Source organism: Cryomorpha ignava (assembly GCF_010686655.1).
Lineage (GTDB): Bacteria > Bacteroidota > Bacteroidia > Flavobacteriales_D > Cryomorphaceae > Cryomorpha > Cryomorpha ignava.
Genome location: NZ_JAAGVY010000033.1, coordinates 1 through 55,230, shown reverse-complemented (window position 1 = coordinate 55,230; position 55,230 = coordinate 1). Strand labels below are relative to the sequence as shown.

43 protein-coding genes and 3 tRNA genes are annotated in these 55,230 nt (G+C 40.6%); 23 read left to right on the top strand and 23 right to left on the bottom strand.

Going from position 1 to position 55,230, the window contains the following annotated elements; all coding sequences use genetic code 11:
* Positions 1-556 precede the first annotated feature (556 nt).
* From G3O08_RS15045 to G3O08_RS15030, 4 genes are all read right to left on the bottom strand, one after another.
* Positions 557-1,099, bottom strand: coding sequence for an ORF6N domain-containing protein (locus G3O08_RS15045; RefSeq protein ID WP_163286209.1), 543 nt, complete (start codon positions 1,097-1,099; stop codon positions 557-559).
* Between the two features lie 203 nt (positions 1,100-1,302).
* Positions 1,303-2,094, bottom strand: a complete 792-nt coding sequence (locus G3O08_RS21755) for a LytR/AlgR family response regulator transcription factor (protein WP_163286208.1) — start codon at positions 2,092-2,094, stop codon at positions 1,303-1,305.
* A 384-nt stretch (positions 2,095-2,478) separates the two neighbouring features.
* Positions 2,479-3,348: a T9SS type A sorting domain-containing protein gene (locus G3O08_RS15035; RefSeq protein WP_163286207.1), complete on the bottom strand. Its 870-nt coding sequence runs from the start codon at positions 3,346-3,348 to the stop codon at positions 2,479-2,481.
* Positions 3,349-3,372: 24 nt separating this feature from the next.
* Positions 3,373-7,806: a T9SS type A sorting domain-containing protein gene (locus tag G3O08_RS15030; protein ID WP_163286213.1), complete on the bottom strand. Its 4,434-nt coding sequence runs from the start codon at positions 7,804-7,806 to the stop codon at positions 3,373-3,375.
* Between the two features lie 416 nt (positions 7,807-8,222).
* Between G3O08_RS15030 and G3O08_RS15025 the strand changes: the two genes are divergently transcribed.
* Positions 8,223-8,474: a hypothetical protein gene (locus tag G3O08_RS15025; protein ID WP_163286206.1), complete on the top strand. Its 252-nt coding sequence runs from the start codon at positions 8,223-8,225 to the stop codon at positions 8,472-8,474.
* Here G3O08_RS15025 and G3O08_RS15020 read toward each other — a convergent pair.
* Complete coding sequence (locus tag G3O08_RS15020; protein WP_163286205.1) at positions 8,471-9,766, bottom strand: aminopeptidase P N-terminal domain-containing protein; 1,296 nt, start codon at positions 9,764-9,766, stop codon at positions 8,471-8,473. The two genes, G3O08_RS15025 and G3O08_RS15020, sit on opposite strands and share 4 nt — an antisense overlap.
* A 163-nt stretch (positions 9,767-9,929) precedes the next feature.
* On the opposite strand from G3O08_RS15020, the gene G3O08_RS15015 reads away from it, so the two are divergent.
* Genes G3O08_RS15015 through G3O08_RS15005 form a run of 3 tightly spaced genes read left to right on the top strand, consistent with a single transcriptional unit; the run spans position 9,930 to position 13,410 of the window.
* Positions 9,930-10,616: a succinate dehydrogenase cytochrome b subunit gene (locus G3O08_RS15015; protein ID WP_163286204.1), complete on the top strand. Its 687-nt coding sequence runs from the start codon at positions 9,930-9,932 to the stop codon at positions 10,614-10,616.
* 13 nt (positions 10,617-10,629) lie between these two features.
* A complete protein-coding gene (locus tag G3O08_RS15010; RefSeq protein ID WP_163286203.1) occupies positions 10,630-12,633 on the top strand; it encodes a fumarate reductase/succinate dehydrogenase flavoprotein subunit in 2,004 nt (667 codons plus the stop codon).
* A gap of 24 nt (positions 12,634-12,657) precedes the next feature.
* Positions 12,658-13,410 carry a succinate dehydrogenase/fumarate reductase iron-sulfur subunit gene (locus G3O08_RS15005; protein ID WP_163286202.1) on the top strand — a complete coding sequence of 251 codons (753 nt, stop codon included), beginning with the start codon at positions 12,658-12,660 and terminating at the stop codon, positions 13,408-13,410.
* A 382-nt stretch (positions 13,411-13,792) separates the two neighbouring features.
* Here the strand turns inward: G3O08_RS15005 and G3O08_RS21900 are convergent, their stop codons facing one another.
* Together G3O08_RS21900 and G3O08_RS14995 are read right to left on the bottom strand one after the other, a co-directional pair.
* Positions 13,793-14,032 carry a type II toxin-antitoxin system RelE/ParE family toxin gene (locus G3O08_RS21900; protein ID WP_163286201.1) on the bottom strand — a complete coding sequence of 80 codons (240 nt, stop codon included), beginning with the start codon at positions 14,030-14,032 and terminating at the stop codon, positions 13,793-13,795.
* Complete coding sequence (locus tag G3O08_RS14995; protein ID WP_239541269.1) at positions 14,014-14,256, bottom strand: hypothetical protein; 243 nt, start codon at positions 14,254-14,256, stop codon at positions 14,014-14,016. Before G3O08_RS14995 ends, G3O08_RS21900 begins: the two co-directional genes overlap by 19 nt.
* 152 nt (positions 14,257-14,408) lie before the next feature.
* Between G3O08_RS14995 and G3O08_RS21545 the strand changes: the two genes are divergently transcribed.
* Together G3O08_RS21545 and G3O08_RS14990 are read left to right on the top strand one after the other, a co-directional pair.
* The gene (locus G3O08_RS21545; protein ID WP_262888972.1) at positions 14,409-14,540 is read left to right on the top strand and encodes a hypothetical protein; all 132 of its coding nucleotides are present in this window, start codon (positions 14,409-14,411) and stop codon (positions 14,538-14,540) included.
* A gap of 27 nt (positions 14,541-14,567) precedes the next feature.
* Positions 14,568-14,951, top strand: coding sequence for a hypothetical protein (locus G3O08_RS14990; RefSeq protein WP_163286200.1), 384 nt, complete (start codon positions 14,568-14,570; stop codon positions 14,949-14,951).
* On the opposite strand, the gene G3O08_RS14985 is transcribed toward G3O08_RS14990, so the two are convergent.
* Both G3O08_RS14985 and G3O08_RS14980 read right to left on the bottom strand, forming a co-directional pair.
* Positions 14,948-16,543 (bottom strand): ATP-dependent DNA ligase, encoded by a 1,596-nt coding sequence (locus G3O08_RS14985; RefSeq protein WP_163286199.1) that lies wholly within the window; start codon positions 16,541-16,543, stop codon positions 14,948-14,950. The two genes, G3O08_RS14990 and G3O08_RS14985, sit on opposite strands and share 4 nt — an antisense overlap.
* Entirely contained in the window at positions 16,540-17,637 is a 1,098-nt protein-coding gene (locus G3O08_RS14980; RefSeq protein WP_317164088.1) for a ligase-associated DNA damage response exonuclease, read from the bottom strand. The genes G3O08_RS14985 and G3O08_RS14980 overlap by 4 nt, the downstream gene beginning before the upstream one ends.
* Before the next feature lie 26 nt (positions 17,638-17,663).
* Between G3O08_RS14980 and G3O08_RS14975 the strand changes: the two genes are divergently transcribed.
* Positions 17,664-18,083: a RidA family protein gene (locus G3O08_RS14975; RefSeq protein ID WP_163286198.1), complete on the top strand. Its 420-nt coding sequence runs from the start codon at positions 17,664-17,666 to the stop codon at positions 18,081-18,083.
* Positions 18,084-18,086: 3 nt separating this feature from the next.
* Positions 18,087-19,082 carry a YhdH/YhfP family quinone oxidoreductase gene (locus G3O08_RS14970; RefSeq protein WP_163286197.1) on the top strand — a complete coding sequence of 332 codons (996 nt, stop codon included), beginning with the start codon at positions 18,087-18,089 and terminating at the stop codon, positions 19,080-19,082.
* A 369-nt stretch (positions 19,083-19,451) separates the two neighbouring features.
* On the opposite strand, the gene G3O08_RS14965 is transcribed toward G3O08_RS14970, so the two are convergent.
* The 5 genes from G3O08_RS14965 to G3O08_RS14945 all read right to left on the bottom strand — a co-directional run bounded on the left by G3O08_RS14965 (position 19,452) and on the right by G3O08_RS14945 (position 25,188).
* On the bottom strand, positions 19,452-20,300 hold the full coding sequence (locus tag G3O08_RS14965; protein WP_163286196.1) for a FecR family protein: 849 nt from the start codon (positions 20,298-20,300) through the stop codon (positions 19,452-19,454).
* An 82-nt stretch (positions 20,301-20,382) separates the two neighbouring features.
* Entirely contained in the window at positions 20,383-21,162 is a 780-nt protein-coding gene (locus G3O08_RS14960; RefSeq protein ID WP_163286195.1) for a DUF4249 domain-containing protein, read from the bottom strand.
* Positions 21,162-23,798, bottom strand: a complete 2,637-nt coding sequence (locus G3O08_RS14955) for a TonB-dependent receptor (RefSeq protein WP_163286194.1) — start codon at positions 23,796-23,798, stop codon at positions 21,162-21,164. Before G3O08_RS14955 ends, G3O08_RS14960 begins: the two co-directional genes overlap by 1 nt.
* Complete coding sequence (locus G3O08_RS14950; RefSeq protein ID WP_163286193.1) at positions 23,795-24,658, bottom strand: FecR family protein; 864 nt, start codon at positions 24,656-24,658, stop codon at positions 23,795-23,797. The genes G3O08_RS14955 and G3O08_RS14950 overlap by 4 nt, the downstream gene beginning before the upstream one ends.
* Positions 24,658-25,188 (bottom strand): RNA polymerase sigma factor, encoded by a 531-nt coding sequence (locus tag G3O08_RS14945; RefSeq protein ID WP_239541267.1) that lies wholly within the window; start codon positions 25,186-25,188, stop codon positions 24,658-24,660. The genes G3O08_RS14950 and G3O08_RS14945 overlap by 1 nt, the downstream gene beginning before the upstream one ends.
* 150 nt (positions 25,189-25,338) lie before the next feature.
* Between G3O08_RS14945 and G3O08_RS14940 the strand changes: the two genes are divergently transcribed.
* The 3 genes from G3O08_RS14940 to pdeM are packed head-to-tail and all read left to right on the top strand — an operon-like array spanning position 25,339 to position 29,399.
* Positions 25,339-26,322, top strand: a complete 984-nt coding sequence (locus G3O08_RS14940; RefSeq protein ID WP_163286191.1) for a potassium channel beta subunit family protein — start codon at positions 25,339-25,341, stop codon at positions 26,320-26,322.
* Complete coding sequence (locus tag G3O08_RS14935; protein ID WP_317164087.1) at positions 26,323-28,767, top strand: ligase-associated DNA damage response DEXH box helicase; 2,445 nt, start codon at positions 26,323-26,325, stop codon at positions 28,765-28,767.
* Between the two features lie 2 nt (positions 28,768-28,769).
* Entirely contained in the window at positions 28,770-29,399 is a 630-nt protein-coding gene (pdeM, locus tag G3O08_RS14930; protein ID WP_163286190.1) for a ligase-associated DNA damage response endonuclease PdeM, read from the top strand.
* A gap of 58 nt (positions 29,400-29,457) precedes the next feature.
* Here pdeM and G3O08_RS14925 read toward each other — a convergent pair whose 3' ends face one another.
* Positions 29,458-30,345, bottom strand: a complete 888-nt coding sequence (locus G3O08_RS14925) for a fructosamine kinase family protein (RefSeq protein WP_163286189.1) — start codon at positions 30,343-30,345, stop codon at positions 29,458-29,460.
* Between the two features lie 172 nt (positions 30,346-30,517).
* Here G3O08_RS14925 and G3O08_RS14920 point away from each other — a divergent pair.
* Positions 30,518-30,591: transfer RNA gene (locus G3O08_RS14920), tRNA-Ile, on the top strand.
* Between the two features lie 65 nt (positions 30,592-30,656).
* On the opposite strand, the gene G3O08_RS14915 is transcribed toward G3O08_RS14920, so the two are convergent.
* The gene (locus G3O08_RS14915) at positions 30,657-30,926 is read right to left on the bottom strand and encodes a hypothetical protein (protein WP_163286188.1); all 270 of its coding nucleotides are present in this window, start codon (positions 30,924-30,926) and stop codon (positions 30,657-30,659) included.
* Between the two features lie 508 nt (positions 30,927-31,434).
* Here G3O08_RS14915 and G3O08_RS14910 point away from each other — a divergent pair.
* The 3 genes from G3O08_RS14910 (at position 31,435) to G3O08_RS14900 (ending at position 38,411) form a co-directional block, all read left to right on the top strand.
* A complete protein-coding gene (locus G3O08_RS14910; protein ID WP_163286187.1) occupies positions 31,435-35,430 on the top strand; it encodes a reprolysin-like metallopeptidase in 3,996 nt (1,331 codons plus the stop codon).
* Positions 35,431-35,923: 493 nt separating this feature from the next.
* A complete protein-coding gene (locus tag G3O08_RS14905; protein WP_163286186.1) occupies positions 35,924-37,720 on the top strand; it encodes a hypothetical protein in 1,797 nt (598 codons plus the stop codon).
* A 22-nt stretch (positions 37,721-37,742) separates the two neighbouring features.
* Positions 37,743-38,411, top strand: coding sequence for a dockerin type I domain-containing protein (locus G3O08_RS14900; RefSeq protein ID WP_163286185.1), 669 nt, complete (start codon positions 37,743-37,745; stop codon positions 38,409-38,411).
* Positions 38,412-38,466: 55 nt separating this feature from the next.
* Here G3O08_RS14900 and G3O08_RS14895 read toward each other — a convergent pair.
* Positions 38,467-38,538 (bottom strand) — tRNA-Lys (locus G3O08_RS14895).
* Between the two features lie 232 nt (positions 38,539-38,770).
* On the opposite strand from G3O08_RS14895, the gene G3O08_RS14890 reads away from it, so the two are divergent.
* Positions 38,771-41,410 carry a dockerin type I domain-containing protein gene (locus tag G3O08_RS14890; protein ID WP_163286184.1) on the top strand — a complete coding sequence of 880 codons (2,640 nt, stop codon included), beginning with the start codon at positions 38,771-38,773 and terminating at the stop codon, positions 41,408-41,410.
* A gap of 55 nt (positions 41,411-41,465) precedes the next feature.
* Here the strand turns inward: G3O08_RS14890 and G3O08_RS14885 are convergent.
* Positions 41,466-41,539 (bottom strand) — tRNA-Ala (locus G3O08_RS14885).
* A 58-nt stretch (positions 41,540-41,597) separates the two neighbouring features.
* On the opposite strand from G3O08_RS14885, the gene G3O08_RS14880 reads away from it, so the two are divergent.
* Positions 41,598-42,227, top strand: coding sequence for an HAD family hydrolase (locus tag G3O08_RS14880; protein WP_163286183.1), 630 nt, complete (start codon positions 41,598-41,600; stop codon positions 42,225-42,227).
* Positions 42,228-42,239: 12 nt separating this feature from the next.
* Here the strand turns inward: G3O08_RS14880 and G3O08_RS14875 are convergent, their stop codons facing one another.
* The 4 genes from G3O08_RS14875 to G3O08_RS14860 all read right to left on the bottom strand — a co-directional run bounded on the left by G3O08_RS14875 (position 42,240) and on the right by G3O08_RS14860 (position 46,449).
* On the bottom strand, positions 42,240-43,034 hold the full coding sequence (locus G3O08_RS14875) for a hypothetical protein (protein WP_163286182.1): 795 nt from the start codon (positions 43,032-43,034) through the stop codon (positions 42,240-42,242).
* 64 nt (positions 43,035-43,098) lie between these two features.
* Complete coding sequence (locus tag G3O08_RS14870; RefSeq protein WP_163286181.1) at positions 43,099-43,626, bottom strand: hypothetical protein; 528 nt, start codon at positions 43,624-43,626, stop codon at positions 43,099-43,101.
* 193 nt (positions 43,627-43,819) lie between these two features.
* Positions 43,820-45,298 carry a DUF4301 family protein gene (locus G3O08_RS14865; protein ID WP_163286180.1) on the bottom strand — a complete coding sequence of 493 codons (1,479 nt, stop codon included), beginning with the start codon at positions 45,296-45,298 and terminating at the stop codon, positions 43,820-43,822.
* 152 nt (positions 45,299-45,450) lie between these two features.
* Positions 45,451-46,449, bottom strand: coding sequence for an NAD(P)H-dependent glycerol-3-phosphate dehydrogenase (locus G3O08_RS14860; RefSeq protein ID WP_163286179.1), 999 nt, complete (start codon positions 46,447-46,449; stop codon positions 45,451-45,453).
* A gap of 69 nt (positions 46,450-46,518) precedes the next feature.
* Here G3O08_RS14860 and G3O08_RS14855 point away from each other — a divergent pair, with 69 nt between their 5' ends.
* Positions 46,519-48,429, top strand: a complete 1,911-nt coding sequence (locus G3O08_RS14855) for a peptidylprolyl isomerase (RefSeq protein WP_163286178.1) — start codon at positions 46,519-46,521, stop codon at positions 48,427-48,429.
* A 676-nt stretch (positions 48,430-49,105) separates the two neighbouring features.
* On the opposite strand, the gene lysS is transcribed toward G3O08_RS14855, so the two are convergent.
* A complete protein-coding gene (gene lysS, locus G3O08_RS14850) occupies positions 49,106-50,830 on the bottom strand; it encodes a lysine--tRNA ligase (RefSeq protein WP_163286177.1) in 1,725 nt (574 codons plus the stop codon).
* A gap of 739 nt (positions 50,831-51,569) precedes the next feature.
* Between lysS and G3O08_RS14845 the strand changes: the two genes are divergently transcribed.
* The 5 genes from G3O08_RS14845 to G3O08_RS14825 all read left to right on the top strand — a co-directional run bounded on the left by G3O08_RS14845 (position 51,570) and on the right by G3O08_RS14825 (position 55,124).
* Positions 51,570-52,577: a bifunctional phosphoglucose/phosphomannose isomerase gene (locus G3O08_RS14845; protein ID WP_163286176.1), complete on the top strand. Its 1,008-nt coding sequence runs from the start codon at positions 51,570-51,572 to the stop codon at positions 52,575-52,577.
* A complete protein-coding gene (lipB, locus tag G3O08_RS14840; protein ID WP_163286175.1) occupies positions 52,578-53,291 on the top strand; it encodes a lipoyl(octanoyl) transferase LipB in 714 nt (237 codons plus the stop codon). It begins immediately after the preceding gene.
* Between the two features lie 20 nt (positions 53,292-53,311).
* Entirely contained in the window at positions 53,312-53,719 is a 408-nt protein-coding gene (locus G3O08_RS14835; protein ID WP_163286174.1) for a hypothetical protein, read from the top strand.
* Positions 53,719-54,258: a CvpA family protein gene (locus G3O08_RS14830; RefSeq protein ID WP_163286173.1), complete on the top strand. Its 540-nt coding sequence runs from the start codon at positions 53,719-53,721 to the stop codon at positions 54,256-54,258. The genes G3O08_RS14835 and G3O08_RS14830 overlap by 1 nt, the downstream gene beginning before the upstream one ends.
* Before the next feature lie 239 nt (positions 54,259-54,497).
* Positions 54,498-55,124: a hypothetical protein gene (locus tag G3O08_RS14825; RefSeq protein WP_163286172.1), complete on the top strand. Its 627-nt coding sequence runs from the start codon at positions 54,498-54,500 to the stop codon at positions 55,122-55,124.
* Positions 55,125-55,230: the final 106 nt, after the last annotated feature.

Below are 55,230 nucleotides of genomic sequence, written 5' to 3'. Positions count from 1 at the left end.
AAGTAGTCAGCTCTGACAAATTTTTAATATCTTTGGATTGCAGCATTTTTACGTATTTGGAATTACGCCTTTAAGATACTGTTTTTCAGAATCTTAAAGTAATAAAAATGCTGCACTTTTTAACTTTACAATGTTAATTATCAACACAATAGCTCCTGCGAAACTTTAGTAATAATAAGCCACAAGGCGTTTTAATTCCGGGTTTTCAGGTTCAAAAGTTTGAAATATGGCGCTTTCTTTCAAGAATTGATAGGGTTATCTGCTTCGGTAAGAATTGAACATGCAAGCTATTCAAACTATACGATATTCAATTTGTATTCCTTAAAACAGCCTTTTTAGAAATGAATCACCTCTACAAAAGCTCCGAAATTCGATCAATCAATTCCTTCTTACGCTCTCGCGAAACAGGGATTCTTGCACCATTTTTCAGAACCACCACTTGCCTGTCTTAATGTGGTATTTTGGATACGCATTTTCCTTTTCATCTAAGGCAAGAGGTTTTGAGGCTTAACCTATCAATTTACTGATTCTCTCAAGGGGAATCAATATTCTAATTTCATCGATCATCTTTTCTTTTATATCCTATTGATACTCTATTTTGCTGCAGTATTTCTTGAGTTTTACCTTCTTCCAATTGTCGTAAATAGGTGAAAACTATCTCAATATCCTCGTGGTTTTTCGTTACCGCTACTTCCATTTCCTTGATTTTAAACAGCAAGTCCTTATGGGTTAAAAGCATTTCCCTCATTTTGGTGTAGGTGCGCATAATTTGGATATTTACCATGATTGCTCTGTCGCTATTTAAAACTCCGGACAGCATAGCAAGTCCTTGTTCAGTAAAGGCCTTAGGACTTTTTCTGGTTCCTCCCCATTCTGATGTTTCATTTCGAGTCTTTAAACCGTTCCATTCTTCAGCACTAAGTTGAAACATAAAATCTTCCGGAAATCGCTTTATTTTTCTAGATACGGCCTTATTTAAATTGCTGGTGCTAACCTCATATAAGTCTGCTAAATCTCTATCTAACATTACCTTTTGATCTCTGATTAGGTAAATTTTGCTGATAATTCTCTCAGGTGTTAGAGTCGATTCAGTTTTCATTTCAATTTAATTGTACGCCAAGGAATTTTAACCTAAAATCTTGATGTTCCAAATTGGAATATCAAGTTTGACAACCCAAATATAACGAATTGCATTTCAAAGATAATTATCATATGCACGATTAAAGTCCTGACAAAGCTCTTTAATTCGAACGCTCACCTCAAGTAATCGGCTTGGCCGTATCTTTTTGGAGTAAGGTCTCATTACAAAAGCTCCGATATCCGATCTATCAATTCCTTCTTCCGCTCTCGTGAAACCGGAATTTTTACACCGTTATTTAAGACTACCACCTGCTCATCTCCATGCAGAATTTCGGCCACCTCTTTGAGATTAACGATAAAGGATTTATGGATTCTGAAAAACGAATCGTCCAATAGAACTTCATAAATTTTCAATGTACGCGTATCCAGATATTGAGATCGATTGCTAAAATGCAAAATGGAGCAATTTCCACTTCCCTCAAGATGGGTAATATCATCGGGATCAATGATCTTTATGCCTTTGCTGTGGTGAATAGTTAACCTTCTTGGTCTTCCCTGCTTTTGAACTTCCGATTCAATCCGCATCAAGCTCTCACGGTATTCCATCGCACCCTCTTCAGATACAAGATCAGAGCTTATTCTGTCTTTCAAGCGGTTCACGGTTTCTATTAAATCAGTTTCATCAATCGGCTTTAAAATATAATGCAGGGCTCTGTTTTCAAAAGCGCGGATGGCGTATTCCTTAAAAGCAGTTACAAATACAACGTAAAATTTTTTGTCGGCAAGTTTAGCCAGCAAATCAAATCCCTCAGCACCGGAAGGCATTCTGATATCCAGAAAAATAAGATCTGGTTTTTCCTTTTCGAAAAGCTCCAGCGCATTTTTTACGCCATCGGCAGTACCTACAACTTCCACATCAGGACAATAATCGTTAAGCATAAAACGCAAATTCTCACGAGCCGGCATTTCATCGTCAACTATTATTGCTCTTATTTTATTTTCGTCGCTTTCCACTATCTTATTGTCTCGTTCATTGATTCCGTTTGTTTATTCCCAACCGAAATTAAACTTCATCCAGCGTATATTTATTTCGGTGTTAATTTAAAGAAATGTCTATGATTTCACAACTACAAACAAAAGAGTTGACTATTCAAATTGTGATTTTCGAAATAGAGATTGGTATGCTTTCAGATTCACGATGGATATTTATTGATAGGTAAGCAGGTTTCATATTGGTTTTAAAAGCAAAAAAGTAAGAGAAGAATTGCTTTTTGCACTACGCTTACTAACAACAAAAGGCCGTTACGCATCTCGCATAACGGCTTCACTCGTTTGTTTTATAATCCATAAATAATTGATATATAGAGAAATAAAATATAATTAACAACTTTATCCTCCTTACCTATCCACAACAAACTTTTGAACCAATGTCCCATTCTCATCTTGTATTTCTACAAAATAGAGACCACTGGCAAAACCGTTTAGGTTTATCTTCATTTCGTCACCAACCACATCCCCACTTTTAACAAGCATACCATTTGCATTGTAAATCCGAAAATCTGCATTTACTGATTTTGTAAACGACATTAAAATATGGCTAGTTGCCGGGTTCGGAAAAATGGAGAATTCAGATTCTTTCATTTTTTCTAAACCCACATCATTTCCCAGGGGACCTCTTTCAAAATTAATATCTAATGGAAATTGATTACTCGAGCCCCACCAGAAATAAGGCATTTCAACGTGATCGTCCAATGTGAGGTAATATTGATTATACCAAATACTATTGTTTTGCATAAAAAAATACTCATTATCCAGAGTTGCTTTGTGAATCGGGTCGCCATATTCATATAAAATATCTGCTGTAAAAAGAGATGAATCCCAAGTAGCAATGTAAGGCATTATACCGTTTTCAGCGAATAGTTCAGTACTATACGCTTCGAAATTAGGCTTACCTAACCATGTATTGTATTTATTGCCACTTTGCATATCAAGAGGATGTAGAAACCACACTTGAAAGCTAACGCTATCCGGCTCTAGCGGTTCTTCTCCATATAGCCCTGAAATACTCCAAGGATAGGTTGCTGCTGTATCCATCAAAAACCAGACTGAATCTTTTGCCCCAGTTGCGTCCTCGAAAGCGAGATAAAATGACCATTGTGCATCTTGTTGCTCTTGTCCTTGGGCTGGCTTAGGATGTAAAATGAACACCGATGTAACTAAAATAAAAGTCAACATCATACACGAAATATTATTTCTATAATTAGACATATCAATAAATTTTAAAGAATTAAACTACTCTGTCTTTAGAATTTTGGTGGTAGCAATAGCTCCATCAAGAAACCTTACATGAATTAAATAGACTCCATTAGGTAAGCCAGACATTTCGATCGTTCGGCCATTGGTAGAGTTAGATGAGCTCACTTTCCTGCCATAGGTATCAAAAACATCAATACCCCGAATCTCTGATTCTGTGTCAATCGCAGTAATAAGCACTAAATTAGAGGTTGGATTTGGCTGAGCAGTAATACTCACCATCTTTTCTAACTCACTTAATGGGTTAAGCATGTTTTCATTTACCGAGTATTCATCAGCTAAAAGTAAATAATCACAAGAAGAATATTCATCAGGCCACTCATCTTTTCCGGGATTCGCAACCATAATGCTCTCTGCGTTAAACATGCAATTCACTCTTTCAGCATAATCAATCTGGCTCTCGTCAGATGCGTAAGATTGTGCAATCACGATCTCCGAAATGGCTGAAACGTAATCCCCATAAATTCGATAAGCTTGAGCCTTTGAAAGGTGAAGTCCGAATAAATAATCAGAACTTTCCGGAAAACTAATGATACTATTATCAAGTACGGATTGGATGCTTGCAAATAAATCTTCCAAATCTTGAGATGTAAGCCCCGCCAAAGAATCAGATACTGAATTCATTTCTACAAAGGTTGAAAACAGTTCTGTAATACCGTTTCCATAGATAGTATTTCCAAGTTCTTCATTTGAATTTGACGAATTAATAATATCTACCAGGGAATAGTAATTACTAATTTTTTCATTTACAAATTCATTTAATGGAATTAATTCGGATATATCATCGGTTTCGGAAATGTTTATATAATCAAAAATATTCCCATCTTGAAGTTTTTGAATTAACGTGTCGCATTCAACTGCCAAGACTTCATTTCCTATAACGTCACCCTCATTATTGTAGTCATTGACGTCGTAAGAATTTAATGGCTCCAATGTATTAGAATCATTTAAATTATTATCCACAGCCCAAGCTGGTCGGCCTCCATTTGGCTGTATTTCAGGATATTCACAAACAAACATCACATTTATCGGATTTGGATCTACGATGGTAATCTGGAAAGAAGGAGAGCAGTCACGAACTACGTAATAATCATTTGTATTAGGCGATGTTCCATTCGATTTCCACTTATTGTTAATAGCTGAAATAGTTGTGGGACCAGAACAGATGAAAGACCCATTTATGATGTCTTGAGTTCCTGTGGTTACAGGGCGTAGATCATTCCATCCGCGATATAAATCCAGGCTATTCGCTTTATATAAATTTATGGTCCGCTTATTATCGTTGAAACTATTATTACCAAAAGATTGATTAAATAATAATGAGGCGTTCAGATTACCATAAATACCATATTGCGAATGATTTTGAACTTTGTTACAAGTTGCTTTTAACGTAGCTTTAGTTGCGGTAATTCCTCGCTCAGCATCCTGAAATATTGAATTAGATACAACAAGCGTTGTTCCACCTTCATAAATGATGTTATCATGTGCTGTGTGTTTACCCGTAGTTCTTCTAATATCAGATGATGCGGATGTATTCCAAGCTTCCCAACCAACTCCACAATTATAAAAATTAACATCACGTAATAAACCACCCTTTCCATTTGTAAAGATACCCATTTTACAATCGTTGAAATCTGATTTTGAAACCGCTAAATTATTACCCAGTTCAAAACTTAAAGAATTCACACCAAAGGCACAACCTTGAAAGGTAGAATTGGAAATTGAGACATATTTTTGACCATATAATTTAATACCGTAATTATCATAGCCACCTGTAATGTTTGTTACAAGCACATTGTTAAATTTAATAGTACAGGTATTGCTATAAGGTGGACTAATACGATCAGCATAACCCTGTGAAATTCTCAAATCTCTAATGTCAAAATCGATCAAATTGTCGGGAAATTCCAAAACTGATTTGAGATTAATTATGACCTCTTGTGTTTTTGAATACCCCTTAATATTTACTGCAGCTTTGTCTCCAGCTATTATTTCAACGCTATTATCAAAACCACCCTGAAATTTTATTTTTCCGCTTGTTTTTGTTGCATTTGTAAGATCAGACAGTCGGAAAGTTGCATCTTCACCAATCGCAATTAATCCATTTACATCAATAAGTGAATTTGTTCCATTCAAATTAATGCGAGCATCTTTAGCAAAATATAATCCTCCTGCTCCATAACTACCACCTGCTTTTTCAATAATTATTTTGCCCCCATTCATTACATTTACTACAGCATCATTTTGGATATCAAGAACGGCATCACGTTTAATTTTTAAGACCGCACCATTTTGAATATCTATCTGGCTGTTTGGTTCCATAGATAACTTACTCATTCTGTCTATCACAAGCGTACTTCCGTTTTCGAGATTTACTGTGGCATTTGCTTTCACTCGCATTACTGTTGGACTAGTAAAAACATCGTCACCTTCAAAAGTCTCCGTACCGACCATTCTGGTTGCCACAGTTCCATGGTCTAAAGTGAGTGTGTTTCCGCTTTTTACAACAAGGCTGTAACCGGAAGAACTCGTTATTTCATTCAGAACAATATCCGGTGCCATCCATGTTACATCATTTTCAATTTCAACATGATCAAAATCTACTTTGATTTTGATGTCGCCATTGGGAAGCATATCAAGAATTTCAACTCTTACACCATTTAAATAAATACTTCGAACATTCTTAGATCCTTGTACACCATTTAGCCCTGCTTGATTCATTCGCGCTGCACTTGTTGGATTCGTGCCTATAGCGATCAAATTAGTTCCGGTTGCGGTAAATAATTGGCGAGGATTTCCATTACCGAAAAGCTTGTACTCAAAAACCCCGTTAACTTTGTCGGCGGAAACCGTTGTCTGATCTATATAAACCAATGCACCATCATTACCAAAGTCGATCGATGCTCTATCTAAATCACTACGTCCGGATAATGGATTTTCTCTTAACTTAGTTGCCGGCCTAGGATAATTGTTCCAGGAAGGAGGGAGGCATTGATCTAAAATGGGTGGATCAAATGATCGTTCCCACATCCCATCAGCAGAGATTTGTCTCACGTATTCTGAATATCCACCGAAAGCTGTTGACCCAGTCTTAATTTCCTTGTCAATTTGGAGAGCGGCAGTTAAACCCCACTCCATGGGATCAACACAGGATGAATTTTGATAAATAAACTTATCGAATTCATTGCTATTGTTTACTAATCCCCTGTGATTTTCCAACCATAGATATTGTTGATATTCAGTTGCTGGGTTTAAAAACGGTAATTTAATCCTGACTGCATCTCCAGTAACAACAAAATCTCTCAAAACATAAATTCCTGCATGTGCAGAATTCGTTGCGTCTAAGTCGCCACTTACTTCTGTACCACTCGCATTTCTGGCTGAAATAAGATTTGTGTTCGCTGTATTCTTCCATCCCAAACGATAACGATCCCATCCATTCCAAGTGAGCAAAGACGACCCGGCACCACTAAGAAGTCCATATCCGCCTGCAGCAGCTATCCAATAATTCGTTTGGGCACCACCACCGGAACTATGAAATTCGTTTCCACCCAGAATACAATGCGCAAATTCATGTCGGGCAATATTCGCTGGTATCTTACCTCCGCTTGAACCAAATTGTGTATAGGTATCAGAAGGATATCCTACTAAAACCCCATAACTACCATTTGACATACGTCCATTTCCGCCATTGTATAAATTATGATTCCGCCAAATTATCATAACATGGTCATAAGAAGAAGGAGAGTCAGTGCTTGGAGTAATTTTTGGCTCACCGAAAAAAGGTGCGTTCGTCCAATTGTCAAATGTTCCGGGCGTTATTACACCTCCGCTAGTTAGAAAATTTCCATTCATCATTGAATTAACTTCAGCAACTAATTCACTGTTTGCAACATTTACATTGGTAGATGATACCGTAAAAACACCATTGTTAGTTGGTGCTTGAAGATAATCCCCAATAATGTTAAGCTGGCCTGAGGAAGCTTCCTTAAAATAACGGGTTAGAACACCCTGCGGACTCGGAAGAACGGTTTTATCTACTAATTTGCTTGCCCAAGTTGGGATATTATTTACGGGCCAATTCGGACTTCCTGTATAATCCGGATCTAAAGAGCTTGGGGAGTATTGTGCTTCAGCAAAGACAATTAAAATCTTGATGGTTCCTGAAGCAGGAAGATACCATCCATTTTCGCTATCTTTAAGTCCTCTTGAAGAACTTTTAGAGCCCGTAGAATCAATTAGTACTTCACAATTCAATTCAGTAACAGATTGGCTGTATAGTGAATTAAACCCAACCATTAGGAATAGAATAAGAATCGCTATTAGCGGGTAGCGGGTAGCGGGTAGCGGGTAGCGGGAAGCGGGAAGCGGGAAGCGGGAAGCGGGAAGCGGGAAATTAGTAAAATTTTTCATCTTATATAGTTTTGAGGGTTAACAAAGGATAAAAATGAAGGAAACATAAAACCTGTAATTCATTTCAATTTTAGCGAATTATTTTCGTTAAAAAAAGTTTTTAACAAGTTATTTTTAACTGAATTTATTCGATAGTTCGTAGGAGACTGGCATTCTGAACCTTAAAAGATAAATTTGTCGGAATTAAAAAAAGTTTATCGAAATTCAGTCTTATAGATGACATTCATTCTTATAAAGAATTATCAGGAAGTTCAGCCATAAAAGCAAAAAAGTGAGCTTCAAAATTGAAGCCTACTTTGTTATTTTGTTAAATCCTTAATAAATCAATGTTCGTAAGTGATATTTTGTTATCCGTCGGTAATAAGAAACCAAGCCCAACCCCGAAGCGTAAGATAGGTCTGTTAAAACCTAAAACTATGATTCGGATCGAAGAACATGTCAAAGTACATGTGAGTTATTGTAAATCAAACCTCTACGTCGAATATCTTCCGCAAACATCACGTACAATTTTTGACATTTGCAACGAAAACGGACGTATTATTAAAACCGGATCTATCAACGACTTTGAAACCAAAATCGATATTTCAGAGCTTGAAAATAGTAAGTACGTGCTTCTTATTCTGGATGGCGACCGCGTAAACAGTCAAAATTTCACAGTGTCGCGCTAAGCGTTTTCAGCCATTAGTGCTTCAATCTCTTCCACTTCAAGTGGAATATTACCCATCAGATCATCAAATCCTTTTTCAGTAATTACGATATCATTCTCTAAGCGGATACCAATTCTTTCGTCGCGAATGTAAATTCCCGGCTCCACCGTAAATACCATTCCCGCCTCAATTGGTTCAGACCACAATCCCACATCGTGTACATCTAAGCCAATAAAATGAGAGGTTCCGTGCATAAAGTATTCTTTGTATGCCGGAGTTGCAGGATCCTGGTTATCAATATCATCTTGCGTAAGCAGACCCAGTTTAATTAATTCTACCTCCATGAGATCCCCGACTTTCTTATGGTATTCATTGAGAAAAACACCCGGACGCAGCATTTTTTTGCATTCCTTCATTACGTGAAGTACAGAATTATATACTGCCTTTTGCCTTTCGGTAAATTTTCCATTTACTGGAATGGTACGAGTCATATCGCTGGCATAATTACCATACTCACAGCCAACATCCATCAAAATCAAATCGCCGTCTTTACACGCTTCATTGTTTTCAATATAATGCAATACACAGGCATTAAAACCCGATGCGATAATAGGAGTGTAAGCAAATCCGCGCGAACCTCTTCGCAAAAACTCGTGCATAAACTCAGCTTCGATTTCAAATTCTTTAACACCTGGCTTTACAAATTTCAAAACTCTTCGCAGACCGGCCTCGGTAATATTGCAAGCTCTTTGCATTTGCTCTATTTCTTCAGTGCTCTTTATTGATCGAAGGCGATGCATAATAGGTGCTACGCGATCGTATTTGTGAAGCAGATAATTTTCCTTTATCTGTTTATTGAAGCGCATATCCCGTGTTTCTACCTCATTAGATCGTCGAGTGTGTTCATTGCTATTCAAAAAAACCGTTTTCGCTTCGGACATAAGCCCTTTTAAAACCGCTTCGAATTGGTCTAACCAAAAAATATTTTTTATGCCCGATAATTCAGTGGCCTGTTTCTTATCGAGTTTATCACCTTCCCAGATGGCGATTGAAGGACTGGTTTCTTTCAAAAACAAGATTTCGCGGTGAGCCGTAGAAAATGATTCCGGAAAAATAACCAATATCGATTCTTCCTGATCTACACCCGATAAATAAAGCAAATCATTGTTTTGTCTGAAATTCATGTTGCCATCTGCATTGGTTGGCATAACATCATTTGAATTAAAAATAGCCATTGCACCTTCCGGTAATTTGGAGGCAAAGTTTTTACGGTGATTTATGTAAGTGTCTTTCGATAAGGGTGTATAACGCATAGTTTTAGTTTTAAAATACAAAGGTACAGTTTCAGATAGAAGCTAAAACCCATATTTTCAAAACATCTTTGCTTAGAATGGGTTTAAATAAATAGAAAAACTGGTTATTAATCATTCCTCACTTACCTTTGTCAAACATTTAACATCTTGAATCTATAAATTAATGAGCAATTCTGCATTAATTCAATCAAGCCTCGCCAAGAAATATTGGATGGCGGCTACCGGACTTTTCCTGTGTTTATTTTTAGTAGGCCACCTTGCGGGAAATCTTCAATTATTAATAAGTGGCGAAGAGGGGCTGCTCCAGTTTAATGAGTACGCCAAGTTTATGACTTCTAATCCTGTGGTTATGATTTTGAGCTACCTTACTTATATCAGTATCTTATTTCATGCCATAGATGGATTCGTGCTTACTGTTCAAAATAGAAAAGCCAGACCTAAGAACTATGCCTATTCTAAACCATCAGAAAATTCGCTTTGGACATCGCGAAATATGGCTTTGCTCGGAACGATTATTCTCGTTTTTATTATTCTTCATATGCGCCAGTTTTGGTATGTAATGCATTGGGGGCCAATTGGTGTTGACAGCGCAGGCAACAAAGATTTATACACGGTAACCATCACGGCTTTTACCGATGGTACTTTTGGATTACTTTATACAATAGGTTATGTGGTTGCAATGGTTGCCATAGCACTTCACCTAAGCCATGGTTTCCAATCAGCATTTCAATCGCTTGGTTTGAGAACCGATAAGCTTAAAAAAGCAATTATAATTGTAGGATATATTTTCGCAATGCTAATCCCATTGCTTTTTGCCATTATCCCTGTCTATATCCACCTTACTCATTAAAGAATTTAGAAAGATGACAAAGTTAGATGCACAAGTTCCTGAAGGTTCCATTGATCAAAAATGGACGAATCACAAGAATAACATCCGTTTGGTAAATCCTGCCAATAAAAGGTCTATTGATGTAATTGTGGTGGGGACCGGCCTTGCTGGGGCCTCGGCAGCCGCCTCTCTTGCAGAAATGGGTTATAACGTAAAGTCATACTGCTTTCAGGATTCACCACGTCGTGCGCACAGTATTGCTGCGCAAGGTGGTATCAATGCAGCAAAAAATTATCAAAACGACGGCGATAGCAATTACCGCCTTTTTCACGATACGGTGAAAGGGGGCGATTACCGCTCGCGCGAATCAAACGTTTATCGTCTTGCTGAAGTTTCTTCAAGCATTATAGATCAGTGCGTAGCGCAGGGTGTTCCTTTTGCCCGCGAATATGGTGGATTGCTTGACAACCGCTCTTTTGGAGGTGTGCAAGTATCGCGTACCTTTTATGCGAAAGGTCAAACCGGACAGCAACTTTTGCTTGGGGCATATTCGGCTATGTCACGCCAAATATCCAAAGGTAAAATCACCATGTACAATCGCCACGAAATGCTCGATTTGGTAATTGTTGACGGAAAAGCCCGCGGTATAATTGCACGAAATTTGATTACCGGTAAAATTGAAAAACACAGTGCCCATGCGGTTGTAATTTGCAGCGGCGGGTATGGAAACGTGTTTTATCTTTCTACAAATGCTATGGGGTCGAATGCCACAGCAGCATGGAAAACACATAAAAAAGGGGCGTATTTCGCGAATCCTTGTTATACCCAAATTCACCCTACATGTATTCCTGTATCAGGCGATCATCAGTCTAAGCTTACGCTGATGTCAGAGTCTTTGAGAAATGACGGACGCATCTGGGTTCCCAAGAAAAAAGAAGACGCTGAAGCCGTTCGAAATAAAACCCTTAAACCGGTAGATATTAAAGCCGAAGATCGCGATTATTATCTCGAGCGACGTTATCCTTCATTTGGAAATCTCGTACCACGTGATGTTGCCTCACGAGCAGCCAAAGAGCGCTGCGATGCAGGATACGGAGTAAATAAAACCGGCGAAGCTGTATTTCTCGATTTCGCATCTGCCATAGAGCGCTATGGTAAAACGGAAGCGCATATACACGGATTGGAAAATCCGTCGAAAGAAGAAATTATCAAATACGGTAAGCAAGTGGTGGAATCAAAATACGGAAACCTCTTTGAGATGTACCAGAAGATTACGGACGACAATCCATATGAAACGCCAATGATGATTTACCCGGCTGTGCATTACACCATGGGGGGAGTTTGGGTAGATTATAACCTTATGACCACCGTTCCCGGTTGTTTTGCCATGGGAGAAGCCAATTTTAGCGATCACGGAGCCAACAGACTTGGAGCTTCTGCTCTAATGCAGGGTCTTGCTGATGGATACTTTGTACTCCCTTACACTATAGGCGATTATCTTTCCGAAGATATTAGAACAGGGCCCATCTCAACAGAAAGCCCTGAATTTGATGCCGCTGAAAAAGAAGTGAAAGCAACTCTCGAAAAACTGTTGAGCATTCAGGGAACTAAAACGGTTGACCATTTTCACAGAAAGCTGGGTCTGATTATGTGGAACAAATGTGGGATGAGCCGGAATGCGGTGGATTTGAGATCAGCCATGGCAGAAATTCGCGCTATTCGCGAAGACTTCTGGAAGGATGTACGTGTACCCGGCCAGCTGAATGAGTACAATTCTGAACTCGAAAAAGCAGGCCGTGTAGCCGACTTTCTCGAGCTAGGTGAGCTCATGTGTAAAGATGCGCTTGATAGAGAGGAATCATGCGGTGGCCACTTTAGAGAAGAATACCAAACTGAAGAAGGTGAGGCCTTGCGTGATGACGAAAACTTTATGTACGTAAGTGCTTACGAATATACCGGAGATCCCGGAACAGAAATACTCCACAAAGAAAACCTGGAGTATGAAGCAATTGAAGTTAAAACAAGAAGTTATAAATAAACCAACGGCCAATACGATAAGATTATGAAATTGAAATTGAAAATCTGGCGTCAAAAAAATGCCGCCGCCGAAGGAAAGATGGTTGATTACGATATTTCGGATGTAAGCAGCGACATGTCCTTTTTGGAAATGCTCGATGTGCTCAATGAAACCCTCATAAAAAAGGGCGAAGAGCCTGTTGAATTTGACCACGACTGTCGTGAAGGAATTTGCGGAAGCTGTAGCTTGTATATAAATGGAGAACCTCACGGGCCGCAAAAACTCACTACTGCCTGCCAGCTTCATATGCGCTCATTTAAAGATGGCGAAACAATATATATAGAACCGTGGAGAGCTAAAGCTTTTCCGGTAATCAAAGATTTGGTGGTTGACAGAACTGCCTTTGATAGAATTATTCAAGCGGGAGGTTACATTTCTGTAAATACAAGCGGAAATACCATCGATGCAAATGCTACACCCGTGCCAAAAGACGATGCAGACAGCGCTTTTGACGCAGCGACCTGTATTGGATGTGGAGCCTGTGTTGCAGCTTGCAGAAATGCCTCGGCCATGCTTTTTGTTTCGGCAAAAGTATCGCAACTGGCACTATTGCCACAAGGTGAAGTAGAGGCCAATGTGCGCGCCCTCAACATGGTAGAGCAAATGGATAAGGAAGGTTTTGGAAACTGCACTGTAACGGGAGCCTGTGAAGCCGAATGTCCCAAAGGAATTTCTCTTGGAAACATTACCCGCTTAAATAGAGAGTATATGAAGGCAAAATTGAATCCGGTGGATTAATTGAGGATTATTTTTCGGAATATATCAAGTTTTTAATATTTAAAGCTCTGCCGAGGCAGAGCTTTTTTTATGCTCACCGCAGTCGCCAAGCTTAAGTTTGGGGACGCCTACTCCGGCGTCTCGCCGGGAAATAAATATTCATTATTTGCGAAAAGTGAGTATCAAATCAAGGTGAAGTCATTTGTGCATGCAAAAAAGTAAAAAGCCACACTTGCATAACTAAGTGGATTAACATTTTAATAAGATTTCAAATAATCGAGGGATGCCTCGCTTAGGCTGGGCTTTCAATTGAACTTGGTTTTAAACAATTCGTGCAACGGCTTATTTATAAACCAATTGTTTCTTGATCTTGTCTATTATCCCAAAAAGCCAAAATTTCAATTTATTTGGACTGGACTTGATAAAAAACCAAAAACACCTTAAACGGTATTACTCGAGTTACTCTATCACTTGCCAGTCTTCCGATAAAATGACTTCTTGAAAGAGTTTTTGTTAAGTCTTCAAGTCCATCAAGAATTTGAAGACTATATTCCGAGTTACCATTTCGGCCGGTATAAAACGCAAGGGCTCTATTTAACTCACGCTTGGCTCGCGTACTCCAGTTTACTTTCCTTTTAGCCATTCACGCATTTCAGAGATTACCGTATCATTTTCTTCAAATTCACCGTTCTCTATTTGCTTTCGGCTCTCTGCTATTGCCTCCTCTTGTTCCGGCGACAACTCATACAAACCTTGCTCTGATGTCTCGAAAATTGTTTGCAAGGCCTTTAAAAAATCTATGTCATTAGAATTCTTAATACGAGCTATTAAGCTGTTTTTTATTTGACTTGACAAATCCATTCTCATTGCTTGATGTTAATCAAATTTAAGAAATATAAATTCAAAACACTCTGGAATGTATTTAGAACTTTGTAGCGTAGCGAAAGTCTTTAATAAATCCCGCTCCGCAGAGTATCAACCCTGCCGCTAAAATAATGCCGTAAGCTAAAGTTCAAGCAATGATTAAATTTCGGGTAATAAAGAAGTATGCTGCGGGGGCGATACCCCGCGCAGCCTATAGCGAAGATCCAATTGCAGAGATAGAGTTAAAATTCAACTTCTCTTATGAGTTTGTAAATATCTACAACTAATTTCACCGAAATTCGTTAATCACAACAATGAGCGAAGAAACCGACGAAATACTCGATTACAAAACAAAAACCGACAGGTATTCCAGATTGGTCAGCGTGCTCTACGGATTCTCGTTCGTCTTCTTTGCCTATTGGTACTTTGCCGATTTTGCTCATTGGCCGTTTACAGGATTATCATTGCTAATCGGACTTGCCATCCTTCTCGGAATTACGCTGATACGCTTCATTTCAAAAGACCGCCGTGCTTTATTTGAATACGCCTATTTTTTTGGGAAAGTGGTTTTGATTGCTGCGGTATTTGTCAATTTCCAAAATCTGCCTTATGCCTGGTATTTCATTTTTACCTCTTTCGGACTTTTCCTTTTGGGTTTGATTCTTCTAAATTTCCAACCCAAAACCACCTCTGATTAAACGCTTGTAAATTGCTCCAGAATAGCCTGTAAGTCTTGCAGCGTATTGGCTTCTTCGGGTTTTTTATCTTCTCGCTGCCGCAATATTCGCGGAAAGCGTAAAGCTATACCCGATTTATGCCGCGAGCTGGGTGCAATTCCTTCAAAGCCTATTTCAAAAACAAGATCTGCCTTTACACTGCGCACAGGGCCAAACCTTTCAATCGTGTTTTTCTTCACGAAATGGTCAATCTTGTTTATCTCTTTATCAGTAAGTCCGCTATACGCTTTCGCGAATGGAACCAAATCAGGCCCATCCCAAACGGCAAAAGTATAATCGGTATAGAGATTTGCCCGCCTACCGTGACCGCGCATGGCGTAAATCATTACTGCATCGATACTTAACGGATCAACCTTCCACTTCCACCAGTCGCCGCGCTTGCGGCCCACTTTGTAAACACTCGATTTTCGCTTTAGCATAAGACCTTCCGCAAAGTTCTCCCGGCTCACATCCCTTTTTGCTGCGGCCTCTTTCCATGTTGACATTTCGAAAGGCTCTGATAGCAAGACCCGATCTGAAACGGTTTCTGCAACGAGTTTGTGCAACAGTTCAGATCTTTCTTCCATCGGCGTTTCCCGCAAATCCCGTCCCTCCAATTCCAATAAATCGTATGCAATCAATTTTACCGGCGATTCTTTTAAGATTGCCTTGCCCACTTTTTTTCGTCCAAGACGCTTTTGCAAAAAGGTAAACGGCAAGGGCGCATCGTCTTTGTATGCAGTTATTTCACCATCGATTACACAATCTTTTGGAAGGGCTCTTCCGAGTTCTACCAATTCGGGAAACTGATCTGTTACGAGCTCTTCGCCCCGACTCCAGACGTACACTTCGCCTTCGCGCTTAATGAGCTGGCCCCGTATTCCATCCCATTTATATTCTATTTGCCAATCGCTTGCATTACCCAGATTTTCGGGAGCCTCTTCGAGCGGATAGGCGAGATAAAACGGATAGGGTCGCGACAAATTTTCATTTCCATCTGACGAAACAAGCAAATCGTAAAAATTGGTTTCTGATGCTTTCCAGTTTCCCATTAGTCGATGCGCAAGCTTGTTCTCATCTTCTCCAAGGTGGGTGGCAAGTGCGCGCACCATCAGTTTTTGCGAAACTCCAATTCGAAAACCACCGGTAATAAGCTTATTGAAAACGAAGCGTTCATCGCTATTCATTTCCATCCACGCATTTACAATGTATTCCCTTACCTCTGCTTCTTCCAGCTGGCGCAATGTGCCCAGCTCTTGCATTCTTTCTGTAAGCGATTTTTCATTGGCGGCGGCGGGCGGTGGAAGAATAAGCGTTACCGTTTCCGCCAAATCGCCAACCACAAAATAAGATTCTTCCAAAAGCCAAAGCGGCAACTCCGCCAGCTCTGCCGACCAAACTCGTAGGAAGGAAGTTTTAACCGGCCGGCGCGGTCTTTTCCCCGTAAGGAGCGCCACGCACCAAAGTTTGTCAGAATCTGAAGCACTATTGAGATAGGCCACAACAGCAGCCAGCTTTTCATTGGTTTTGGTAGTAGAGTCAAGGGCTGTAATAAGCGATGCAAAATCTTTCATTCTCCTTCCTTTTCTTTATTCACAGATTCTCCAATTTCAGAAAGCTCACCCTCATACTCGGTTTCAACAACCTTTGCATTAAGCCCCTTAGTTCTAAGCCACTTGCTGTAAACGGTAGAATATCCGTGGGTTACAAATATATTTTCTGCCCCTGTTTCTGCTACAGCGGTATTTAATTCTTCAAAATCGGCATGATCTGAAAGAATAAAACCTTTATCTACATTACGTCGCCGTCTTGCTCCGCGAAGCGCCATCCAACCCGAAGCGGTAGCCACTTTATACGGTTTAAACTGCCGAATCCACGGAGATCCCAACGCTGAAGGAGGTGCAATAATCATGGCTCCCTTGTACCTTGATTTATCGACTTCGCTATTTACATACGTATTTTCCGGAAAGGAATAACCAGCCATCTCAAGTGCCAGATTTGTATTGTGAATGGCTCCGTGAACAAAAATTTCTCCAATAGATGGATCCAGATTTGCGAGAATGCGTTGCGCCTTTCCGAATGAGTAGCCAAGCATTACCGATGCAAATCCCATGCTATTATTTTCAGCCCACCAGCCATTTATATCGGCCATTATTTCGTCTTGCGGTTTCCACTTATAAATAGGAAGTCCAAAAGTTGATTCGGTAACGAAATGGTTGCATTTAACCGGCTCGAAAGGTGCGCTCAATCCATCTTTACCCAGCTTATAATCTCCTGAAATAACCCAGATTTCACCTTTATATTCCAGCCTGATTTGAGCAGAGCCGGGAGCATGTCCCGCGGGATGAAAACTAACTTTTACTCCATTTAAATCAATCGTCTTTTTATATGCAATTCCTTCAATATCAACTTCACCAAGACGATGGCGCATTACCGGAAGGCTATCTGTATGAGCCAAATAACTCTTCATTCCCGGTCGCGAATGGTCTGCGTGTGCGTGGGTGATAAGCGCCCGCTTAACGGGCTTCCACGGATCGATGTAGATGCCTGCCTGCTTGCAGTAAATGCCTTTTGAAGAGAAGGTGATTAAAGCCATGATTAACAAACAGAAATTGGTGTAAATGGTTTTCCTTTTGGCCATATTGCCGTCAATTGAAACCATTTTCATAGTTTCACAGATCAAAACAAGATTTTATGACCGATACAAAATATAATTCTGATAAAGCTCCCGAACCTGTTGGATTATACCCTCATGCCAGGCGGGTTGGCAACTTGCTTTTCCTAAGTGGCGTAGGGCCGAGAGAACGAGGAACAAAAAAAATTCCCGGGGTTGAACTTGATGCCAATGGAAATATAGAATCTTACGATATTGCAAAGCAGTGCCACTCCGTATTTAAAAATGTTCGGCTTATTCTGGAAGCGTCCGGGTCATCGTGGGGCGAACTTGTAGATGTAACCGTATTCTTGACAAATATGAAAGCCGACTTTAAGATTTACAATGAAATCTATGCTGAATACTTTGCAGAAAATCAGCCGTGTCGCACTACAGTGGAGATTTGCAGCCTGCCAACCCCTATCGGAATTGAACTAAAATGCATTGCCACCATAAAATAAGTCATGGAAAATTACAAAGCACTGGTGGTTCGCGAAAACTCTGAAGGAAAGTTTGTAAAACAAATTGAAACGGTTTCGCGCGAGTTTCTGCCAGAGAACGACATTTTAATAAAAGTAGCTTACGCCGGATTAAATTATAAAGATGCCCTTTCGGCAAAAGGAAACAAAGGTGTTACCAGAAAATATCCGCATACGCCGGGAGTTGATGCTTCGGGAATCATCGAAGAAAGCAACACTGATGATTTGCCTGTAGGCATGAAGGTCATTGTGACTTCTTACGATTTGGGAATGAATACCAAAGGTGGTTTTGCTGAATACATCTCTGTACCTGCCGAGTGGGTAGTGCCTCTACCCGAATCTATGAGCCTCAAAGATGCCATGGTAATGGGAACAGCGGCTTATACCGCAGCTCTGGCATTGCATAAAATGGAACTTTGCGGACAGCACCCCGATATGGGCGAAATAGTGGTAACCGGGGCAAGCGGTGGCGTAGGTTCAATGGCTATTGCCATTCTGCGAAAGGCAGGTTACCGTATTATCGCTTCAAGCGGAAAACAAGAACACTATACCTGGTTGCGACAACTTGGTGCCAAAAAGTGCATTAATCGCGACGAAGTTTCAGACGAATCGGGTAAACCGCTACTATCACCCGCTTGGGCTGGAGCTATTGATACCGTAGGAGGAAATACGCTCGCTACGCTCCTAAAACGTTGTGGAAGAAATGGAAGTGTAGCTGCGTGTGGTCTCGTTTCATCTTCAGAACTACATACCACCGTTTTTCCATTTATCTTAAACGGAGTTAATCTACTTGGAGTAGATTCGGCGGAAACACCGCGCAATATTCGAATGAAAATTTGGGAGCGCCTTGCCGGCGATCTGAGACCGGAAAATCTGGAATCGATGGAGTTAATTGTTCCGTTAGAGAAAATTCCGTCTTATATGGACGAAATATTGGAAGGAGAGACCGTAGGAAGGGTTGTAGCCGATTTATCAATCTAAAGAAAAGCCCCGCGTGTGCGGGGCTTTCTAACCTAACCAGATTAACTAAAACTACCATGAAAAATCCGGGAAGTGTATTTCTCCCCGCATTACTCTTTATACACTCTTAGAGCTGTTTTCCCTTCTTTTTGAAATAACAACCGTTTACCATAGCAAATAAACGGCTGGAATTGCATGGAGAGATCATAGTGCCTTATGAAACCGGGACAACTATTTTAGGAATTCAAGCTTTTAATCTTGTCCCACTTATTTTTAAATTTTCTATTCTGCTCTTTTACGTAGAACTGGTCCCACAAGGGAGTCAAACCGGCAGAAACTTTATTGGCCTTCAGGCTCATTCTGATCTTGTTCAATTCTTTAAGCATGATTTTAAATTTTGGTGATTGAAATTTTCTTTGCTGGATGGTCAATAGAATAGGTCAGATTTAAAGGGATGCACACTATATCGAGTATCTCTTCAATAGGCTGATTCAGATTAAACTGACCGGAGTATTTTAAATCAATTCCTTCCGGAATTTCAAAGGCGTATTCAGTTTGTGTATGGATCGTCTCAAAAACCTCGGTTACCAGCACATTCTCAAATGTAAATTCTCCTATAGTCCACTGGCCAATACTAGCCGTCTGTATCTCAACAAGTTTGGTTTTGCTCACGGCCAAATCAATTCCTGTGCCGGGTGTAAGTAGCATAGGTTCACCACCTGTGGCAAGTTTCACTGCTACTTTACCCGATTTACAAGCTACCTGAAAATTTTCGTTGCGCAGCGATACATTAAAAGAAGTACCCAGAACTGTGATATCACCCTTAAGGGTTTCAACAGTAAACTTTTCTCCTTTCTCGACTTCAAAAAATGCTTCTCCCCTGTTCAAATCAATTTCGCGGTTTAAAAACCACATCGAACTATTGTAAGAAGCAACTGAATTTTGGTTTAGCTTAACAATAGAGCCGTCGGGCAATTTATATTCTGCTATTCCCGAATTATTGTTTTCGAGTACTTCGATACCCAGAAAATACCAGGCTACAAAACCTCCGCCTACGAGAACCAAAACTGCTGCTGCGACCTTAAGAAATGTTGGCAAACCTACATTTCGCCCCGACTCTGAAACGTTTATCCGGTTCATAACCTGAAAACGCGCTTCTTCTTTTGATAATCGTGCTGGTATTCTGCTCTCGTGCAGACAATAATCTAACTTTTCTTCAAATGGACTTTTTGAGCTCAACTTCTACGATTTTAAATGTTTGCACCTTGCGGTACATCACTTATACATCTGCAAAAATGTTTACCCTACTGTCTAGAAAAACTTATTGCACGGTAACTGCTACCGCCTGACCATTAAAAGCGGTAAAAACACCCCACCCATTTTCGATATTGCTGGGCGCACTGATTAGATTATTCAGGCCATATCCATTGTACATAGCCAAATACTCACTACCAATTGCAGTTACATAGATGTCGTAGTCTCCAATATACGCAAAATCAGCACTCTTCAGATTTACTGAGGTCTCGTAAATTATTTTTGAAAAATGACTTTGTTGGGAGTTATAGAGATTGTTATTTATTTGAAGGGCAGGATAATCAGCCACGTTTCTCAAAAATATGCAATAGCCCACAGCACCGCCAAGCGGTGTCCAGCTTATCGTCGCAATTGTGGTATTTACCTCACCGGGCAGTAATTCGATATCTGCTGTACTTATAGCAAGCCCCGAAAGCTGCGGAGGAAATGTGGCTTGCGAACTGTGCTCATGCCCCTTGTAATTCACGCTTAATTTAATAAGGCCGGTATCTGCCAAAATCGTGGTCAAGTTTGTTTGATAATATGTTCCCGGTAAGGTGTCGCTTTCGGCGAATGGTATTTCCACATTTCCCTGTATCAATTTCACTTCGGCATTTTCTGCCGGAGATGAGACAGAATGACCATTCTCATTTACAGACGCAGCTCTTATTATTACCGGCTCATTGGCAAAAACATAGCACTCAATCAAAATTTTTGAGTCCAGTTTATTCGCCTCTTCTTCTGCCTTTTCACAAGATAAAAGCAGTGAAAAAATCAGAACCAGAAATATTGTAACATTTATTTTCATTAAAATTTTACTTTTAAAAATAGCGAAGGGGTAAATCCCAACGAAAGTATATCGCGCTGCCCCAAACTGTAAAAATCACTGCCATCATCGGGTATCTGGTAGTAGTCAATATACTTTATTCCCAGATTATTGTACACATTGTAAATAGAAGCCCCTACTTGAAAAACGCCTTTTTTGAGCGGAACAGTATAATTTACAGCAATATCCATTCGGTTATACCAATCGAGTCGTTCAGAATTAAGTGCTCCCAGACTTACAAACTGCTGTTCATCTCCATTTGGAAGTGTGACCACAAAAGTGCCGAGCACCGGTGTGTAAGGCTCTCCGCTTGATAGTACAAAGGCGATAGAAAAATCCCACCTCTTTACTTCAAAATTATAAACTGCATTAAACTCATGTGCCGAAATACCAGAACTTCTAAAGTATGCATCATTGTTTACACCCTTATATTTACTTTGTGAATCGAGAAAAGTATAATTCAGCAGAACATTTTGGTTGCGAAAAGAGCGTTTTACCAATACATCCAGTCCAAGTATTTTTCGGTTTCCACCGATGTTGAATTGGTTGAGATCGCCGGTGGCAAATCCAAATTCGGGAAGCAAAAAATCTACTGTTCCACTTTCGTATTTGTGATATCCTTCTACATCAAACTGCCAATTGTTTTTAGCGTACAAAAACCCCAGTATGTAATGGTTAGATGTAAGTATGGGCACGGTTTTATTTCCCGATAGAGTCCACGTTTCGGGAATGCTTAGGTAAAGACTTCGCTCATTGAGGCGTCTGATAATTTGGTGAAAAATACCATAAGCACCCTTTAGTTCAAGGGCATCGCTTAGTGGATAGGTAACTGAAAGTCGAGGCTCTAATAAAAGTTCATCTGTACCTGTATAATACGATGCACGTAGCCCTCCGCTCAAATTCCATTTGCCGATTTCGCGATTCAATTCGCCATATACAGCCTGCAAACGCGCCTTTGAAATTGAGTCTTGCACAATAATATTTTGATTTTGAGCCTGTACGGTAATCTCGTAGTCGCTGTTCCAATACCCAAAGTCCAAACGCGTTTCAGAGTTGATTTCAAATGTATTGTCAAGCCTTAAAGTATTGTCATTTACCTTATTTTGCTGCATGTAAAAAATGCGGCTAAAGAGGGTGTCGCTATTCATAAAAAAATAAGAGTCCTCTGCTTGCAGATCGCTTTTATAGAGCGACACACCATAATTGGCATATGTAAAAAACCGTTTATTCCACTTTCTGGACCATTTGAGCGATCCGCCGCGGGTACCCCAGTTTGTATCGTCAACTGCTTTGCGTGTCAGACTTTCGCGGCTGCCTTCAAAATTAATCTTCACATCATCGCTGCCCTGATAATAGCTAAGTGAAATGACATCTTTCGCCGAAGGCATAAAATTTACTTTTGCGTTTAAATCGCTAAAAACATATCTGGGCTCCTGGCTTCCGCCAAAAACGTCGATGGTATTATTGTCAGTTGTTGGAATGCTGGAATTAAAAATATTATTAAATAGATTTTTATACGTTGTTGATTGAAATACATCCGTAAATGATCTCCTGTATGCGAAAACCAGAGAAGCCTTGTTTGGAACTATCGGCAATTCTGCCCTAACATTTGCGCTAAGGGTGGTTACTTCAGCAATAAGCCCGGGGTTAATCTTATTTCCATCAATACCGGTAATATTTACCACTCCCGAAGCCCGTCCGCCGTATTTAGCGCTATAGCCACCCTTATCGATTTGAATATTTTTAATGACATTGGTATTAAAAGCACTTAAAAATCCATAAAAGTGATCAACATGATAAACTGTAATCCCATCAAACATAACCAGATTGTGATCTGATGCGCCACCTCTGATTTTTAATCCCGAAGACGCATCCAGTCCTCCTCTTATACCCGGGAGTCGTCTCAAGGCAGAAAAAACGTCATTTTCGCCGAGGTTAGGTAGATTAGATATTTGAGCCGGATTAAATGTAAACTGGCTGGGAATAGAATTTATATCAATCAATTGCTGAATATTAGCTATCACCTGGATAGATGGCAAGTTGCGTTGTTGTGGTATCATTTCAAAAATCAGAATTTCGTCAGATGTTTTATCTCTAAGCGTAATAATGAGTGGCATGTAGCCGAGATAATTTATTTGAACAGCAAGGGTATCGCCCGGAATATTCATCAATGTAAATTTTCCATCGGTATTTGTCGTGGCGGTAAGTTTTGTGCTGGGAACTGCGATACTCGCAAAGGGAAGCGATTCACGCGTGTTTTTGTCAATAACCTGTCCGCTTATTGTGAAGGTTTTTTTCTTTAACGGTGGTTGAGACTGCCTTGGATAAAGTATGTATGTATCAGCAGTGTACTCATAGTCTATTTTTGAGCTTCGGAGGCATATCTTCAGAAAAACATCAATAGAGTAGACTGAGTCAGTTATTTCTGGAACTACAATATCCTTAACAGCATCGGGATTGTATGAAAATTTGATCTCGTAGTTTCTATCGAGATATTTAAGTGCTTCAATAAGGTTGAGACCGCTTAATTCCTGAAATTCAATTGAGTCTTGCTCTGATATCTGAGACCAGCACGTATCAAGCACAAAGAAACAAACGACGAAAGCAAGTATTCTCATTTGAGATGAATAGACACATGACCATCAGCATTTTTATCAACTATTGCGCCGAAAGGCTTGCAAAATACTTGAAAACACTGATTTTCATCGCTAATATCGAGAATTCCTGAATAAACCAGGTTGGAAGGCAATTCATTTTTAATTTTTAATCGCAGAGATCTTTCCAATTCATTGAGCACAATAGCTACAGGAACCGATTCAAAACTGAGAAATCTCTCAGGTCGGGGGCTAATAAATCCTTGTGTATTAAACAACATTACGGCGGCCATATCACCGTCTTGAATATCTATAAACTCACCGCTTACAATAGTCATCTCACCACCGGCATTCCGCACTCTTACACTACCCTCAGTGCAATGTGCAAACATATCTTTATTATCTGCCCAAAGGGTAAAAGCCGTTCCCAAAACTTCTACATTTCCCACCTGAGTATTTACTGTAAAAGCACTTCCCGATTTTACATTAAAATAACCCTCACCGGAAAATTTTACCGTGCGATTCCATCGCCACAACCTGCTGTTATATGAAATAGTGGAGCCCGGAGTAAATAAAACTGTAGAACCATCGGGCAAATTAATTGCCGTAAAGCTTTCCGAGACATTTTTTATGTCTTTATTTCCGGTAAGGAAATACGCAATTCCGGCGGTAAAAATTAATGCTACAGCTGCAGCTACCTTGAGCCATGTGTATGAGTTTGGCTTCCTCTCGCCAATGTATGTTCTGCTTTCGCCACCAGCGTTATCAGAAATACGCTGCATTACTGCCGACTTGGCTCTTGATTCAGAATCATACTCAAAAGGAGCTTTCCAACCAGAAATATGCCTGTCAATTCTTTCTTCAATTTCCCTATCCCTTCCCATTAGAACTTTCCTTTTATTTCTTCCCTCAAAATGGCTAGTGCTCTTGACATGCGCTTTTCAACCGCCTTCATACTCAAGCCTAGCATTTCTGCAATCTCTCTGTATTTTAGTCCATCAATTCTATTCATCAAGAAAACCTCTCGTGCTCCATCGGGAACCTTCGCCAGGGTGTCTTGCAGTTTTTGATCGAACTCTTGCATTTCCAACAGGTATTCAGGGCTCTTAATATCCATTTTATCGCCCTGCAATTTCAAAAATTTAAACTTCAACTGGTCTCGTTTAAGCTGATTGATAGCCAGATTGTTTGCAATGGTAAACACGTAAGCCTTAATTGACGATTTATCAATCTTATCGCGGGTTTCCCACAGTTTTACAAAGGCATCTTGAGCCACATCTTCGGCCAGTTCAGACTGAGAAGTCTTGTAATATAAAAAATTACGCACATTCTTATAGTACAAATCAAAGGCACGCTCAAATTCCTGAGCAGTGAGCTTTTCTCTATTCCTATTTGTACCTTCTGTGTTTTCCAATTTAGTTTTGAAAAGGGCTAAAGGTAAATAACTCACTATAACCATGCATAATAAATGGCATTTTTAAATTTACAATACCTTTAACCGGGGTTTCTTTTTAGAAAACAAAACCATAACAAAATGGTTGAATAACAAAACAATATTAAAGTAATGGATTATAGAAGATTAGGCAAATCGGGACTTCAGGTAAGTGAATTATCCTTTGGATCGTGGATAACTTTTGGCAACCAAATAAAAGACAACACTTCAGAAAAGTTGATGAAAACGGCTTATGATGCCGGCATTAATTTTTTTGACAATGCAGAGATATATGCCGATGGCGAATCTGAAAAAGTGATGGGTGAAATTTTAAAAAAAATGGGCTGGTCGCGCGATTCGTACGTTTTATCGAGTAAAGTATTTTTTGGAGCTGGAGGAAAGCTTCCGACGCAGAAAGGCCTGCACAGAAAGCACGTTGTAGAAGCCTGCAACGATGCGCTAAAAAGACTAAAAGTAGAATATCTGGATCTGTATTTTTGCCACCGCCCTGATAAGCAAACTCCGATAGAAGAAACGGTGTGGACAATGCACAACCTTATTCACCAAGGAAAAATAATGTACTGGGGAACGAGTGAGTGGAGTGCGCAGGAAATAATGGAAGCGCACATGGTGGCAAGGCAATATAATTTAATAGGCCCCACCATGGAGCAGCCCCAATACAATATGCTGGTACGCGAAAAGGTGGAAGTAGAATTTAGTCAGATTTACAAAACGGTAGGGCTAGGCACGACCATTTGGAGTCCTTTGGCATCAGGTGTCCTTTCGGGAAAGTACAACGACGGTAAAGAGGGAGAAACCAGGTTGAAACGTGCTGAATTAAGTTCTCTTTCAGATAAATTACTTGTAAAAGAAACCCTTGAAAAGGTAAAGAAACTTTCGGCATTTGCAAAAGAATTGGGAATGACTATGCCACAATTGGGCGTAAGCTGGTGCCTGAAAAACGAAAATGTGAGCACAGTGATTTTGGGGGCGAGCAAAACAAGTCAGCTTGAAGAAAACTTGAAAGCAACAGACAAAAAAGATTTGCTCACCGAAGAGGCGATGGGAAAAATTGATAAGATACTTGGAAACAAGCCAAAGCAGCCCGCATTTTAAGTGAAAAACTACCCTGAAATCAATATGCCTCTCCAGTGGTTTAAAAAACGCCATTGGCAAGCCTTTCCTTTTCAGGTTGAAACGTGGAAGCATTGTTTGGATGGCAAGTCAGGATTGCTCAATGCACCGACCGGAAGCGGAAAGACATATGCGCTCTTTATTGGAGCGGCTTTAAGCTGTTTGCGAGAAGAGAAATCTGAAACCACTGTTAAATCTTCCGGATTAAAAATTATCTGGATTACGCCAATCAGGGCACTTACCAGAGATATTAAATCGGCTTGCGAGGAGTTTTGTGAAGAAAACAATATTCCGTGGACCATTGCCATTCGCACCGGCGATACCTCAGCGGCACAGCGACAAGCACAACGCAAAAAAGCACCGCAAGTGCTCATTACCACTCCAGAAAGCCTTCACCTGCTAATGGCCACGAAGGGTTATACAGACTATTTTTCAAATTTGAGGTTTATTGTCGCAGATGAGTGGCATGAGCTGATGGGTTCAAAAAGAGCGGTATTGCTTGAGCTTGCTATCAGTCGGCTGAGCCAAATTGCAGAAGTAAAAGTGTGGGGCGTATCAGCTACCATTGGCAATATGGACCAGGCAATGGAAGTGCTTCTGGGAACTCGAAAAAAACATGCTGTATTTGTAAAAGCCGATATCAAAAAGGAAATAAAAATCATTCCTATCATCCCCGAATCGATTGAAACGTATGCGCAATCGGGTCATTTGGGAATTCAATTGGCGCACAGGCTTTTGCCAATTATACAGAAAAGTAAAAGCACTCTCGTTTTTACAAATACCCGTTCGCAAGCGGAAATATGGTATCAACATTTACTGAGCATTGAGCCTAATCTTGCGGGCGAAATAGCCATGCACCATGGATCAATAAGCAGAGAACTGCGCGACTGGGTGGAAGTTGCAATCCACGAAGGACGGTTAAAATGTGTAGTTTGTACAAGCAGCCTCGATCTCGGCGTCGATTTCAGACCGGTAGAAACCATCGTTCAAATTGGAAGCCCAAAAGGAGTTGCTCGTTTTGTTCAGCGTGCAGGGAGGAGTGGTCACCGCCCGGGCGAACCCAGCGAAATTTATTTTTTACCTACTCATGCCCTGCAGTTAATAGAGTGTGCGGCATTAAAACGCGCAGTGTCTCGCGGCGATATGGAAGACAGGATTCCGTATATCCGCAGCTTCGATGTACTTGTGCAGTACCTTATAACATTGGCGGTTGGTGAAGGATTTACTCCGAAAAAGATTTTTAAAGAAGTAAAATCCACCTATTCATTTTCTAGCCTTACGGGAGATGAGTGGGAATGGGCCTTAGCATTTATTACCCGAGGTGGCTATTCGCTTGATGCCTATGAAGAGTTCAAAAAAGTAGCAGTGGGAAGCGATGGAATTTATCGCGTAACTGACCGGCGAACGGCTATGCGTCATCGGCTTTCTATTGGGGCAATTGTGAGCGATAGTATGCTTCAGGTAAAATTCCAAAAAGGCGGATATCTCGGCAGTGTAGAAGAGTGGTTTGTTTCCAGACTTTCTCCGGGCGACACGTTTTGGTTTGCCGGAAGGCCACTTGAACTTATTCGCGTAAAAGAAATGACTGTAGTGGTTAAAATCAGTAAAAAGCAGAAAGGAACCATCCCCAGCTGGCAAGGCGGCAGAATGCCCTTAAGCGCTATGCTTTCCGAAAACCTTCGCTTTAAGATTGATCAATTGGCTCGTGAAAATTATGATAGCGAAGAACTTCTGGCTGTTAAACCCATTATCGAAAAGCAAAAAGCCCTTTCTATTGTTCCATCAGAAAATACGTTTCTTATAGAAAAACTAAAAACCAAAGAAGGCTGCCATCTCTTCGTGTTTCCGTTTGATGGACGCTTTGTACATGAGGCAATTGCTTACCTGCTGGCGTATCGACTTTCTCTTTTTAAGCCAATGACCTTTAGCATTGCCCTAAATGACTATGGCTTTGAATTGCTTTCAGATCAGGATATTCCGATTGAAGACGGAATAGATTCTGATATTTTTTCTACCGACCACCTCACTCAAGACATTCAGCACAGCTTGAATAAAAGCGAAATGGCAAGACGTCGCTTTCGCGATATTGCCAGTATTGCCGGTTTGGTTTTCAAAGGTTTTCCGGGAAAATTTCAGAAAGAGAAGCACTTGCAATCTTCTTCCGGTTTGTTTTTTGATGTCTTTAAAGACTTTGAATCGGATAGCCTTTTGTACAAACAGGCTTTTAGCGAAGTAATGGAATTTCAAATTGAAGAATTGCGTTTGCGCCAGGCATTAAAGCGGATACAAAAACTCAACATTGTATTGCAGTATCCCGAGCAACCCACGCCATTTTCATTTCCAATAATGGTCGAAAGATTACGCGGACGTATGACGACTGAAAATTTAGCCGATCGAATTAAAAAGATGTCCTTAAATTTGGACTAATTATGAGAATTATTCTGGAAGGGGAGCGGTTTCTCCTGCTTAAAGAGCGTGCCGCAATTTGGGAAGATCAAAAGACACTGCTTATCGCAGATTTGCATATCGGTAAAGTATCGCATTTTCGGAAAAACGGAATCCAGGTTCCCGCCATGGCCGAAAAAAATAATCTTTGGCGCCTCGCTGATATTATGCTCAGCCACACGCCTCAAAAAGTGATTTTTCTGGGCGATTTATTCCACAGTAAACTCAATACTTCATGGGCCGACCTTGTTGATTTTCTTGAGGGCTTTCCGAACGTTGAATTTATTCTTGTGAAAGGAAATCACGACATCTTGCCCGAGCAGACTTTTATTGATGCCGGTTTAAAAGTTGTGGAACAACTTGAAATGGATCCCTTTTTGTTTACGCACGACGCTACCGAATCTGATTTGTACAATATCCACGGTCACATACATCCAGGAGTACGCCTAAGTGGCATTGGTCGACAAAGACTGAGCTTACCTTGTTTCTATTTCGGGGAAGGCACAGGCATTTTTCCGTCTTTCGGTGATTTCACAGGGTTGTATAAAATAAAACCTATTAAAACCGATCGCGTTTTTGTATCTACTGATGAGGAAGTCGTTCAGGTATTTTAATTTCCAATATAAGCCACTTCGCTTGTTGAACTACCTTTCGACTGAACGGCATTCCAGCTTAAACATGTTTTCTTAAAAGTGTCATAATTTGATAAGCATACGTGCCTCCAAAAATGTTGAGATGAGCCAGCAATGGATATAAATCTGCAATTTGCAGCCGTTCTTCCCAGCCTTTCTCAAGCGGGTATTCCTCATTGTATGCATCATAAAATTTTGCATCAAAACCGCCGAAGAGTTTACTCATTGCAATATCCATTTCGCGGTGGCCAAAATATGCTGAAGGATCAAAAATTGTTGCTTCGCCCATTTTATTTGTTGCAAAATTTCCGGTCCACAAATCGCCGTGAATTGCCGCAGGAGGCTCAACCGGAAAGTATTTATCTGACCGCGAAATAACTTTTTCGAGCAGTTTTACCATTTGGTCGCTGGCATACCCCTGGTCTTTGGCCATTTTTAATTGAGGAGCAATTCTGTTCTCTGCAAAAAATTCTGCCCAGGTTGTTTTATAGCTATTATATTGCGGAAGGTTTCCTATGTAATTGTCCGACTCAAATCCAAACTTCTCGTGCGTGCTGCGATGCATTTTAGCGAGTTTTACACCGAACTTTTCCCAAAAGTCCGGTTTTTTTGAAGCATGGTCAATATACTCCATCAATATCCATTGTATTTCATCGCTTACGCCTGTTCCAATGGGCTTGGGAATCTGAAAATCGCTATGTTCAAGAAGAAAGTCAAGACCCCTTGCTTCGGCTTCAAACATTCCGGGGTATTCTTTCTCTTCGTTTATTTTAGCAAAAAAAGTACCGTGTGAGGTTTCTACTTTTCTGGCGTCATTAATGCTGCCACCGCCCACGATTCCGACGTTTTTTATCGAAACAGAATCACCTAAATTTTCGCGAATGGCTTTGAGCCAATCTGTATTTAATTGCTCATTTTGCACGTTCATGGCCGTAAATCTAAAATGCTTAATTCATATTCTATGTATATGTATAGAATGATTTCAAAGGTACATTGTTTAATACCTTTTTCTAGGTTTAGGGCAAGAAAGTTTTAGTTAATTTCAATTTGGTGTTGCAGGAAACCACAGGATAAACTAATTTTGCAGCCCCAAGATTTTGGGGCCCATAGCTCAGGTGGTTAGAGCAGCAGACTCATAATCTGAAGGTCGAAGGTTCAAGTCCTTCTGGGCCCACTTCAAAAAAGGCTTTTCTGAAATCCGGAAAAGCCTTTTTTCTTTTAGCCAATGGCATTACTTACTTAGTCTATTACAGCAAGCTCTTCCTTCAAGTCCCAGACTTGAATTTTACCTTCTTCTAGTAGCTTGTCTCCATTGTCTTGATCGCTTGGCACCCTTACACGATAATCTTGTGCCGCAGCTCTTTCAGCATCTGTTCGGGTCATTTTCAAGCATTTTCCTTCGTGCAATACTTCGGCAAGGGTGGCATCTTCAAAAGACGAGTAAGCAAAATTGTGCTCACGATCAAGCATTCTCTTAATAACTACTATTAATGGTTCATTAGGTATCATAAACTTCAATTTTATTATCTCTGAGTGTGTAGTGATTAAAGCAATTTAAAAAAACAAATGTTTAAAAAAATGTGCTCAGTTCTTTTTTCAGTCATTTGTTGCCTCGTCAGATTTGGGGTTTGCTAATAGCGAATTCTCGCTATCCATCTAACCCTTACCCGATTTTATCGTCATATTTTTGTTATTTGTCCCATTTATTAGTAGATTTGTTAGGTTAGTTTTTTAGTTGTAATCGTGAAACCGATCTTTTTATAAGCCTTAGAATACGGAAAAGCACATCATTCCAATTTAAAGCTTTCAAAAAATTCTGATTACCCATTTTAACCAATATGAAAGCCAAACCGTCGCAACCAATATCAATCGTAAAAAACGGATTTCAAGCATTCTGGATTCCAGGCCACACCCATTTCTTCTACTAGTGTTTCTAGCAGCATATCCACGACATTTCAGTCTTTGAATTAATCTCTAAATCCTTTCCAATTATTTAACCAATTAAAGAAATCCAATCATGACCAAATTTACCCTAACGGCAATTTTTGCCTTCGTTTTAAACCTGTTCCTATCCGCACAAGCCGTAATATGGAATGACATTCCTGATCCAAAAAGAGAAACCCAGCAAATTTATCCCGAATCTTATCGAACAATGACGGTAGATTTCGAATCATTAAAATCTCTACTCCTGGCTGCACCAGCGGAAGGAACAGATTTAAGAACTTCGAACTACACCCTTCAGCTGCCCACTGCCGATGGTGGCCGTGCAGCTTTTAAAATCGTAGAAGAGTCTGTAATGGCTCCCGAACTTCAAGCCCGATACCCCAACATTCGCACCTTTGTGGGTTTGGGCACCGGCGACTATGCAAATGCCAATATTAGCATTGACTATACCCTAAAAGGATTTCACGCTCAAATTTTAATTGAAGGGAAATCTTACTATATCGATCCATTATCCCCTGGCGATTTAAATACGTATATTGTTTATAGCCGTGAATCTTTTTTTAAGAGCAATACAAAAGAAATGGGCTCGTGTGAGCCCGAAGGTATTGGAGTTCCACACCCAGGCGACGATTCTCCCGGCCAGAAACCCAATAACCCTGTTGATATTATTTCTCCCCTTACCTCAAATGGGACTCAACTGCGTACCTACGACCTAGCTCTGGCTTGTACAGGCGAGTATGCCCAGTTTCACGGTGGTACCGTGCCATTGGTTATGTCGGCCATGACTACTACTATGAACCGTGTAAATGGTATATTTAGGCGTGACCTATGCCTCAGAATGATTTTGATTGCGAATAATGACGATATCATTTTCTTGAATCCCCTATCAGATGGCTACACCAATAATAGTACTTCCGCTATGATTGACCAAAATCAAATTAAGACGAACGCTATCATTGGTTCGGCCAACTATGATATTGGTCATGTTCTGAGCACAGTTAACAGCGGTTTGGCCACCCTAGGAGTTGTTTGCGACAATAGTGCTAAAGCGCGTGGAGTCAGTGGTCAATCAAGCCCGGTAGGAGATCCTTTTGATGTAGATTTTTTAGCTCATGAAATGGGTCACCAATGGGGCGCAACGCATACTCAAAATAATTCGTGTAACCGCACATCTTCATCTGCATTTGAGCCGGGATCTGGGTCAACTATTATGGGATATGCCGGTATATGTTCGCCAGATTTGCAAAGCAATAGTGATGCGTACTTTCACAACCACAGCTACAATCAGATGGTTAGCTATTCAGTGGCCGGAGCCGGAAATGCTTGCGCCACTATTACATCAGCTTCAAACTTACCTCCTGTTGTTTCTTTTCCTTCGGGTGGCTTCTCAATTCCCAAATCTACTCCCTTTGAACTTACCGCTTTTGCAACCGACCCAAATAACGATGCCATGACATACTGCTGGGAGCAATTCGATTTAGGTTCTGCTACTGCTTCCGGTGATAATAACTTAACCAACCCAAGCGGTGATGCTCCTATATTTAGATCGTGGTCACCAACTTCGAGCCCGACACGCGTCTTTCCGCGACTCTCTGATTTAGTAAATAATACTACTGTTATTGGCGAACGCCTGCCAACTTATGCACGCGATTTGACCTTTAAATGCACAGTTCGCGACAATTATATAAATGGCGCAGTAAATGATGCCCAGATAGCGTTTGATGTTGCCGGTAATTCTGGCCCTTTTGTGGTTAACTCACCTAATACGGCAGTAACCTGGATTGTTGGAGCAAACGAAACTATAAGCTGGAATGTGGCTAATACCACAGCAGCACCGGTAAGCTGTAGCACAGTAAACATCTACCTCTCTACTGATGGGGGCTACACCTATCCGACGTTGCTCATTGCAAACACAGCAAATGATGGGTTACAAACTATTGTTGTTCCCAATTTACCAACTACTCAGGCTCGAATTAAAGTGAGAGCAGTTGGAAATATCTTTTTTGATATTTCTAATCAGAATTTTGCTATTTCCGAAGATGTAGCGCCACCTGCCAATGATGCCATTTGTAGTGCTGTAACTATTAATTGTGGCGATAATTTGTCGGGAACAACTGTTGAGGCTACACCCAGTAGTTTAGGAGAACCCTCATGTGCCGGAGGTACGGATAATGATGTTTTTTATAGGCTTAATGCGATCGAAGGAAACACCTATACAATAACTGTAAATGGAGATAACTACGATGGTGTTCTGGCTATTTATAGCGGTGCAACATGCGGTTCAACCCTTACAGAATTAGCATGTGCAGATAATGGTTTTACTTCGGGCGTAGCAGAAACTATTACGTTTACTGCCGCTGAAAACACGCCGATCTTCATTCAAACCTATGACTGGTCGTCGAATGCCGGAGAATTTAACATTACGCTTGATTGTGAATTTGCAAATGACGACCCATGTGATGCACAGCTTGTTAGTTGTGGGGAAACTGTAAGCGGATCTACTACGGGTGCTACACAAAGTGCAGTTGGTATACCAAGCTGTGGATCGGGTTCTCAAAATGATGTATTTTATAAAATAGAAGCCATAGCAGGTGTTGACTATACTGTAACTATTAATGGCATTAATTATGATGGTGTGCTAGCGGCTTACACTGGCAACTGTTCAGGAACATTGACTGAATTAGACTGTTCTGACTCAGGTATTGGCACTAACCTAATAGAAACCATTAACTTCTCAGTAGGTTTTAATCAAACTGTTTATATCCAGACATACGATTGGTTCAGCTCTGGTGGTGAGTTTGTTCTAATTGTATCATGTGCCAATGTGCCGTACGACGAACCTTGTGAGGCACGTACGCTATCATGTGGCGAAAGTTTCTCGGGAAGTAGTGCAGGTGCTACGCCGAGTAGTATTGGCAGCCCATCGTGTGCCGCTGGTTCTCAAAAAGATGTATTCTTCCAATTCACAGCTCTTGCCAACGTTCCATATTCAGTTACAGTAAATGGCGATACGTACGATGGTGTGCTTGCAGCCTACTCTGGAAGTTGTGGTGGGGTACTTACAGAATTAGACTGCTCTGACTCTGGTTTCAGTAGTGGAATTGCAGAAACTGTAGATATTTTAGTTCCAACTGAACAGGTAATTATAATTCAGACTTATGATTATGCTACCAATGGTCAAAGCGATTTTACAATTACGCTTAACTGTCCTATACCAGACAATGACAACTGTGAAGATGCCATTACACTTTCTGTAAATAATCCAGGGTCGTGTCCTGCTAATCAGGTTGAAGGAACCACTTATGGAGCAACTTCTTCAAGCCCGGATGCTTGTGAGCCTGATTCGCCAGATGTGTATTACACATTCAACTCTGGTAATAATAGTGAGGTAATTATTAATTTAAATAATATTTCTGCAACGGATTTGGTATTGAGCGTATTTGAGGCAAGCTGCGGCGCTACGGCATTTTACTGTAACGCAAGTAACAATCAGTCACCTCAAATTTCTGTGACACCTTTTACCACCTATTATGTAAGGGTTCACTCACTTCTTGCAAGTTGGACCGGTACATTTAATATTTGTATAGAAAAAGTGGCGCCTGAAATTGCAACAATAAATGGAACTATTTCAGGATGGAATTCAAATTGTGCGACGCGAAGCGTCGTTGTGAGTATGTCTAATACGACAACATTTGCGATCTATACCGCTACAACAACCCTAAGCACTTCTGGCACGTTTGTAATAAACAGCATCGATATTCCAGCAGGCACTTATGATGTATTGGTGAAAGTACAGGGAGCTCTTGCGGTTCTATCGCAAGATGTTGTGCTCAGTGCCGGGTCAAATTCGTTAACCACGGGCCCCGTAGTTCTGGGTGATATCAATAACAATAATGTGATTAACGTGCTTGACCTCTCCGTGTTTAGTGCCTCATTTCTCACAACGGCAGGATCTCCAGGGTACAATTTCCTCGCCGATCTGAACTGCGACGGTGTCATTAATATTTTTGACGTCTCTATTCTCGGTGCCGGATTTAATCAGACCGGTGATATTCTTCCTTTGCCGTAAGGTTATTGGGATTCTTTCCTTCTTAATTATTCAAATCCCTGTCAGTATTCTGGCAGGGATTTTTTCTTCAATAATTTACTTTACCAATTATTCGATAAATCAGATTCTCTACTTGAAGAACTCGCTATTCGTCGGTAATTTTTTCATTTCCGTGGTGATAGATAAAATAATTATCCTGTTTTTGGTTATATTTGTTAAGCCTCTCAAAACCAATTACCAAGATTATTTCTGGTTCCGTTTAAAGAGGATATTTTAAAGAGGTGATAACTTAATTTTCATCAGTATGCTAACCAACATTCTCAGTTCTACTTTAGTGGCAAAACAAGGTTTTCGATTGCTTTGGCTTCCCGGTATTGCACATTACTTTTCCTAAACCTAACTCGATTAAGCTTAAAGTTTAACCCATTTCTTTTCAACTATAAGACTGGTCTACAACCACAGCTTTTAATCTCCCTTATCCCAATTCATTCTCTAACCAATTAAATCTCAACCCATGACCAAATTTATCTTAACGGTAATTTTTGCCTTCGCTTTTAATCTTTTCTATTTTACAGCAATATCAATATCTTGGAATGTCCGTATAGAAAATTCAGAATTATCATTATTTGTTTCTTCGCTTAAACCTGCACTAACCGAGAAAAGAGATGTTACAAGTGCAAATAGTTCCAACTATTTTTTTTCCAATGTTCGTAATACGAACAATGCTTTTCTTTCACCTACAAATGACGCCATTTGTAATGCCATCTCCATTGGGTGCGGCGCCGATCTGCCTGGAACTACTGTAGGTGCAACAGCCAGTAGTTTAGGTATACCATCATGCAGCCCATTTGGATCACAAAATGATGTATTCTATAAATTCTCTGCCATTGCAGGAAATACATACACCATAGAGGTTAGCGGATCTAATTATAATGGGGTGCTAGCGCTTTACAAAGGATCATGCTCAGGCATCATGACTGAATTAGCTTGTAGTGAGGACATAACATACGGCACAGAAACAATAGTTTTTACGCCAAATTCCGCCATGTTAATTTATATACGAACATTTGACCTGGCTTTAAACGGAGATTTCACTATCTCATTAGATTGTAGTGTACCCAACGACGATCCTTGTGATGCCAGACTTTTAGCTTGTGGTCAATCAGTTTCAGGCTCTACTGTGGGTGCTACAAATAGCTTAATCGGTGCTCCGAGCTGCTCAATCGGAATTGCAAAAGATGTGTTTTATAAAATAGACGCAATCGCCGGGGTAGATTATTCCGTAACTATTTCTGGCGTGAATTATAATGGAGTGCTTGCAGCATATACCCGCTCTTGTGATGGAACAGTTACAGAATTAGATTGTGCATACGGTCTTTTAGGCATCGACCATACGATAGATTTTTCGGTTTCTTTTGATCAGACAGTTTTAATACAAACATTTTATGCTTTTGGCGGTGTAGGCGGAAGCTTCCAAATTGATGTGTCTTGTTCCAACTTTCCCAATGACGACCCTTGCGATGCCATAGAATTATTTTGCGGTGAAAGCTATTCGGGAAGTAGCGCAGGCGCCTCAAACAGCGGCCTTGGCAACCCCTCTTGTACTTCAGGTTCTGAAAATGACGTGTTTTTTAAATTTACGGCATTTGCCAATACCGCCTATCTGGTAACAGTTGGTGGGGTAGGATACAACGGTGTTATTGCAGCCTATACTGGTTTGTGTAGCGGTCCTCTTACTGAAATTGGCTGTGCTGATAACGGTGCAACCTCAGGTATTGATGAAACTATATATATTTTAGTTCCTACAGAACAGGAAATTTTAATTCAGACTTATGATTATAATCCCCTTGGGCTAAGTAATTATTCCCTTACGCTTCACTGTCCAATTCCAGAGAACGACGATTGTTCAGATGCCATTACGCTTACAGTGAATAATCCGGGAGAATGCCCTGCCAATCAGGTTGAAGGTACTACCTATGGGGCTACTCCTTCATACCCTGATGCCTGCGAATCTGACTCACCAGATGTGTATTACATTTTCTACTCAGGTAATAATAATGAGGTAATTATCAATTTAGATTATAGGGTTACCCATGTAAGTCGCGAAAAATACAATTCATCTCTCATACTTTGCAGCTTGATGTCACCCTTTCAGGCTTTGGACTGTTTCTTTCCTAATACACAGGGTTTCACGTCGCTTCGCTTGTTGCACCCTGTGCTATTGAATGTCACCCTTTCAGGGCTGTCAGTCAATAATTTGGAAAAATATAATCACTCCCACGAGCTCTGTCCATTTCATCTAGCGATCTAAAGGGGTAACCCTATTAGATTATATGCCTGCCACCGAATTGGAATTGAGTGTATTTGAGGCAAGTTGTGGCTCTGAAGCGATTTTATGCAGCTCTACGCCGTCAAATCTAATTTCAGTTACACCATTTACAACTTATTATGTGAGGGTTCACTCATATCTAAGCAGTCTAACAGGCACATTCAATATTTGTATAGAAACAGTTTCTCCGGAAATTGCAACTATCAATGGCAGTATTTCAGGTTGGAATTCAAATTGTACATCACGAAATGTTAAGGTGAGTTTGTATAATCCAACAACACTTATCACATCTATATTCATTACACCCCTTACTACATCTGGAACTTTTGTAGTAAACGGTATAGATATTTATGCCGGTACTTATCATATACTCGTGAAAGTGCAAGGAGCTCTTACAGTTCTTTCTGAAGACGTTGTGCTAAATGGGGGAGCAAATTCACTCAGTACAGGACCGGTGGTACTCGGTGATCTCAATAACAGTAACGGCATTAATATTCTGGACCTATCTATATTTAGTGCATCATTTGCTACAACGGCCGGGTCATCAGGGCACAACTTCCTCGCCGATTTTAATTGCGATGGGGTAGCTAATATTTTTGATGTCTCTATACTCGGTGCCGGGTTTAACCAAGTAGGAGATGATATTTACATACCTACAAAGCCAGAGTACTAAGAGATATTCATAAAAATGATAAGCCCCGTCTGAAATCAGACGGGGTTTTGTTTTGTGGAGAATACCGGATTCGTACCGGTGGCCTTCCCGCCAAAAAGCGGGACGCTCTAGCCAACTGAGCTAATCCCAAATCAAACAACTTTTTTCAGGTAATAAGAAATGAAAATTAGAAAAATATAGTTTATCGTGTTTATTTATTGATTTATCAATATTTTTAAGGATCTCATCGAAATTAGCTTTAGATTTGGCATAGTTTCAGCTGAAACACTGAATCCGCAAACCAATTAATTCAACCAACTAAAACCCGCATTCTCCACTTTTATTACTCGTGTGATTTCGGTGCTAAAACCAATCCAACCATGAAATTAATCGTATCAAAAACAGGAATATGCCGCAGGGCTTTTATTCCTTACCAATTCATTTCTTTAAGCTTCATATTTATAGCTATTGCTGTTTATTCAACCTCTTTATTTGCGCAAGGAAACACAGCTTGCACCGCCGTAGCAGTTCAACCCGGTAGTTATACAGCGAATGGTCCCTCAACTGGAGGTAATGCCGTTAATTATTGCTCTTTTCCTATTGCAGGAAACGCTACCAATGCCGATTGGTATAAATACACCCCTCCTGCCAATGGAACCATTACTATTAGCTCTTGCTCGGGTGGTGCGAATACGCGGCTCTCTTTACTTAAAGGATTCTGTTTTGTCAGCCCAATTACAGGGCTTACCAGTTTTGGACCTATTAGCTGCGTGGCGAGTAATGACGATGCTTGCAACTATAGTTTCTTTGATCTTTTTGGACGCGCTAGTAAAATAGAAAACGTTGCAGTAACGGGCGGAACTACGTATTATATCCAATGGGATGATCGTTGGTCTACTTCAGGATTTGATTGGAGTCTTGAGTATACCCCAGCACCTACGAACAATAATCCATGTGCCGCTATGCTTTTAGATTGTGGAATTCCAATGGATGGAACTACTTACGGCGCTACTGTCAGTAGCACTACACCTACGTGTACGGTTGGGTCTCATAATGATGTATTCTATAAATTTCCCGCCTTTGCTCTTTCAGCTTATTACATCGAAGTGGATGGGGATGCCGATTACGATCCTATTCTAGTTGTGTACACGGGGACGTGCGATGGCACATTGACTCAATTATATTGCAATAACTTCACATCCGGAAATGGAACCATGGAGTCCAGAACTTTCGTTTCTACAGATGATCAATATATTTATGTTCAGACTTATGACGCTAATAATAGCGGCGGTGGTGGGAACTTTACCATCCATTTTAATTGCCCTTCCCGTCCAAACGATGAGTGCGTGGATGCGTATCCCATTACGGTAAATGGAGAAGTCCTTAGTGGATATAATAATGGAGCTACGCCAAGTACCATTCCTCTTGGCTCTTGCGGTGATGGAATTAGTGATGCTGATGTTTGGTATAAATTTACTTCTCCACTTTCGGGAAAGATAATTATCGAAACGTTTAATGATGAGAGTTTTGATGGATTGGACGATTCGGAATTGCGCATTTTAGATGCATGTGGCGGTGATGTGCTGTTCTGCAATGATGATGGTGGGGAGGGCTTGATGTCCAGAATTGAAATCCCTTGTGAAAATTATACTCCTTTTTCACTTTATTATATTCAGGTAGATGGGTATGGGAGTGCAAGAGGAGAGTTCTCCATTTCTGTTACAACAGAAGATTGTGCAACTCCGGTTAACGACGAGTGTAACGATGCATCTGAGCTTTTAATAAACGCCCCCCCTCAAGAAGCTACTAACTTCAATGCTACTAGCAGTCCTGACATTTTGATCGATTGCGGATATGGTGGTGAAAATGCTTCAACTAATGATGTGTGGTTTTACTTTACTGCACCCTCTTCCGGTATTTTAACCATCCAAACATTCGCCGGTACTTTAACAGATTCCCAACTACAAGTTATGGATGCCTGCGGAGGCAATGTCATTGCTTGTGATGAAGATGGAGGTGATGGACTTATGTCAAAAATTACCCTCCCCTGCGGTTCTTATTCTCCGGGAGATGCTTATCTCGTGCAAGTTGACGGTTATAGCGGGTCTGACGGAACATTTAGCATTTCCGTTACTTCATCGCTATGTCCGCCGCCTAATGACGACTGTACTGATGCCATAATGCTTCCTGTAAATTATTCATGGACGTGTCCTGCCAATCAAGTTCAAGGAACCACTTATAGTGCTTCTGCTTCAGACACTGATGGTTGCGAAGAAACATCTCCTGATGTGTATTACAAATTCAACTCCGGCAGCAATAGCGAAGTAATCATAAATTTAATTAGTATCACTGCCGCTGATTTGATAATAAGTGCCTTTGCGGAAAGTTGTTCATCAACACCTCTTTTTTGTCTTAGTCTCTTGGATGAACCTTATCTAATGACGGTAACCCCATTTACCACATATTATTTAAGAATTCACTCATTAACTAATTTTCTAACAGGCACATTCAATATTTGCATAGAAAATATCCCATCCGAAACCATAACCCTTAATGGTACAGTCTCCGGCTGGAGCAATAACTGCACAGCACGCGAAATACAAATTTCGATGCTAGACCTTTCATTGGGGTCTTTAAGTGAGATTACCACAACCCTAAATCCAGATGGAACATTTACAATAAGCGGCCCGGAATTACTCCCCGGCCCTTATAATATTTTAGCAAAAGTACAGGGTGCTCTTGCGGTTCTCACAGAAGATGTTTCCTTTAGTGCCGGCAACAATTTTATCAGCATCGGCCCGGTTATATTGGGAGATATCAATAATAACAATGTAATTAACGTTCTCGACCTCTCTATATTTAGCGCATCTTTTGGCAAGACGGCAGGCTCGCCGGGCTTTAATTTCCTTGCAGATCTAAATTGTGATGGAGTCATTAATATATTTGATGTCTCTATACTCGGTGCCGGGTTTAACCAAGTAGGAGATGATATTTACATACCTACAAAGCCAGAGTACTAAGAGATATTCATAAAAATGATAAGCCCCGTCTGAAATCAGACGGGGTTTTGTTTTGTGGAGAATACCGGATTCGAACCGGTGGCCTCTTCACTGCCAGCGAAGCGCTCTAGCCAACTGAGCTAATCCCCCAATTATTTTGCGAAATTAGGCGATTATTAGCTGTTTGCAAAGTCTAGGTGGAAATAAAATGGAAAAAGCACAAGAAAAGATTAAAAACATCATATTCGACCTGGGCGGGGTACTGCTCAATATCGATTATGACAAAACCGTAGAAGCATTCAGGGCATTGGGTATGGCAGATCCTGAACAGGCATTTTCGAAAGAAGTACAGGCCGGTTTTTTTCAAGAATTTGAAAAAGGTTTTATTTCCGAAACTGTTTTCGTATCCGAAATAAACAAGGAATTTAAAGATGCATCACCACAAGAAATAATGGATGCCTGGTGTGCGCTACTCGGTGATTTTCCGAACCAACGTTTTGAATATTTGAAGAAGCTTTCGAAAAGCTACCGGTTATTCCTGCTGAGTAATACCAATATTATTCACTTAAAAGCTTTTGAAAAGATTATAGACAAAGCCATAGGTTGGAACAACTTTCTTTTACTATTTGAAGGCATTGGCTATAGCCATGAGCTAAATATGCGCAAACCCAATGCTGATATTTTCATGAAAATGATGGATAAATACAACCTCCAACCGGCAGAAACATGCTTTATTGATGATACGGATGTACACGTTGCTACAGCAAATTCACTTGGAATTACCGCTTTTCATCTCACCAATGGCAAGGAAATTTGGGATATACTGGAGGGATTTTAAATCTGGAAATAATTACTTTTTACGAAAGGTTTCACCAAAAGAGCTGTCGTAATTTAAATAGTACTCTCCTTTATTGAGATTAGAAACATCTACAGACCTGCCGTATCCGGTTTTTACCAAAACCCCATAAAGATCGAATATTTCATAACTCGTATTGGCCGAAAAATTGATCGTATCATCAACTTTAGTAGGCGTAAAAGTTACTTTCGAAACCTTGGGATCATAAGTTACAGCCTCAGAATAGCGCGGCTCATTAGAATAATCAATTTGTTTTACCCGTGCTTTATTCTCTCCACTGTAAGGCGATAATTGAAATTTATAAGAATGGCTTTCTGCAGTTCCTACTCCTTCAACTTCACCAACCTTTACCCACTTATTCCATCTAAACTGCTCAACGATATATGGCAACGATCCACTTTCTTTGGTCGTTGTCCAGCTTAGAATATTGTTGCTTACTTTGATTTCAGAAGCTTCAAAAGTACTGTGCGGCTTAATAGATTCGGGGTTGAGAATAAGTGGGGTGCAGCCTCTTTTATGCTTTAAAATAACCTCGATTGGATCGCCGACTTTAATATTGAGAATATTAAAATCTATCGCAAATGCGCTGCTATTGATCTCGTCGCGGGTTAAATCGCCATTTACATAAACTTCAAAGACACAAAAACCAACCCCACTTCCAGAAAATGGGTTTTTGATATAAAGGTCTTTTCCCTGATAGATACCGTCCAAAACTAAAGTCTGTGCATGGGCACTTTCAAAAATGAAAACGGCTGCAAAAAGGAATATAAGCTTGGAGAATTTTTTCATATAAATATCGATAACACTACATATTTGGCACTCAAAAATACAAATTCTTTTATGCCGTCCAATCTTATTGTGCTTCCTTTTTTAATCCGCCAATCTTTCCCACAAGGGCAGTCATCGCTTTAATTTGATGCTCAGTGCACTCTACCAGCGGATTGTTTTCGAAAACGTAATGCGAATTCCCAATTGGAAACGATGCAAAAAAGTGCCAGTAAGGAGTTGATCCATCGGGCAGTGTAGATTTGTAAAAGATTAAAGTATCCGTCTCAATGATATATGAAATATCAAAAATCCCACCTTCTATCTCCTCTTTTTTTGACGCACAAGAAAGTGTATCTTCAAATACAAAAATACTCACACCGTGCGCGTTAGAAAGCTCCATTCTGCCAAATGCCGAATTCCATCGCGCATCCATTTCAATTGAAGATCCAGGGTCAAGCTTTAATACAAGTGGTAATCCGCCCCCTTCACTTAAATCTACTAAAACAAATTCTGGTTCTTGGTTTTTACCTGCCTTTTCGGGCAGATCATTATCGTTTGTAGAGCAAGCTGAAGAAAAAATAAGGAGAACGAATATGGAGGTAATATACTTCATAGGGAGTTATTGACTTTCCTTAAACGAAAGAATCACGTTTCTGTTACGGTTCAGGGTAATTGCGGCCTTTATCTAAGTGGGAGATGGATGCCATAACTTCTGTACGCCGCAAACCACATTAGTGGCAGCTATTTTCACTACCTATGCAAGAACAAACTTTCAATTAGCTGCTATTAAATCCGCTATCAATCCTTTAGCCCCTATGCGTATCTCGTGTCAAATCAAATACCGTTTTTACCGGATTGAAAGTCTCGATTGGAACCTCAACAAAAATGGTATTCCAAAAGTGCATTGAGCCATTCCAAAGACCAGGCAACTCAAGTGCGCGAATATTTCTACCCTGATAGTTTTTGTTAACCACCATGCCGGTATTGTTGTTTCTGAAATCCAGTAAATTAAACTTCTCTCCACGGTAATCTTTTATTCCAACTACCAAATCGACCGGATTAAAATGGGTAGCCGTTTTGGCAATATTGGCCTGTGTTGAATCGTTCGAATCAATTTGTGCTCCTTCTACGATTTGCAGCGATGATATGCCATCTCCATCATTTACAATAAAAGGCCCGCCACCGGGTTCACCTTCATTCTTAACCATCCCGCAAACGCGTATAGGTCTGTTGAGCAATGTTTTAATCTCTAAAAGGCTTAGTTTTGAAATGTCATAGTTAAACCATTCTGAAACGAATGCACTACATTCATTCTTATCAAAGTCATCTTTATCAATTGCATTCAGGAATTTAAAAACAGCTTTCTGTGCTTTTAAGAGCATTCCTGCAAGCAATTCCTTGTACTCAACTGTAATAGGTTTCAATCTGTCGGGTACTACATTATCAATGTTTTTTACAAAGATTATATCCCCGTCAAGATCATTTAAGTTCTCAAGAAGGGCGCCATGACCTGCTGGTCTTAATAAAAATTCGGTTTCATTAATGCGCACCCACTCGCCACTATCTTCATAAATAGCCGGCGTATCTGTATTTGCTTTTTGTATGCTCGTTTCAACATTAAATGTGGCATTAAACTCTCTGCTTAGGCATTTATTCAGGCTTTGTAAGTGAGCATTAACAAGCTCAACATTATCTACCGGCACCGTAAAATGCAAATGGCATGTATTGTTTTTTTGAGCGTACATGGCCGCCTCGTGAAAATGCTCTTCAAAGGCGGTTCGTACATGCCCATCGCAGTATTTGTGAAACTTGATTATCCCTTTCGGTAAAGCGCCATAATCCATGCCTTTCGGCAAAAGCATCGTTTCTAAAACCTTCTTTTTCTCTTCAGGTGAGAATGTTTCTTTTTGTTCTAATCCGGCTCTTTTAAGTAATTCTTCCGCGAAAGCGTAATCCTTTAAAGTTGAAAAAAATTGATTTACATTTTCGGCATATTTCCCGGTTTCGAGTGCTGTAAACAAATCTTTAAACATTCGACTGGCGGCACCACTGGCGGGCACAAATTTCAATACTTTGAGGTGATCTTCGTTTTTATACAAATTTCGCAACTCGCGGCTCTCACTTTCACTGTACCGCTTTATCTCTTTATCGGCAGCACAGTTGGCCGACAGCGAAATGAAGGGATAGCCCGACTTTAAAATCCCGTAATATTCCTCAAAATTTTTCTCTGAAATTCCGCGTGCTCGCAGGACTTCAATATCCTTGCTATCTAAATTCTGTTTCATAAAGGGCAGTTTAAATTTTCTCTGATTGGCTTTAAAAGTAGCCATAAAAACCATTTTGAAAAATTGAAGATGAAAAAATCAACGTAGTTCAGCGCTTTTGAATCTCTACTTATCTCTCTGTGATAACTCAACTGCGTGCATTCTGCACTTATCTACCCCAGCGTATCGGCCAAAATTCGAATTTCAATGACCGGCGAAATACGCTCGTAAATTATATTGTAAACCGCATCTGCAATTGGCATATCCACATCAAATTTGTGGTTCATTTCATAGACACTTTTCGTGGCATAGTATCCCTCGGCAATCATATCCATTTCTAGCTGGGCAGCTTTCGCAGAATATCCTTTACCAAGCATGTAGCCAAAAGTCCTGTTTCTTGAAAATTTTGAATACGACGTTACGAGCAAATCGCCCAGATAAGCCGGTTCTTTCACATCGCGGTGAAAAGGGTTTAGCTTGTCAAGAAAACGCTCCATTTCAATAATAGCCGCAGAAAGCAGAACGGCTTGAAAATTATCGCCATAGCCAAGGCCGCCACAAACTCCGGCTGCAATGGCATAAATATTCTTTAAAATCGCAGCTATTTCAGCCCCAAAAAGATCGTCGCTTGTTGAAGTTTTAACGTAGCGCGTAGAGAGCATTTCTGCCATAAGCTTCGCATTCTCTTCATTCATGCTTGCACATGTAAGGTACGAGAGTCGCTCCATTGCTACCTCTTCGGCGTGACAGGGGCCGCAAATTATTCCAATATTATCGTATGGAACGCCAAAGGTTTTAAAGAAATAACGCGCCGGAATAGACTGAATTTCGGGAATTATCCCTTTAATCGCAGAGAAAATTATTTTCCCTTCAAAAAGTTCTTTGGGTACGTCTTTTAGCGATGCGTGCACAAAAGCAGATGGAACGGCTACGATAAGCACATCAGAATTTTCTACCACTTCCTGAACGTTTGAAGTGATATTAATTCTGTCCACATCAAACTCTACAGCCCGCAAATACTTGGGATTGTGGTAATACTTTTTAATGTGTTCTACTGATTCGGGGTTGCGCATCCACCAGCTAAATGTATCGTTCCTGTCAGAAACAATTTTTGCCAAAGCCGTAGCCCAAGAACCTCCACCAATTACTCCTATACGTTTATCTGATGCCATTAGGCTAAATTTTAATCCGCTAAAGATAGAAATGTTATTAGATTCGGGGTCAAATTATAAGCTTAGATCATGCCCATATTCCGGTTCAGTTCCATCATACTGTTGATTATCATCGTTTTCAGCTGTTCAGATTCTAAAAACAGAGATGATTCGGGCAAAAATGCCTTTACAGATTCTGAGCTCAGGCTGATATACGACGCGGCTGATATGCGGAAATACGCCCTTCTTGCTCCATTTGCCGAAAGCGAAACAGCCGCCTATCGAATGGCTTATGCGCGTACAATGGGATCTGTGCAAGATACCCTTGCTTTAGAAAGTTTATACAAACTAATGCGCGATCCGGTACCTTATGTGCGCATGTTTGCTGCTTTTGCAGTAGGGCAGTATCGCGACACCACATCACTTCCGGCACTCGAAAAGGCCTTTAAGAAAGCAACTATTCCCGAAATTAAAGCCGAACTTCTTGAGGCGATTGGCAAGTCGGCGAATGCCAATGCACTTGAGTACCTTATTTTCCACGAGCCCTCTACTGCACTGGAAGAATCGGGAAAAATGTGGGGGATTTATCAGGCTACTTTGCGCAACCTCCTCAAAGGAGAGCATTTAAAAGTGGTGGTTGCTCACCTAAAATCGCGCGAGACAGATACTAGACTCGCCGCCTTAAACACACTTAGCCGACAGAAAGATTTTGATCTTTCAGATTACAGGGAAGAGATTGAAAAAATTGCTCTCGAAGATCCTAATCCTGAATTGCGGGCAACAGCAGTAATGGCTATGCGGCATATAAATAATGTGGATGAGGTGCTTATTCAAATCGCCGGAAAAGACATTGATCCACGACCCAGAGCTTCCGCTATTTTGGCTGTAGCCGATGGAAATTCGCTCCATTTTCAAGAACTTATTGCAAGTGCACTCGAAGATGGTTCGGCGTGGGTAGCAATGAATGCTGCCAATCGCCTTTCGGGCAAATGGGACAGCGCATATTTAAAAAAATTAGATCAAATTGCCATTACTTCTCCGGTTCCCGAAGTGAGAGCCTCAATTATTACCGCATTCTTAGCCAATGATTCGCTCAGGGAAAAAGGACTGGAACTCTGGAATCGTGTGCGGTTTAAAAACGATGTAGAAAAGGCTGTATTCTTTAAAAATCTAGGGCACATTCGTTTTGCTATAGACACTTTACAACAATACAGTTCGCTAGATTCTCCATTGGGTACGGCTGCTGCCGAAGGTTTAATTATAGGAGCTGAAAAATTTGAAAACTGGAAACCGTTTTTTTACAGCGAGGCAAAAACCGCCTTGGAAAAAGGTCTTCTGGCACAAACCTATCTTTATGCCAATGCTTTTTTGGAACCTGAATTCTACGATCCTGAAAAAATTTCGATCGGAGCATTTGAGACTTCTCTGGCAAATTTTCAAACAGAAGGCGACGCCGAAACCCGAAACGGATTGCAAAAGGTTATTGCCAAAATGAAAGGTGAAATATATATGCCGGAATCAATTCCTTTTACACATAATGTTGATTGGGATTTGGTTGCCAAAATCTCTACCGAAGCTTCCGCAGATATTTATATTGGCGGCAGACCCTTAACGATGAAATTATTAATAGAAGATGCCCCGGGCACGGTATCAAATTTTGTCGCTCTTGCCGAAAAAGGAATTTACGACGGAACTTATTTTCACAGGATTGTTCCCGTATTTGTAAGCCAGGGTGGCGGCCCGCGAGGCGATGGATATGGAAGCACCGATTATACCATCAGGTCAGAATTTTCGCCACTCAAATACGGCACAGGCGTAGCTGGTATTGCCTCGGCCGGAAAAGATACCGAAAGTTGTCAGTTTTTCTTTACCCATATTCCCACTCCGCACCTTAACGGACGCTATACCATTTTTGGCGCCCTTACCGAGGGAATTGAAGGCTTGACAGATATTACTACAGGCACCAGAATAGATTCGGTGCGGATTAATTACACTCAGTAAACAATCTGGATCTTGTAACTATAAAGCCATCTACGCGTAAAAACTCTGCTATTTAACAGAAGAATATATGAACGTGGATGACCTCAAAAAACTCCCCCTTGAACAACTACGTACAATCAGAAATAAGAACTTGCTTCTTTTTAACATGCTCGCAATAAGCGACCTTGCAGTTTTTTACCACAGCATGCATACCGAAAAATGGTTGCTTTTATTTGCCACCTTTGGCATTTTTTTGGTTAGTTTTTCGCTGTATGATAATTATCGGATTTCGAGAGATATGGTGCTAAGGTTGGAATCTTGAGGGGGTTTTTGGTTCTTGGTTTTTGGTTCTCAGTAACCAAAAGGCCAATCGCCAAGATTTTTGACTTGGGACTCTTCGACCGACGTCACCATATCGCAGTCGCCAAGCTTTTGAGCTTGGGGTCTTTTCGTCTGGCGTCTCGCCAGGTTCAATTGGACGAATAACCGCATCAAGATCTTGATATTCAAAATCCTGATATTGCATTTCACATTTCCGTAAGTCAAGCCTGGCGAGACGCCAGAGTTAACAACCTGTAGTATACCAAGCCGCAGGCATGGCGAGACGCCACGCTAAAAAGCGTGGTAGACTGAGCGTTTGAGAGCGTGCTTACAAAAAAGCATCATCTCTAAAAACCAAAAACAAATAACCAAGAGCTCAACCCAGCCAAGCACTAACCTCATCAAGCTGAAGCGCAGCAATATCAAGCTTATTCTTTTTTCTAAAACCGTTTAACTTCTGGTGAACTACCGTCGCTTTTTCGGCTTTCAAATCTTTTACACTGGTAAAGCCTGCTGCAATAACGTGGGCTGACCATTCCTTTGGAATTCCGGCTTTTTCGAAATCTTCAGGCGTGTCGTTTTTGACTTTTTTCTCAGGACGCATTTGTGGAAACAAAAGCACTTCCTGAATGGAAGTGTTGTTGGTAATAAGCATTACCAGTCTATCTATTCCGATACCCAGCCCTGATGTTGGCGGCATTCCATACTCAAGCGCTCTCAAGAAATCGTTGTCGATAAACATGGCTTCGTCGTCGCCTTTTTCAGAAAGTTTTAGCTGATCTTCAAAACGCTCGCGTTGATCTATCGGGTCATTCAATTCTGTATAAGCATTGGCAATTTCTTTTCCGTTGATTATCAACTCAAAACGCTCTGTGAGCTCGGGGTTGTCGCGGTGCTTTTTGCAAAGTGGCGACATTTCAATTGGGTAATCGGTAATGAAAGTAGGCTGAATAAGATTGGCTTCACATTTTTCACCAAAAATTTCATCGATTAGTTTGCCTTTCCCCATGCTATCTTCAATCGGGATGTTGAGGTCTTTACATACTTTTCTCAGGTCGGCTTGATCCATTCCGGCGATATCCACTCCTGTATATTCTTTAATCGCATCAATCATTGTAAGGCGGCGGAAAGGGGTCTTAAATGAGATGGTATTCTCGCCAATCACCGCTTCGGATTTGCCATTTACTTCTACCGCGATTTTTTCGAGAAGGCTTTCCGTAAATTCCATCATCCACACGTAGTCTTTGTAAGCCACGTAAATTTCCATCATTGTAAATTCAGGATTGTGGGTTCTGTCCATTCCTTCATTTCTGAAGCTCTTGGCAAATTCATAAACACCTTCAAATCCACCAACTATCAGCCTTTTGAGATAGAGCTCATTGGCAATTCGCAAATACAATGGCATATTGAGCGCATTGTGATGCGTTTCAAATGGCCTTGCCGACGCTCCGCCAGGGATAGGTTGCAAAATCGGTGTTTCAACTTCCAGGTATCCGCGCTCATTAAAATAATCGCGCATGGTATTTATCACTTTGGTGCGTTTCACGAAAGTGTCGCGCACCTTTGTGTTTATCGTCAAGTCAACATACCGCTGTCGGTATCGCTGCTCGGGATCGGTAAAGGCATCGTGTACATTTCCTTCGTCATCTGTTTTGGGAAATGGCAGTGGCTTAAGCGATTTGCTCAAAAGGGTAAATGACTTTACATGGATTGACGTTTCACCCACTTGCGTTTTAAACACAAACCCTTCGGCCGAAATATAATCGCCGCGATCTATCAGTTTCTTAAACAGGTCATTGTATACCGATTTATCTTCGCCCGGACAAATCTCATCCCGATTAAAGTAGAGCTGAATTTTTCCGGATTGATCTTGAATCTCTGCAAATGAAGCCTTTCCCATAACGCGTTTCGACATGAGTCGTCCCGCAATCTTTACCTCTTCCCATTCCTTTTCTCCTTCGGTAAATCGGCTTTTTATGTCTTTTGAAGTATGGGTTACTTCTACTTCTTCGGGTGGATAGGGATCAATTCCCATTTTTCGGATGGCGTCTACAGTCTGACGTCTAATCGCTTCCTGTTCGCTTAAAGGTGCACTGCTCATTGTAAAAATTTTGGCAAAGATATGATTTTTAGAGGCGTTTGCTAGATGGTTAATTTTAAGTCGAGGGCAAGAACTTACAACCAAGCTAATCTCTATACATATCGTACTCGAATATTGTCTTTTGGTGTTCAGACCTTAGAAACAATTGTTCATCAACACCTTCCCGCACCCGTGCATTGATAACCAGTGATTTGAGTTAATGTAGAAATGGATTTATTGAGATAGAGATTCTAACGTTATCATATTTCTTCACCTCTACATTTTACCAAGTAAATGAGATGTCAAAAGATGTGTATAGAGATTAGACAACCAAGGGGGTGCGTATGAAAAGGTGTTTTTTTCTCCTTTATTTGGCCCTCATAAGTAAATATTTAGTTGTCAGCCCGACCCGACAAGCAAAGGGCGTGCGTATGGAATTGTATTTTTTTCTCCTTTGGGGTCTCTACACTAAAAGTAGCAGTATAGCTTGTCTCAAACTCCCCTTCCGCCAAATTAAAGACCCCAAAGTTTCGATCTCATCACTTCTTTAATCGCCTCTTACCACCAAAACCTTTCGGGTCTGCGTTTATCATGATGGGCTAACATTTAGTCGTCAGCACGGCCCGACAACGAAAAAGCGTGAATATGACAAGTTATCGCTCACCATATAGAAAATTCTCGTTTTTTAATATTGACTTACATCCGTTTATAAGGGTATCTTTAATATCTTCGCGTGTTATTTTATACAGATTAAAAGTCTATGGCACTAAGTACCGCACTGGCAGAAATGGAAAACTACATTGTGCAGTTTCCTGAAAATATGATTGAGGCAATTGAAATTGGCACCAAAGCCATTAAAAATTTCAAAACAGATGACGTTGATAATGTAGTAATTGTGGGGCTTGGCGGCTCGGGTATAGGCGGCAAAATAGTCTCGCAACTTGTGTGGGATAAATGTGCCGTTCCGGTTACGCTTGTTAATGATTACCGCATTCCTAAATGGGTAAATGAACGCACTCTTTTTGTGGCAACAAGCTACAGCGGAAATACGGAAGAGACCTTGAGCGCACTTGGCGAAGCCATTCAACACAGCGCTCAGATTGCGGCCATTACCGCGGGAGGAAAGCTAAAGCAACTTTGCTGGGAGCGGAGTTATAATTGCATCGAAATTCCGGGAGGTCAGCCCCCTCGTACCAGCTTTGGATACAATTCTGTACAGCAATTTTTTGTGCTGCAAGCTTATGGATTAATAGACGGGTACTTCATTGATGAATTGCACGAAGCAGCTCATCTATTGAAAAAAGATGCGGGATTTATTCGAACAGAAGCTGCGGCTATTGCCAATAAAATAGCCAATACAACGCCGGTTATTTACTCAGAAACGCGAAGTGAAGGCTTGGCCGTAAGGTTGCGCCAGCAGATAAATGAAAATGCCAAAATGCTTTGCTGGCACCATTCGCTACCGGAGATGAACCACAATGAGTTGGTAGGCTGGGCAGGAGGATCAAACAATTTTTCGGCTTTGTTTATCCACACACCCGAAGATCATCCGGGAACGGCAACACGCATGGAGCTTAGCAAAGAAATAATTGGTCGCTATACTGATAAGGTTATTGATCTGAATCCAAAAGGCAATTCGCGGATCGCAAGGGCTTATTACCTCATTCACCTCGGCGATTGGATATCGTACTATCTCGCTATGGAACGTCAGGTGAATCCACTTGAAATTGAAGTGATTGACTACTTAAAAAGCGAATTGGCAAAGTAAGTGAACGACCGCGAAAAACTGGTTAAATTCAAGGATCTGGGTATCGTTAAATATAACGATGCCTGGGATCTGCAAGAAGTGCTTTTCAGCGAAACGATTGCTCAAAAAATTGTTCTGCGAACCAATGCCCTTCCGGAAAGCTATCCGCAAAGCCATTTCCTATTCTGCGAGCATCCTCCAGTTTATACACTCGGCAAAAGTGGTAAACCCGAAAATCTGCTTTTGGCGGAAGCCGAACTGCAAGAAAAACAAATTGATTACCATCGTATAAACCGCGGTGGCGATATTACCTTTCACGGGCCGGGACAAATTGTTGGTTATCCTATTCTGGATCTCGATCAATTCTTTACCGATATTCATAAATACCTCCGCTATCTCGAAGAAGCCGTTATACTCACCTTAAGAGATTATGAAATATCGGCCGATCGCGTAAAAGGCCTTACAGGTGTGTGGATTGACGGGCATGATACCCAGCTGGCCCGGAAAATATGTGCCTTAGGTATAAAATGCAGCCGCTGGGTTACTATGCACGGATTTGCATTTAATGTAAATACAGATCTCGGGTATTTTGATCACATTATTCCCTGCGGTATTGACGATAAAGGAGTAACATCTATGGAAAAAGAATTAAATAGACCTGTGGATATGAACGAGGTAAAAGAAAAATTACAATTCCACCTTACTCATTTGTTTGGCTGGGAGCTAATTTCCTAATTTTACCAAAAATCTATGCGATGATTAAGGATATTCCAAATCTAAGAGTCTCAGATATTGCCCTCGCAGCTATACCCACGCCGAATGCTGAAACGAACGAAGACGAATGGTATATTTATTTGATTAACAAGAAAAATGTGCCGCTCGAAAATGTACTGGTGTCATCAAAAGGCTACGGAATTTTGAATAAAGACAAAGTAGAGACCAGCGAATTAAGGCATTATGTAGAAGTAATTCCAGCAATGGGTTTCGCCAAAATAGAGACTATTATGCCTGAGCTTTTTGCTATTAGCAATCAGTATTGGGTAAGTTTTTACATCGGAAAGGAAATATTCGATAAAAAATACGTTTTTGTAGCCGAGAGCATTCAAACATCAAATTTAACAGATGTGCCCATCATTGGGAAAAAAGGAGTTCTGCTTAGCTAATGTATCTTGATCTAATAATCGCCATACCCATCCTTTGGGGCATGTATCGCGGATTTAAGCGCGGACTAATCATAGAGCTCTGCACCCTGATGGCACTGGTGCTTGGAATATATGGAGCAGCGGCTTTTGGCGATATGGCCGGTGAATATTTGCAAGCCGAATTTAATACCGACCCGCGAATGAGCCTTGTGCTTGCCTTTTCAATTGTGTTTATTCTTATCGTCATAGTCGTCTTTATCTTTGGAAAAGTGCTGGAAGGCGTTATAAAAATGGTAGCCCTCGGGCTGGTAAACAAACTTTTTGGTTTGCTTTTCGGAGCTTTGAAATTTGCGCTGATTGTAAGCGGATTATTTTTCATTCTGAATGGATTTCCACTTACTGACAAACTCATTTCTCCAAAATGGAAGCAGGAATCTCTGCTTTACAAGCCAATTTCTTCTATTGCGCCAAAGCTATTTCCCATTTTACACGATCGCTCGTGGATGGATGAAATAGAAAAACGATTTGAGGATTTGAAAGAGAATGTGGAGGGTTTGTGAGCTTGCCAAAAATAACTCAAATATTTTTCCGGCCATATTTGCCTGTTATCCAATGTATTACCCCCCCCCCGTCGTACTGTTTTTAGATTGAAATAAACAATTTTTTGATCGTTAAATTTTGCAAATTCACATTTGCGGTGTATCTTGTGGTTCAATCTTAACTTAATAGACTATGAAATCTCTTACTATTTCTTGCTTAATTCATTTCAATCTTTACTTTTGGTCAGGACAAAGTTTTCGTGCCGAATAACCAAACTTTTACAACAACAGGTGGTAATGGAATGGGTATAAATCAAGACAAACCCGAAGCAGCAATCCATATTGTTGAGTCTGAAGACAAAGGAGTTGCACTCAGAATAGACCTTGTTGAAGAACAAGTTGGAATCGTCGGAGGAGGCTACTTTATTTCGAATCCGGAATATGCCTTAAGAATTAAAAGATATAATTGGAACGTCTATCCCGAGAGCAACCTTTTCTCAATAGATGGCCGAGGTAAAACCAGAATAGCTTATGACGGTAGTAATGGGGGTGAAGCACTTTCAATAGGAGGTAGTGCAGGTATTTTCTACAATAGTACGAACAAAATAAATTTAAGCTATTCCGGTACTCAACCTGAATTTTCATGGAGAACCAGTTCCAACAAAAATCTTCGCTTTAAAAATACAAATAACAATAAGGTTCCTCTTTCTCTCTCACCCAATGGGAAGGTTGGCATAAATACTGAAGACTTTTTTGATGAGCATGACCTCTATGTTAATGGTTCCGTATATATAAAAGGTGACTCGCCAGAAACCTATTCTTTATATATTGAAGGTTCTGGGGTTGCAGAAGAGATGTTCATACTAACTAAAGTTTCGCACATCTAAAAGTACACTAAAACATGATATTTATTCTTTTAATCTTCCTCAAGAAATTGATTTAACCGTTTGATATTTGGGATATTGTTAATGGTTGTTCCAAAATCGGTTTTGG

Coding starts and splice junctions, on each gene's coding strand:
- G3O08_RS15045 (WP_163286209.1), bottom strand. CDS start 1,099: ATGAAAACTGAATCGACTCTAACACCTGAGAGAATTATCAGCAAAATT.
- G3O08_RS15035 (WP_163286207.1), bottom strand. CDS start 3,348: ATGTCTAATTATAGAAATAATATTTCGTGTATGATGTTGACTTTTATT.
- G3O08_RS15030 (WP_163286213.1), bottom strand. CDS start 7,806: ATGAAAAATTTTACTAATTTCCCGCTTCCCGCTTCCCGCTTCCCGCTT.
- G3O08_RS15025 (WP_163286206.1), top strand. CDS start 8,223: ATGATTCGGATCGAAGAACATGTCAAAGTACATGTGAGTTATTGTAAA.
- G3O08_RS15020 (WP_163286205.1), bottom strand. CDS start 9,766: ATGCGTTATACACCCTTATCGAAAGACACTTACATAAATCACCGTAAA.
- G3O08_RS15015 (WP_163286204.1), top strand. CDS start 9,930: ATGAGCAATTCTGCATTAATTCAATCAAGCCTCGCCAAGAAATATTGG.
- G3O08_RS15010 (WP_163286203.1), top strand. CDS start 10,630: ATGACAAAGTTAGATGCACAAGTTCCTGAAGGTTCCATTGATCAAAAA.
- G3O08_RS15005 (WP_163286202.1), top strand. CDS start 12,658: ATGAAATTGAAATTGAAAATCTGGCGTCAAAAAAATGCCGCCGCCGAA.
- G3O08_RS21900 (WP_163286201.1), bottom strand. CDS start 14,032: ATGGCTAAAAGGAAAGTAAACTGGAGTACGCGAGCCAAGCGTGAGTTA.
- G3O08_RS14995 (WP_239541269.1), bottom strand. CDS start 14,256: ATGAGAATGGATTTGTCAAGTCAAATAAAAAACAGCTTAATAGCTCGT.
- G3O08_RS21545 (WP_262888972.1), top strand. CDS start 14,409: ATGATTAAATTTCGGGTAATAAAGAAGTATGCTGCGGGGGCGATACCC.
- G3O08_RS14990 (WP_163286200.1), top strand. CDS start 14,568: ATGAGCGAAGAAACCGACGAAATACTCGATTACAAAACAAAAACCGAC.
- G3O08_RS14985 (WP_163286199.1), bottom strand. CDS start 16,543: ATGAAAGATTTTGCATCGCTTATTACAGCCCTTGACTCTACTACCAAA.
- G3O08_RS14980 (WP_317164088.1), bottom strand. CDS start 17,637: ATGAAAATGGTTTCAATTGACGGCAATATGGCCAAAAGGAAAACCATT.
- G3O08_RS14975 (WP_163286198.1), top strand. CDS start 17,664: ATGACCGATACAAAATATAATTCTGATAAAGCTCCCGAACCTGTTGGA.
- G3O08_RS14970 (WP_163286197.1), top strand. CDS start 18,087: ATGGAAAATTACAAAGCACTGGTGGTTCGCGAAAACTCTGAAGGAAAG.
- G3O08_RS14960 (WP_163286195.1), bottom strand. CDS start 21,162: ATGAAAATAAATGTTACAATATTTCTGGTTCTGATTTTTTCACTGCTT.
- G3O08_RS14955 (WP_163286194.1), bottom strand. CDS start 23,798: ATGAGAATACTTGCTTTCGTCGTTTGTTTCTTTGTGCTTGATACGTGC.
- G3O08_RS14950 (WP_163286193.1), bottom strand. CDS start 24,658: ATGGGAAGGGATAGGGAAATTGAAGAAAGAATTGACAGGCATATTTCT.
- G3O08_RS14940 (WP_163286191.1), top strand. CDS start 25,339: ATGGATTATAGAAGATTAGGCAAATCGGGACTTCAGGTAAGTGAATTA.
- pdeM (WP_163286190.1), top strand. CDS start 28,770: ATGAGAATTATTCTGGAAGGGGAGCGGTTTCTCCTGCTTAAAGAGCGT.
- G3O08_RS14925 (WP_163286189.1), bottom strand. CDS start 30,345: ATGAACGTGCAAAATGAGCAATTAAATACAGATTGGCTCAAAGCCATT.
- G3O08_RS14915 (WP_163286188.1), bottom strand. CDS start 30,926: ATGATACCTAATGAACCATTAATAGTAGTTATTAAGAGAATGCTTGAT.
- G3O08_RS14910 (WP_163286187.1), top strand. CDS start 31,435: ATGACCAAATTTACCCTAACGGCAATTTTTGCCTTCGTTTTAAACCTG.
- G3O08_RS14905 (WP_163286186.1), top strand. CDS start 35,924: ATGACCAAATTTATCTTAACGGTAATTTTTGCCTTCGCTTTTAATCTT.
- G3O08_RS14900 (WP_163286185.1), top strand. CDS start 37,743: ATGCCTGCCACCGAATTGGAATTGAGTGTATTTGAGGCAAGTTGTGGC.
- G3O08_RS14890 (WP_163286184.1), top strand. CDS start 38,771: ATGAAATTAATCGTATCAAAAACAGGAATATGCCGCAGGGCTTTTATT.
- G3O08_RS14880 (WP_163286183.1), top strand. CDS start 41,598: ATGGAAAAAGCACAAGAAAAGATTAAAAACATCATATTCGACCTGGGC.
- G3O08_RS14875 (WP_163286182.1), bottom strand. CDS start 43,034: ATGAAAAAATTCTCCAAGCTTATATTCCTTTTTGCAGCCGTTTTCATT.
- G3O08_RS14870 (WP_163286181.1), bottom strand. CDS start 43,626: ATGAAGTATATTACCTCCATATTCGTTCTCCTTATTTTTTCTTCAGCT.
- G3O08_RS14865 (WP_163286180.1), bottom strand. CDS start 45,298: ATGAAACAGAATTTAGATAGCAAGGATATTGAAGTCCTGCGAGCACGC.
- G3O08_RS14860 (WP_163286179.1), bottom strand. CDS start 46,449: ATGGCATCAGATAAACGTATAGGAGTAATTGGTGGAGGTTCTTGGGCT.
- G3O08_RS14855 (WP_163286178.1), top strand. CDS start 46,519: ATGCCCATATTCCGGTTCAGTTCCATCATACTGTTGATTATCATCGTT.
- lysS (WP_163286177.1), bottom strand. CDS start 50,830: ATGAGCAGTGCACCTTTAAGCGAACAGGAAGCGATTAGACGTCAGACT.
- G3O08_RS14845 (WP_163286176.1), top strand. CDS start 51,570: ATGGCACTAAGTACCGCACTGGCAGAAATGGAAAACTACATTGTGCAG.
- G3O08_RS14835 (WP_163286174.1), top strand. CDS start 53,312: ATGATTAAGGATATTCCAAATCTAAGAGTCTCAGATATTGCCCTCGCA.
- G3O08_RS14830 (WP_163286173.1), top strand. CDS start 53,719: ATGTATCTTGATCTAATAATCGCCATACCCATCCTTTGGGGCATGTAT.